Raw genomic sequence first — 43,828 nt, forward strand, 5'->3', positions numbered from 1 at the left:
GGAGCCTCGGCGGCCGCAGCCTCGGGCTCGGCGGCTGCGGTCGCATCGTCGGCGACCGGCGCCTCGGCGGCAGGCGCGTCCGCGGCGACGGGCGCCTCGGCATCCGTCGTCTCGAGCTCGGCGACGGGGGCCTCAGCAACGGGGGCCTCAGCGGCGGGCTCAGCCTCGGCGGCGGGCTCAGCCTCGGCGGCGGGCTCTTCAGCGACGGGCGCCTCGGGCTCAGCCGGGGTCTCGGTGGTTTCGACAGCCTGGGTCGCCGCTTCTTCGCGTGCGACGTCGATGTCTTCGATCGGGGTCTCGGAGAGTGACTCCACGAGGTCTCCTTCAGGGTGAGGTGGACAGACAGATCCGCACAGACGCCGTCCACGATGGGCGCTCACCCGTCGCGTCTCAGCGCCCGGTCAGGGCAGCGAGGAACACGTGAGTGACTATGCAGGGGTTCGCAGAATTGCGACGGAGGCCAGATTCACGGCTAGACCGGGGAACCCTCCGTATGGTCCCTCACTGTACCACCCTTGACATCGACGGCGAGCATGAGGGGTTCCCACGGTGTGTCTGAGACGGATGCCGCGACGCGCGCCGCGTCGAGCCGGCGGCCCGGCCCGTCGGCGAGCACCAGCACGCTCGGCCCCGCCCCCGAGACGACCGCGGCGAACCCCTCGGCGCGCAGCGCCCGCACGAGCGCGTCGGTCGCGGGCATGGCCTGCGCACGGTACGACTGGTGCAGCTTGTCTTCGGTCGCGGCCAGAAGCAGTTCAGGGCTCTGCGTGAGCGCGGCGATCAGCAGCGCCGAGCGAGACACGTTGAACACGGCGTCTTCGCGGGGCACCTGCAGCGGCGCGAGCCCGCGCGCGACCGAGGTCGACATCGTGAACTCGGGCACGAACACGAGCGGAGAGACGCCGCGGTGCACGAGCAGCTTTTTGTGCTGCGGGCCGTTCTCGTCGATCCACGCGATCGTGAGACCGCCGAACAGGGCCGGAGCGACGTTGTCGGGGTGACCCTCGAGCTCGGTCGCGAGCCGCAGCAGCGTGTCGGGGCCGAACTCGACCTCGCCCGCGAGCAGGCCCTTGGCCGCCAGCAGCCCCGCGACCACGGCGGCGCCCGACGAGCCCATGCCGCGGCCGTGCGGGATCGTGTTGCGCGCCTCGAGCCGGATGCCGGGCAGCTCCCGCCCGACCGCCTCGAACGCGTACGCCATCGAACGGACGACGAGGTGCGAGGCATCCGTCGGCACCTCGCCCGCACCCTCGCCCGTGACGTGGATCTCGAGACCGGGCTCGGGGAGCGCCGTGACGACGAGCTCGTCGTACACGCTCAGCGCGAGGCCGAGCGTGTCGAAGCCGGGGCCGAGGTTCGCACTGGTGGCCGGCACGCGCACGGCGACCGCGCGGGCTCCGGCGGGCTCGAAGGCGGCGGGCACGGTCATGCCAGGTCGAGCACCGAGGCGACCTCGGAGGTCGAGGCGTCGACGACGGTCGGCGTGACCTCGCTGCCGTCGGCGTTGCGCAGCGCCCACTGCGGGTCTTTCAGACCGTGGCCGGTGACGGTGAGTACGACGGTCGCACCGGCGGGCACGACGCCCGCCTCGGCACGGTCGAGCAGGCCGGCGACGCTGATCGCCGACGCCGGCTCGACGAAGACGCCGGCGGTGTCGGCGAGCAGCTTCTGCGCGACGAGGATGCGCTCGTCGTCGATGGCGCCGAACCAGCCGTCGGTCGCGTCACGCGCCTCGAGGGCGAGTTCCCACGAGGCGGGGTTGCCGATGCGGATCGCCGAGGCGATCGTCTCGGGGTTGCGCACGACCTCGCCGCGCACGAGCGGCGCCGAGCCCTCGGCCTGGAAGCCGAACATGCGCGGCACGCGGGTGGAGACGCCGCGCTCGGCCTCTTCGCGGTAGCCGCGCGTGTAGGCCGTGTAGTTGCCGGCGTTGCCCACCGGGATGAAGTGGAAGTCGGGGGCGTCGCCCAGCTGCGACACGATCTCGTACGCCGCCGTCTTCTGGCCCTCGATGCGGTCGGGGTTGACCGAGTTGACGAGGTGCACGGGGTAGTTGTCGGCGAGCTCGCGCGCGATCTCGAGGCAGTCGTCGAAGTTGCCGCGCACCTGGATGAGCCGGCCGCCGTGGATGACGGCCTGGCTGAGCTTGCCCATGGCGATCTTGCCCTCGGGCACGAGCACCGCCGCCGTGATGCCCGCGTGCGCCGCGTAGGCGGCGGCCGAGGCCGACGTGTTGCCGGTCGAGGCGCAGATGACGGCCTTCGCGCCGTGCTCGACGGCGCGCGAGAGCGCCACCGTCATGCCGCGGTCCTTGAACGAGCCCGTGGGGTTCATGCCCTCGAACTTGACGAAAACCTTCGCGCCGGTCATCGCCGACAGCGCCGCCGCCGGAATGAGCGGCGTGCCGCCCTCGCCGAGGGTGACGACGGTCGAGGATTCGGTGACCCCCAGACGGTCGGCGTATTCGCGCAGGACTCCCTGCCAGACGTGTGCCATGTCAGTCTCCTTCTGCCGGCGGGGCCGGTCTCAATCGCCTTCGACGCGCAGCACCGAGACGATCCGATCGACGACGCCGCTGGCGGCGAGCCGATCGACCGTCTCGCTGAGATCCTGCTCGAGCGCGCGGTGGGTTCCGATGACGATGCGGGCGGTGCCCGATTCGCCGTTTGCCTGTGTGATCACGGTCTGCAGCGCGGTCGCGATCGACACGCGCCCCTCGGCGAGGATGCCGGCGACGGTGGCGAGCACGCCCGGCTCGTCGGCCACTTCGAGGGTGATCTGGTAGCGCGTGGTCACGCGGCCGACCGGCAGCACCGGAAGGTTCGCGCGGGTCGACTCGCCCACCCCGACGCCGCCGGCGATGTGCCGGCGCGCGGCCGAGACGACGTCGCCGAGCACGGCCGAGGCGGTCTGCACGCCGCCGGCGCCCGCGCCGTAGAACATCAGGTTGCCCGCGGCCTCGGCCTGCACGAACACGGCGTTGTTCGCGCCGTGCACCGAGGCGAGCGGGTGCTCGCGCGAGATCAGCGCCGGGTAGACCCGCACCGAGATCGCCTCGCCCGTCGGCGCCTCATCCGACACCTCGACCTGCAGCCGCTCGCACACGGCGAGGAGTTTGATGACGTAGCCGGCGCGGCGCGCGGCATCCATCATCTGCGCGTCGACGTTCGTGATGCCCTCGCGGTGCACCGCGCCCAGCGGCACCGCCGTGTGGAAGGCGAGGGATGCCAGGATCGCGGCCTTCTGCGCCGCGTCGAACCCCTCGATGTCGGCGGTGGGGTCGGCTTCGGCGTAGCCGAGCGCCTGGGCGTCGGCGAGCACGTCGGCGAAGTCGCTGCCCTCGCGGTCCATCCGGTCGAGGATGTAGTTCGTCGTGCCGTTGACGATGCCCATGATCCGCTGCACGCGGTCACCGGCGAGCGAGTCGCGCAGGGGCCGGATGATCGGGATCGCGCCCGCCGCGGCCGCCTCGTAGTACACCGACGCGCCGACCTGGTCGGCGGCGTCGAAGATCTCGGGCCCGTGCGTGGCGAGCAGGGCCTTGTTCGCGGTGACGACATCGGCGCCCGACCCGAGCGCGAGGAGGATCTGCGAGCGGGCGGGCTCGATGCCGCCCATCAGCTCGATCACGATGTCGGCGCCGACGATGAGCTCCTCGGCATCCGTCGTCAGCAGCTCGCGCGGCAGCTCGGCGTCGCGCGGCGCGTCGGGGTCGCGCACGGCGATGCCGACGAGATCGAGCGCGGCACCGGCGCGGTCGGCCAGTTCGTCGCCGTGGCGCAGCAGCAGGTCGGCGACCTGCGAGCCCACGGCGCCCGCGCCGAGCAGAGCCACGCGCAGACGTCGGTAATCGGTCATGCGGAGGCCTCCGGTGTCGGGCGGTGCACGCCGAGGTCGCGCGCCAGCAGGTCGTCAATGGTCTCGCCGCGCACGATCACGCGGGCCTCGCCGCCCGAGACGGCGACCACGGGCAGGCGCGGCGCGTAGTTGTAGTTGCTCGCGAGCGAGAAGCAGTAGGCGCCCGTCGCGGGGACGGCCAGCAGGTCGCCGGGGGCGACGTCGCCCGGCAGGTATTCGGCGTCGACGACGATGTCGCCCGACTCGCAGTGCCGGCCGACGACGCGGGCGAGGGCGGGCGCGGCATCCGATACGCGCGACGCGATGCGCGCGGAGTACTGCGCGCCGTACAGCGCCGGGCGGGCGTTGTCGCTCATGCCGCCGTCCACGCTCACGTACAGCCGAGTGAGCGCGTCGGTCGCCTGCACGGGCTTGGTGGTGCCGACTTCGTAGAGGGTCACCCCTGCCGTTCCGACGATCGCGCGGCCCGGCTCGAAGGCAAGGGCGGGCACCGGAATGCCGCGGCGCGCGCACTCGGTCGCGACGGCGTCCACGATGCCCTCGGCGAGCTCTTCGATCGGCGTCGGGGTGTCGACCGAGGTGTAGGCGATGCCGAAGCCGCCGCCGAGGTTCAGCACCGGAACGGGGCCGCCCGCCAGCAGTCGCTCGTGCACGTCGAGCAGACGGGCCGCCGACTCGCGGAACCCGTCGACGCCGAAGATCTGCGAGCCGATGTGGCAGTGCAGACCACCGAAGTCGAGGCTCGGCAGCTCGCGGATGCGAGCGACGACCTCTTCGGCGCGCGCGAGCGCGATGCCGAACTTCTGGTCTTCGTGGGCCGTCGCGAGAAAGTCGTGGGTCTCGGCATGCACGCCGCTGTTGACGCGCAGGCGCACCGACTGACGGATGCCGCGGCGTGCCGCCTCGGCGGCGACGCGTTCGATCTCGATGTCGCTGTCGAGGATGATCGAACCGACACCGACCTCGATCGCCCGCGCGATCTCGGCGACCGACTTGTTGTTGCCGTGGAAGCCGATGCGGGCCGGGTCGGCGCCTCCGGCGAGCGCGACGGCGAGCTCTCCCCCGGTGGCGACGTCGACGGCGAGGCCCTCGCCCGTCACCCAGCGGACGACGTCGGCGGAGAGGAACGCCTTGCCCGCGTAATAGACGTGCGCGGTCGTGCCGTGCCGGGCGGCGGCGTCGTCGAAGGCGGCGCGGGCACCCCGCGCGCGGGCGCGCACCTCGTCTTCGTCGAGCACGTAGAGCGGCGTGCCGAACTGCGCGTGCAGGTCGCTCGCGGCAACACCGCCGAGCACCAGTTCGCCACTCGCGGCGCGGTGCGCGCTGCGCGGCCACACCTGCGCGGCGAGCGCATTCGCGTCGTCTGGCACCACGAGCCACTCCGGCACGAGCGGACTGTCGGAAGAGGCGGACACGCGGAGCAAACCAATCGGGGTGGAGGCCACGGGAGGGCGCTCGCGCGCCACCTGCCCGTCAGATGTGCGACAAGTCTAGGGCACCGGTGCATGCCGCCCCGCGTATGGGAAGAGCGCCCAGCGGCGCCCCCGCGAAACCGCACAATTGCACCGTTCGGGGTGCGTCAGGCGTGCACTTGTGTGTTCTCGACGCGCCGACGCGAGCGGTCAGGCGCAGGTGCCGTTCTGCTGCAGCGCGGCGTCGGTGACGATCGCACCGTCGACATCGAAGTCAGCGACCACGGTCTGCCCCGCCACGCGCACGCCCAACAGGGTGATGCCGGCCGGCAGGTACTGCGCGACGCAGACGTCCCAATCACGTACCACCGTGCGGGCGACCGCGCCGAACTGATCGACGAGCGCCTCGGCCGGCACCTCGGCATCCCCCGCCTTCAGCGTGTCGGGGGTGAGCACCAACTGGCCGGCAGACGCGCTCGGCGTGAGGCCGACACCGATCGGAACGGTGAGCGCGAACAGCTGCAGATCCATCGCGACCTCGACGTGCGGCTCGGCAAGGCTGACGGTGCTCGCCGGAAAGCCGTCGACCGTCGAGAGCAGAGCCTGCAACTGCGACTGGTCGAGCGTCACCTGCGCGCTCGCACTGTCGACGGGCGCATCGCCGCGCACCGGAACGCCCGAGGCGTGCACGACGACGTCACCGCTGAGCTGACCGAACGGCACATCGGCGCTCGAGACGGTCAGCTGATCGAAGCGCCCCGAGATCAGCTGCGGCAGCACCTGACCCGGAATGTCGACGTCGATCTGCTGGTCGGCCGGCAGGTCGAGCTGCTGCACCACCTGCTCGCGGATCGTGCGCTCGACGATGCCGCGGGCGATGTACTCCCCGGCGAACCACGCACCCACGGCGAGGGCGGCGACCGCGAGCACGGCGACCAGCCACGGCCAACGGCGGTGGCGTCGAGGCGCGGGCGCCGAGGCATCCGTCTGCAGGATCCACGTCGCGCTCGGGTCGGGCAGCGGCTGGGTCGGATGCTCGTCGGCGCTCATCGGGTCACATCCGTTCGGGAGCGCTGACGCCGAGCAGGTCGAGGCCGTTGCGGAGCACCTGGCCGGTGGCGTCGTTCAACCACAGGCGCGTGCGGTGCACGTCGTCGACGGGCGCGTCGCCGAGCGGGATGACCCGGCAGTTGTCGTACCACTTGTGGTAGAGCCCGGCGAGCTCTTCGAGATAGCGCGCGACGCGGTGCGGCTCGCGCGTCTCTGCGGCGAAGGCGACGACGCGCGGGAACTCCTGCAACGCGCCGAGCAGCGCCGACTCGGTCTCGTGGGTGAGGAGCTCCGGCGCGAAGACGCTCCGGTCGACGCCCGACGCGGCGGCGTTCCGCGCCACGTTGTGCGTGCGCGCGTGGGCGTACTGCACGTAGAAGACAGGGTTGTCGTTCGTGCGCTTGGTGAGCACGTCGGGGTCGAGCGTGAGCGGCGAATCGGCGGGGTAACGGGCGAGCGAATAGCGCAAGGCATCCGTCCCCAGCCAGTCGCGCAGGTCGTCGAGCTCGATGATGTTGCCCGCGCGCTTGGACAGCCGCGCGCCGTTGACCGACACGAGCTGACCGATCAGCACCTCGATGTCCTTTTCGGGGTCGTCACCGGCCGCGCCGGCGAGCGCCTTCAGGCGGTGCACGTAACCGTGGTGGTCGGCGCCGAGCAGGTAGATCTTGTGATGGAACCCGCGGTCGCTCTTGTTCAGGTAGTACGCGGCGTCGGCGGCGAAGTAGGTGTACTCGCCGTTCGAGCGGCGGATGACCCGGTCTTTGTCGTCGCCGAAATCGGTCGTCCGCACCCACACGGCACCGTCGGCCTCGAAGACGTGGCCCTGGGCGCGCAGGCGCTCGACGGCCTCGTCGACGAGGCTCGGCTCGCCGCCCTCTCCGCGGGCGTGGAGCGTACGCTCGCTGAAGAACACGTCGAAGTGCACGTTGAACTTCACGAGCGAGTCCTGCAGGTCGGCGAGCTGCAGCGCGTAGGCCCGGTCGCGGGCCTCGAGCACCTGCTGGTCGGCGGGCAGAGCGAGGATGCCGGGGACTTCGGCCTCGACGCGGCGGGCGAGCTCGTCGATGTACGAGCCGGGGTAGCCGTCTTCGGGGGTCGGCTCGCCCTTGATCGCCGCGAGCACCGAGCGGCCGAACCGGTCCATCTGGGCACCTGCGTCGTTGACGTAGAACTCGCGCACGAGCGTCGCGCCGCTCGCCAGCAGCACACGGGCGATCGCATCGCCGAGCGCCGCCCAGCGGGTGTGGCCGATGTGCATGGGCCCGGTCGGGTTGGCCGACACGAACTCGAGGTTGATCGACTGGCCGCGCTGGGTGTCGTTCGTGCCGTAGGCGGCGCCCGCCTCGACGATCGTCTTCGCGAGGGCGCCGGCGGCAGCGGCATCCAACCGGATGTTGATGAACCCGGGACCGGCGACCTCGACCGACGCGACACCCGGGGTCTCGGCGAGCGCGTCGGCGATCTCTTGCGCGAACTCGCGCGGGTTCGCCCCGACCGCCTTGCCGAGCTTCAGAGCGGCGTTGGAGGCCCAGTCGCCGTGGTCGCGGTTGCGCGGGCGCTCGAGGGGCAGGTCGGCGGCGGTCAGCCCCGCGCTCGACCCCTCGCGTCGGGCCTCGGCGAGCGGGGCGATGACGGCGAGCAGGGCTTCGGCAAGGGCATCAGGATTCATAGCCCGTCAAGTCTACGGGCGCGGGCTGTGCGCGCCCCGACGGGGCCGGGCGGGGCCGTACGGACCGGGCGACCGGTCAGGCGAGCTGGACGAGCTCGGCGAAGTCGTCGAGGGCGGGGTCGGATGCCGCGGCGGCGGCATCGTGCGCGGCGGCGGCCTCGGCGTACGCGCCGTCATCGGGCACGACGACCGCGTCGACGCGCATGCGCTCGAGCCCCACGTAGCCGCCGTGATAGCTGAGGAACGCGCAGTCGGCGGCGTCGCGGCCAGTGGCGATACGCACGAGCGAGCGGCGGTTGCTCAGCCGCGTCGCGTCGATCACGTACCAACTGCCGTCGAGGTACGCCTCGGCGACGGCGTGGAAGTCCATCGGGCGAAGGCCCGGCGCGTAGCAGGCGGCGTAGCGGGCGGGCATGTCCATGGCGCGCAGCAGCGCGATCACGACGTGGGCGTAGTCACGGCAGACGCCCTGGCCGGTCATGAGGGTCGTCACGGCCGAGTCGGTGCCCTGGCTGAGCCCGGGCGTGTACGTGGTGCTCGTCGCGACGAATTCGCTCACCGCGGCGATGAGCTCGAATCCCTGCAGGCCGCGGAACTGACGCCGCGCCTGCGAGAACACCTCGTCGGACTGGCAATACCGGCTCGGGCGCAGGTAGGTGATGGCTTCGAGGTCGCTCGTCGCGCGCTGCGCGACGTGGCCCTCGATGAGCGCTTCGTAACGCACTTCGAGCCGGCCCGCGTCGCTCTGCAGGCGGTGCAGGCGGCTGCCGGACTGGTCGATGATCTCGGTCGGCGTGTACACGCGATCGCCCTGGCTGAACGTGAGTTCCTCACGCAGCACGGGCGCCGGTTGGGCCGCCGCGATCTGAAAAATGAGGTCGACGGAGGCGCCCAGTTCCAGGTCGAGTTCGGCGGTCACGATGCGTTGCACCGAAGTATCCTCGCACGCCGCGAGGGGCGCGGTGAACGCCCTGTTTCGCGGGCCGTTCCCGCACGGGCTCGGCGTGCCTTACCCTCGACGCATGCAGCCCGCCGCGCGCCCTCCCCGTCGCGGCCGGGCGTGGGCGCTGGCGGCGGTCGCGGCGGCCGTTCTGGCCGTCGCCGCGGCCGCGATGCTGCCACCCGGGGCGAGCGCCCCGACGCCTGAAGCGGTCGTCGCCGCCGGGCCCGGAACGCTCGCCGTGGCCTCGACTCCCGCGCTCCTCGACCTCCCCGCGCAGCCCACGGTGCTGGTCTTCGGCGACTCGTGGACCTACGGCTCCGCGGCATCCGACCCCACCCTCGGCTACGCGTACGTCGTCGCGGGAATGACCGGGTGGACGACGATCGTCGACGGCGTACGCGGCTCGGGATATCTCAAGCCCGGGCTCGACGGCCCCGACTTCGGCACCCGCATCGCCGCGCTCGACCCGCAGCTGCAGCCCGACCTCGTGATCGTGCAGGGTTCGATCAACGACCGGCGCGAGAGCGCGGACGGGTACCGCGCGGCGGCGGATGCCGCGTGGGACGCCCTCGCCGCGATCTATCCGCACGCGCAGATCGTGATCCTCGGGCCCGCCCCGCAGGTGCTGCCGGTCGAGGCGGCGACGGCGCGGATCGACCGCGACCTCGCGGGCGCCGCCGCCGCGCGCGGCTGGTGGTACGTCTCGCCGATCGGCGAGCAGTGGATCACCCCGGCGAACTACTCCGACGTGATCGACACCGGCGCGGGCCGCGACCACCCCTCCACGGCGGGGCACCGCTACCTCGCCGAGCGGCTGGCCGCGGCGGTCGCAGCCATCACGCGGTGATACTCTCGATCGGTACGCCTCCGTAGCTCAGGGGATAGAGCGTTGGTTTCCGGTACCAAAGGTCGCAGGTTCGATTCCTGTCGGGGGCACCACTTTCACTGATCGCGTTCGGCGACCGCCGACGCCGAGGGCGACGCCCGTGACGACGAGGGCGACCCCGAGCGCTTGCACGACGCCGAAGGGTTCCCCGGCGACGACCACTCCGAGGGCGACGCCGGTGAGCGGGTTCAGCAGCCCCAGAAGCCCCACGGTTCCGGCGGGAAGGCGCTGCAGACCGGTGAACCAGGCCCCGTACGCGACCACGGTCGCCACCAGGATGACGTACACGAAACCCGCCGCCGCGGGCGGGTCGAGGGCCGGCGGCAGCCCCTCGACGAGCACCGCGAACGGCAGCAGCAGCAGGCCGCCCGCGGTCAACTGCCACGCCGTCATCGTGAGCGGCGGCACGCCCCGCCCCCACCGCACGGTGAGCACGAACCCGAGCGACGACGACAGCATCGCCCCGACCGAGGCGGCGACACCCCACGGATCGATGGCGCCGAAGCCCGGCGCCATCATGACCGCCACTCCTGCGATGCCGACCACCGCACCGACCACGGCGGCGAGCCGCGGGCGCTGGCGCAGCACGAACCACCCCATCAGCAGCATCGCGGCGGCCGAGGTCGACATGACCGTCGCCGCGATGCTCGTCGGCAGTCGCAGCGCCGCGACGTAGACGAGCACGTTCAGACCGCCGACGGTGAGCGCCCCGAGCACGGCAGAGCGCCACCACCACGCCCCGCGCGGCAGCCGCCGCACGGCCAGCAGAAGCAGGATGCCGGCGGGCAGGCACCGGATCACCGCTCCCCAGATCGGGCTGTCGGCGGGCAGCAGGTGCCGGGTCACGAAATAGGTGGACCCCCACGCGATGGGCGCGACGGCGGTGAGGGCGATCCAGGGCGCCGCGGCGCCGGAGTGAGATTTATCTTCCATGGAAGTAATAATATCTTTCGCGGAAGGTATTATTCCCGCGTGACGACTTCACCCCTTTCCGCGGCGCCGGGCGCCGCCGACCACGTCGATGTCGTGCAGGCGCAGTGGCGGCGAGTGCGCCCCGACCTCGACGTCGCACCGCTCGGCGTCATCGGCCGCCTGCACCGGGTCGCCGCGGCGCTCACCGAACGTCTCGTCGAGACCTATGCGCAGTTCGGACTGAGCGAAGCCGAGTTCGACCTGCTCGCCACCCTGCGCCGTTCGGGCGCGCGGGGCGAGCTGCCCGCCGGCGAGCTCGCCGCCCATACCATGGTGACCACCGGCGGGCTCACCAAGCGCGTCGACCGGCTCGCCGCGCGCGGACTCGTCGCACGCACCGGCGCGGACGACGACGGACGACGGCGCCTCGTGCGCCTCACCCCGGCGGGCCGCGCCCTCATCGACGACGCGATGGCGGCGCACGTCGCGAACGAGCGCCGCCTGCTCGACGAGCTCGGCGACGCGGATGCCACGGCGCTCGAACCCGTGCTGCGTCGCTGGCTCGGCGCACTCGAGGGGCAGACCGCCGAGCCCCGACCGGCCTGAGCGGGCGCGTCCCGGCGCGACCGGGCACGACCGGGCGTGACCACCGCGTGACCGCGCGCCGCACGGTCATCCTCCCGGCGTAGGCGGATCCTCCCCGGGGCCGATGCGCGGCGACCGCGCCGCTTCGTAGCGTCGAAGCATGGTCACCGCCAGCATCCCGTTCCCCGCTCGCCCCGCCCGCACGGCTCTGTCTGCGGCACGCGTCCGTACCCGCACTCCGCTGCGCGACCGCGTCTCGACGGGCGGCGCGGCGGCGCTGTCGGTCCTCGGGTTGATCGGCCTCGGCGGCGTGCTCGTGCTCGGTCTGCTCGTCGTGCCGATCGCCGCGGCGATCGCGTTCGGGCCGGCGCTGCTCGCCGCTCTGTGACGCGACACGCGCACACGCGAACGAACGTCAGCCGGCCTGGGTACCGTGGAACTATGACGGCGCCCACCGTACCCGCGCGCTCCGCCCGCGTCAGCGGCATCCTCCGCCGCACCATCAGCCGAACGCCCGCCACGATCGCGACGATCCTCGCCGTGCTCGTCGTCGGGGTGGTCTCGCGCGGGCTATGGGAGCCGTTCGTCGAGAGCGCCGGCATGTACACGTGGGCGTACGGCCTGCCCGCCTTCGACGAAGGCCGGTGGTGGACGCCGGTCACCGGCACCTTCTTCGTGGTGCAGCCGCTCGTCTACATTCCGACGCTGATCGCGCTCGGCGCGCTCGGCGCGCTCGAGTTCTTCCGCGGCACGCGCGTCGCACTCGCCTATTTCTGGGTCGGGCAGCTCTTCGGCGTCTTCGCGAGCGCTCTGCTGCTGAGCGTGCTGCGCCTCTTCTCGGAGTGGACCTGGGCGCAAGAGATCGCCAGCACCCTCGACGTCGGCCCGAGCGCGGGGGCCCTCGCCTGCCTCGCCGCCCTCATCGGGCTCGCCCCCGCCCCCTGGCGCACGCGGGGCTGGATGGTGCTGCTCACCGCGGTCATCGTCGCGGTGCTGGTGTTCGGCACGGTCGCCGATCTCGAAGACATCTTCGCGGTGCTGCTGATCCTGGTGGTCGACCGCACCCTGCGCCCGCAGCGCGCGACCGTGCGCGAGCAACGCTTGATCGCCTTCCTCGGCATGCTCGCCTTCATCGCGATCGAAGTGATCCTCGCCCTCGTGCCCACCGACGGCCCGTTCGGCGCCACCGAGCCGCTCAGCGGCAGCTTCTGGTCGACCGCGATCGACGTCGTGGTCGTCGTCGTGATCGCCAACGGCCTGCTGCAGGCGCGCCGCTGGGCGTGGGTGATCGCGATCATCCTGATGTCGATCAACGTGCTCAGCGCGATCGGGCTCGCACTGCTGCTGCCCGCCACCGACGCGCTCGGCCTCGACGTCACCGAGATCGGCACCGTCGAACTCGAGATCGGCACCGGCGCGCTGTCGCTGCTCATGCTCATCTACCTCATCAGCGTGCGCGGCGCGTTCGCGCGACACCGCCGCACGACCCTCGGCGGCGGCGCCGAGCCGACCGTCGCCGAGGCATCCGCGATGCTGCGCCAGTCGGGCGGCAGCACCCTGTCGTGGATGACGACGTGGAACGGCAACGACTACCTGCGCACCTCGACGGGCATCGTGACCTTCCAGAAGCGCGTCGGCACGGTGATCGCCCTCGCCGACCCGCTCGGCCCCGCGGAGGGGCGCGCGCAGTCGGTCGCGGAGTTCATCCACGCCGCCGAGCACGCCGGGCTCGTGCCCTGCTTCTTCAGCGCCGGCGAGACGGTGCGCGCTGCCGTGCCCGACACGTGGCGCTCGCTCGTCGTGGCCGACGACACGATCGTCGACCTGCCCGGGCTCGCCTTCACGGGCAAGGCGTGGAACTCGGTGCGCACCTCGATGAACAAGGCCGGGCGCGAAGACATGACCTTCCGCCTCACGCGCCTCGCCGACGAGCCGTGGGGCGTGCGCGCGCAGCTGAACGCCATCTCGGAGCAGTGGGTCGGCGACAAAGACCTGCCCGAGATGCGCTTCACCCTCGGCACGCTCGCCGAAGCCGACGACCCCGAGGTGCGCATCGCCCTCGCGATCGACCCGCACGGCACGGTCGACGGTTTTCTGTCGTGGCTGCCGATCTACGGCGACGACCCCGAGACCGGTCAGGGACGCGTGCGCGGGTGGACGCTCGACCTCATGCGCCGCCGCGAGGGCGGTTTCGGCCCCGTGATGGAGTATCTGATCGCCTCGTCGGCGGTCGCCTTCCGCGACGAGGGCGCCGAGATCATGTCGCTGTCGGGCGCTCCCCTGGCCCACGAGTACCCGCCCGAGGCGAGCATGCTGTCGGCGCTGAGCGCGCGCCTGTCGGACGGCCTCGAACCCGTCTACGGTTTTCAGTCACTGCACCGCTTCAAGTCGAAGTTCCAGCCCCGCTACGAGACGCTCTACCTGCTCTTCCGCGACGAGGGCGATCTGCCGCGCATCGGCGCCGCGCTGACCCGGGCCTTCCTTCCGGATGCCACGCCCCGCCAGTTCGCCCGCGCCGGCCTCGAACTCGTGCGCGGCTCGGACTGAGCCGCAAGGCAGACGAGCAGGGCCGGCACGAGCGCCGCGCCGACGAGCGGGCGGCGGGGCGCGACGGCCGCGTGGCTCATGGCCGGGCGGCGTCGTCTGCGGTGACGGGGACGGCCGGGGCCTCGGCGCGGTCGCGTCGACGGTAGACGAGGTCGCGGATGTCGCGGCCCTTGGCCAGACCCTTCCGCTCGAATGCCGTCATCACGCGGCCATCGAACCGGGGGGCCCAGCCGTCGGGGGCGGCATCGAAGGCCGGGGCGAAGTCCTCGGCATCCGTCATCACGTCGCGCATCTGACTGGCATAGTCCTCCCAGTCGGTCGCGAGGCGCAGCAGGCCGCCATCGCGGAGCGCCCGCGCCGCGAGCGGCGGGAACGACGCGTCGATGAGGCGTCGCTTGTGGTGCTTCGACTTGTGCCACGGGTCGGGGAAGAAGATCCAGAGCTCGTCGACACTCGCCTCGGGCAGCAGGTGCTCGAGCACTTCGGGGGCGTTGGCCTCGACGAGCCGCAGGTTCTGCACGCCCGCGCGGTCGGCGTCGAGCATGGTGCGGGCGAGGCCAGCGCGGAACACCTCGACGGCGAGGAAGTCGCGCTCGGGCGAGCCCCCCGCGGCGTGCACGATCGCGTGGCCCTGGCCCGAGCCGATCTCGACGACGAGGGGGGCTGCACGGCCGTAGGTGGCTGCCGGGTCGATCGGGTCGCCGGGACGGATGCTGGTGGCCGCGCGGCCGCGTTCGACCTCGATCAGGTAGAAACCTGAGTGCGCGGCCCAGGCGCGCTCCTGTCCATCGCTCATGCGGCCGCTGCGGCGCACGAACGACACCGGCCGGTCGCGGAAGCGCTCGGCGGCGTCGTCAGGGGTCGTTCCGACGGCGTCGTCAGGGGCGGTCGCGCGGGCATCGTCGGGGGCGGGCTGCGGCATCCGTCCAGGCTACCGGGCGGCCCGGCCGGTCACCGGGTCGGGGCGTCGGGCTCGGCGGTGACGAAATCGATCAGCTCTTCGACGCGGCCGAGCAGGGCCGGGTCGAGGTCGCGATAGCTGCGCACCGAGCCGAGAATGCGCTGCCACGTGCGCGCGATGTCGGCCTGGTCGCGCGCCGGCCAGCCGAGCGCCCGGCTCACGCCGACCTTCCATTCGATACCGCGCGGCACGTCGGGCCAGGCCGCGATCCCGACCGCTTCGGGGCGCACGCACTGCCAGACGTCGATGTGCGGATGCCCCACGATGCGCAGGTGCGCGCCGTGCGGCCCACGCTCGACGGCCTGCGCGATGCGCGACTCCTTCGAGCCCGGCACGAGGTGGTCGACGAGCACGCCGTAGCGCCGCCCCGGCCCCGGGGGTTCGCTCTGCAGCAGGTCGCCGAGGAGGTCGACGCCCTGCAGGTACTCGACGACGACGCCCTCGACGCGCAGGTCGTCGCCCCACACCTTCTCGACGAGTTCGGCGTCGTGGCGGCCCTCGACGAGGATGCGCGAGGGGCGGGCGACCCGGGCGCGCGCCTCGGGCGCCGCGAACGAGCCCGACGCCGTGCGGGCGGGTGCTTTCGCGGCGGCGGGGGCCGGCGGGCCGAGCAGCACCGGCTCACCGTCGATCAGGAACCCGCCGCCGAGGGGGAACAGGCGCCGCTTTCCGAGCCGGTCCTCGAGTTCGACGGTGCCCGACTGCACGCGGGTCACCGCGCCGCAGAAGCCGTCGCCGGCGACCTCGATCACCGTGCCGATGTCGGCGGCGACCTGCGGCACCGCCCGGCGACCGGCATCCCGCCACCCGCTCGCGAGCACATCGCCGCCGTACCTGTCGAACCCGTCGTGAATCATCTCGCCTCCGAATGCGCCACGCTACCGGGCGTGCGCGGCCCCGGCCGGCAGCGACGCCGGGATGGCGCGGTGAAGGTGCGCGCGGCGTGGGCGGCGCGGGGAGGTCGCCGGCGCGCGGCGGCATAGCCGATTCCCATCCCACGGCCTACCCGCGCATACCCGGGGCGGCATAGGATCGGCAAGAGGCCGACGCGGAGGTCTCGTGAAGGAGGGGGGTGCGCCGTGCGCACGCGTCTGATGCTGGCTCTGACCGCTGCCCTCGCGATCGTGTTCGGCGGCGCGGGAGCGGCCCTCGCCACCGCCCCGGTGACCCTCGATTCGGCGCGCGTGCTCGACCAGTCCGGCGTGCTCAGCCAGACCCAGGTCGCGAGCGTCGACAGCGAGCTGCGGTCCCTGTCGACGACGGCGGGCGTCGACCTCTGGGTCGTCTACGTGCCCACGTTCTCCGATCCGACGAGCCCCGAGGGCTGGGCCAACGCAACGGCCGAAGCGAACGGGCTCGGCCCCAATCAGTACCTGCTCGCGATCTCGACCGACGGTCGCCAGTACTGCCTGTCGGGCTACTCGCAGGGGCCCGTGAGCGAAGACCAGCTCGGCCAGATCGAGCAGCAGCGTGTGCGGCCGGCGCTCGCGGGCGGCGACTGGGCGGGCGCTGCCACGGCGGCCGCCGCAGGGCTCGCCGACGCCGTCAAGGGCGGGTCGGGCGGCACCGGCGGCTCGGGGGGAGGCTCGGGCGGCGCACTCGCGCCCATCCTGCTCGTGATCGTCGTGATCGCCCTCGCGGCCCTCGTCATCGTGATCGTGGTGCGCTCGCGCCGCAAGAAGACGCCGGCGGTCACGGGCGGCGCGGCCGGCACGGATGCCCCGCACGACCCGCTCGCCCAGGTGCCCACCGACGAGCTGCGACGCCGCGCCGCGTCGGCGCTCGTCGCGACCGACGACGCCCTGAAGACGAGCGAGCAGGAGCTCGGTTTCGCGCGCGCCCAGTTCGGCGACGCCGCGGCCGCCGAGTTCGCCCAGGCCCTCGCCGACGCGAAGAGCGCCCTCGACCAGGCGTTCGTGCTGCAGCAGCAACTCGACGACGCGACCCCCGACACCGAAGCCGACGTGCGCACCTGGAACGCGCAGATCCTCGACCTGTGCGCGCGCGCCAACGCCGGTCTCGACGAGAAGGCGAAGGCGTTCGACGAGCTGCGTCAGCTCGAGCAGAACGCGCCCGCCGCCCTCGCCCGCGTGCAGGCGCTGCGCGCCGAGGTCGGCGTGCGGCAGCAGCCCGCCGCGGCCGCGCTCGCCGTTCTGCAGGGGGCGTACGCTCCCGCAGCTCTTGCCACGATCGCCGACAATCCGGCCCAGGCCGCGCAAGACCTGGCCTTCGCCGACGCGCAGCTGACCGCCGCGCAGCAGGCGATCACCTCGGGCGATAACGCGGGCGCCGCCGTCGACATCCGCGCCGCCGAAGACGCCGTCGGCCAGGCCGATCTGTTGCAGAAGGCCATCGCCAAGCTCGGCACCGACCTCGGCAAAGCCGAGACCGACGCGGCCGCGCTCATCGCCGACATCGAGCACGACATCGCGACCGCGAGCGGTCTGCCTGACACCGACGGCCGCCTCGCCGGGGTGATCGCGACCACCCGCGGGCAGGTCGACGCGGCCAAGGCGCAGCTGACCGGCCCCGCCAAGCAGCCGATCGCGGCGCTGCAGAGCCTCGACGCGGCGAACGCGCAGATCGACGCGACCCTCGCGGGTGTTCGCGATGCACAGGCGCAGGCCCAGCGCGCCGCGCAGCAACTGAACGCGCTGATGACGCAGGCCCAGGCGCAGGTGTCGGCCGCCGAAGACTTCATCACCTCGCGTCGCGGCGCGATCGGCGCGCAAGCACGCACGCGGCTCGCCGAGGCCGGCGCCTCGCTCGTGCAGGCCCGTCAGCTGCAGCAGACCGACCCGGCCGCGGCCCTCCCCTACGCCCAGCGCGCGAACGACCTCGCCGCGCAGGCGACCCAGGCCGCGCAGGCCGACGTCGGCGCCTTCTCGGGCGGCGGCATGTTCGGCGGCGGCTCGGGCGGGGGCGGCGGCAACATGATGGGCGCCGTGCTCGGCGGCATCGTGATCAACTCGCTGCTGGGCGGCGGTCGTGGCGGCGGCTATGGCGGGGGCAGCCGCGGCGGCTACGGCGGCGGCAGTCGCGGTGGCGGCATGGGCCCCGGCAGCTTCGGCGGCGGCGGCACCCGCAGCCGGCGCGGAGGCGGCCGGTTCTGACCGGCCGGGCCGCGCCGCGTCGCATCACCCAGGCATCCTCGACCCTCGACTCCACCGACACCCGCAGTTCCCGCTAGGAAAGGAAAACCGATGGCAAAGCAGTCCATCTTCGGCCGCATCTCGACGCTCGTGAAGGCGAACGTCAACGCCATGCTCGACTCCGCCGAAGACCCGCAGAAGATGCTCGACCAGCTCGTCCGCGACTACACCAACAACATCGCCGACGCCGAGTCGGCCATCGCCGAGACGATCGGCAACCTGCGCCTGCTCGAGCGCGACCACGAAGAAGACGTCAAGGCGGCCGCTGAGTGGGGCAACAAGGCGCTCGCGGCGAGCCGCAAGGCCGACGAGCTGCGCAGCGCCGGCAACACGACCGACGCCGACAAGTTCGACAACCTCGCCAAGATCGCGCTGCAGCGCCAGATCAGCGAGGAGAACGAGGCGAAGGCCCTCGCTCCCTCGATCGCCGCGCAGACCGAGGTCGTCGACAAGCTCAAGGACGGCCTCAACGGCATGAAGCAGAAGCTCGTCGAGCTGAAGTCGAAGGCCTCGGAGCTCGTTGCCCGCCAGAAGAGCGCCGAGGCGCAGAACAAGGTGCACGACGCGGTCCGCTCGATCGACGTCATGGACCCGACGAGCGAGATCGGCCGCTTCGAAGACAAGGTGCGCCGGCAAGAGGCGCTCGCCGCGGGCAAGGCCGAGATCGCGGCGTCGAGCCTCGACGCGCAGTTCAACCAGCTCGAAGACGTGGGCGAGCTCACCGAGGTCGAGGCGCGCCTGGCAGCGCTGAAGACCGGCGGTTCGTCGGCCGCGGCGATCGAGCGCTGACCCACGCTCACGCCCGAGAAACCCTTTCGGCGCCGAGAAACCACCGCACGCGTGGTTTCTCGGCGCCGCCGTGGTTTCCCGCCGTGGCGTCCGCGAGGCGAGAGGATGACACCATGACCCGATTCGTTGTCGTGCCGCAGTGGCAGGGCTCGCCCGCCGCGCGGGCAATGCACCTCGTCGACGGTGCCGAGGCGATCGCCGGCGACCTGCCGCGCGCCCGCACCGTGCGCGTCGAGGTGCCGCCGTCGGCGGGCGAATCGCTCGACACCGGCATCCGCCGCTTCTCCACGCTCGCGCGGGTGGAGATCGCCGTCACCGAAGCGCTCGCGATGGAGGGCGTGGATGCCTCGGGCGCGGCCGGCCACGAACCCGCGATCGTCGTCGGGGGCGACTGCGGTGTCGCGGTGCCCGCGATCGCGCACGCCGCGGCGACGCACGAGGGTCTCGCCGTCGTGTGGTTCGACGCACACGGCGACCTGCACTCCCCCGCGACCTCGCCCTCGGGCGCCTTCGCGGGCATGGCGCTGCGCGCCGTGTTCGACGATCTGCCGCTGCCCGCATCGCGTACCGAGCCCGGCACGGTGCCCGCCGAGCGGGTGTTCCTCGCGGGAGCGCGCGAGCTCGACGACGCCGAGAGCGACCTGCTGCGACGGGGTGCGCCGATGCACCTGGAGCCCGCCGATCTGACCGCCCCGGCGGCGCTCGCCGACGCGGTCACGGCGTCGGGGGCGACCGCGCTCTACATCCACGTCGACCTCGACGTGCTCGACCCCGCCGTGATCACGGGCGTCGCCCTGCCGGTGCCGTTCGGCCTGTCGCTCGAGCAGCTCGTCGCGGCGATCGCGGCGGTGCGTGCGCGGGTTCCCCTGGTGGGAGGGTCGATCGCGGGCTTCGCCCCCGCGTCGGCGGGCGCCGCCGTCGACGACCTCGGCACGATCCTGCGGGTCGTCGGGGCGCTCGCGTGATCGCGCGTCCCCCGGCGGGCTGGCGGCAGCGGGCCGAGCGCTCCGTCGCGCGCGGCGAGGCGTTGGATGCCTGGATTCCGCCCGTGCTGCTCGATTCGCCGATCAGTCTGCTCGGCTACGCGTGGGGCACGATGGTCGGCTGGGTGTGGGGCGCACTCTGGTCGACGGGCCGTGTCACGCGTCGCGCCGGGCTGTGGGTGTTCACCGGGCTGCCGGGCTGGGCGTTCGGGCGCGGCGGCGTGTGCGTCGGCGGGTGCTATCTCACGGGATCGGCGCCGGTCACCGACACGGTGCTGCGGCACGAGGCCGTGCATGCGCGGCAGTGGCGGCGCTACGGCTTTCTTATGCCGCTGCTGTATCTCGTCGCCGGCCGCGACCCGCTGACCAACCGGTTCGAGATCATGGCCGGACTCGAAGACGGCAACTACGTGCCGCGCGGCAGCTGAACCCCGGCGCGAAGCCGGCGGCAGGTGCGAGCCGTCAGCGCGAGACGGCCAGCCCGAAGCGCTCGGGAGTCTCGACCGCGGCCGCCTCGATGCCGAGGGCGCCGGTCAGGTGGTCGAAGATGTCGGCCGTGCCGAGGAAGCCGCCGAGCAGGTGGATGCGGGTGCCGCCCGCGCACGTGTCGTCGGCGCAGAGCATCTCGTCGGACCACGCCGTCACGGCGCGTGCGAGCGCCTGCCCCGGGGTGCACGAACGGCCTGTTCCCGGGTCGCCCGTGCGCTGCGAGCGGTCGAGCCACGTCACGATCATGCGCGCCGGCACGGCGAGGTCGAAGATGTACGAGTCGTCGGGCACCTCGACGAACACCCGGCCGGTCGAGCAGATCGGCAGGGTCGCGATGAGGGTCTCGAGCTCGACGAGCGAGGTCTCGTCGGCAGTGATGAGCTGTTGCACGCGCGCATGACGGGATGCCTTGCAGGCGGTGGCGTCGTGGGCGACGGCGTGCTCGGTCAGCGCGGTCATGATGATTCCATTATACGCCTTGTTTAGGCCAGCCTTACCTGTGCCGTTGCCCGGTATCCGTCGCCCCGGCATCCGTCACCGCGGCATCCGTCACTGCGGCATCCGTCACGCATCGGCGACGAGCACGCGGCGCAGTTCCGCGAGCTCGTCGTCGCCGACGCCCTGGGCGCGCAGGTAGTCGGCGGGCGACCCGAAGCGCAGATCGAGCTCGTCGAGAAGGCCCCGCATCACGGGTGCGGGCGAGCGGGTAGCGAGCTCGTCGAGGTGACGGGCCTCGGCGTGCAGGCGGCGCAGGTGCGCGAGCACGCGCGCGTTCCGCTCGGGGGGCAGCAGCCCTTCGGTGCGGGCATAGTCGGCGACGACGGCCTCGCGCGCCACCCCGACCGCGGCGAGCATGAGGGCCACCGAGACGCCCGTGCGGTCTTTGCCGACCGTGCAGTGCACGAGCACGGGTTGGGTCTCGATCACGGCCCGCACGACCTCGACCAGGCGCGGCGCACCGGTGTCGACGAGCGCGCGGTACATCTCGGCGAGCGGCACGTCGTCGACGAAGAACGAGGCCGCCGACCCGAGAAAGAGGGGCGCGCGGAGCGTCTCGATGTCGAGGCCGTCGAGGCGGCTCGGTTCGAACGCGACCTCGTCGTCGGCGCGCAGATCGACGATGCGGCGCACGCCGAGCTCGCCGAGCGCCCCGCGGCCGGCCGGCGACAGGCGGGCGAGGTTGCCGGAGCGGAACAGCACGCCGCTGCGGGTGCGTCCCCCGTCTGCGGGGAGCCCTCCGACATCACGGAAGTTCAGCGCACCGTCGACCGCGACGCCCGCACGCGTCATGACGGAGCGCTCGCGGCCCGCTCCCCCCGCCGCGGCGGCACGGGGTATTTGCCCGCGATCGTGATGCGGTTGAACGCGTTGATCGAGACGAGCAGCCAGCTGAGCGCGACGTACTCCTGCTCGCTGAGGATGCCGCCGACGTGGTCGTACAGCTCGTCGGAGACCCCCTCTTCGTGGATGTAGACGTAGGCCTCGGCGAGTTCGAGCGCAGCGCGCTCCCGCGCCGTGAAGACGCCCGACTCGCGCCAGGTCGCGAGCTGGGCGATCTCGTCGGCGGTGAGCCCTGCGGCCACTCCGCGGTCGACATGCACGCGCACGCAATAGGCGCAGCCGTTGAGCTGCGAGGTGTGGATGAGCGCGATCTCTTTCAGCCGGTCGTCGATGCCGGCCTCGGCGGCGAGGGTGCCGACCGTCTGCGCGAACGCCTCGAGCGCGTCGTACGCGGGCCGGGCCGAACGGGACAGGTGCACGCGTCGCTCCGTGGTCATGCGCCCAGCCTATTGCGCCCGCGCCGCGCACTTCCGAAGGGCGGTCTCAGGATTTCACCGGGCAGCGCCCGCACGGCCCGGGCGTGCACCACAATGGCGGGATGGATGCCGAGTTCCCCTATCTCTCCGCGCAGGCCGCCGAACTCGGTGTCGCCGCACCGCCCGCCCGCCGTCTCACCCACACGCTGCCGGACGGCCGCATCGTCAGCGCTCTGCAGTACGGCGATGCCGTCTTGGGCACCTTCCCCTCGCCCGTCGTGACCTTTCTGCACGGCGCGGGCCTGAACGCGCACACGTGGGACACGACCGTGCTCGCGCTGGGCCTGCCCGCCCTCGCAATCGACCTGCCCGGGCACGGCGACTCGTCGTGGCGACCCGACGCCGCATACGTGGGCCCCGCCCTCGCCGCCGACATCGCCCCCGCGCTCGCGGAGTGGACGGATGCCCCGCAAGTGCTCGTCGGCCAGTCGCTCGGCGGACTCACCGCCGCTGCCCTCGCGGCCACGCATCCCGAGCTCGTCCGGGCACTCGTGATCGTCGAGATCACCCCCGGCATCGACCCGAACGGCGACGCCGCGCAGATCGGAGCGTTCTTCGCGGGGCCCACCGACTGGGCGAGCCGCGACGAGCTCGTCGACCGCGCCCTCGCCTTCGGGCTCGGCGGCACGCGCGAGGCGGCGACGCGGGGCGTCTTCCAGAACTCCCGCGTGCGGCCCGACGGCCGGGTGGAGTGGAAGCACCATTTCGCGCACCTCGCGAACGCCCTCGCCGCCGACCCCGCCGCCGCGGCGAGCGCCGAGGCGCAGCAGCAGGCGATCCGCGGCGCGCTGCCGGCCTCCGGCTGGGACGACCTCGCCGCGGTCACCGTGCCGATCACGCTCGTGCGCGGCGAGCGCGGCTTCGTCACCGAGGGCGACGCGGCCGACTTCGTGGCGCGCGTGCCGCAGGCATCCGTCCTCACGGTGCCTTCGGGTCACAACGTGCAGGAGGAGCTGCCGGCCCCGCTCGCGGCTCTCGTCTTCGACATCGCCGATGCGTGAGCGGACCGGCCGTCCGGCGAGCGAGAACGCGCGATTCGGCGACCCGTGCGACGGGGCGCGACGAACCGTGTGACAGATCGTGACCGACGCCGCGGCCGATCATGACCGGGGCACCGCGCCGGGAGCCTAGGCTGTAAGGCGCACTCGAGTCTGCGGACCGGCGCCCACAGCATATTCGCGCCCGTCCGCCCTGCGAAAGGAACCCCCTCACATGCTTCGCCGCACCACCGTCGCTGCTGCCGCGCTCCTCGCGGCCGGCGCCCTGCTGCTCAGCGCCTGCACCGGCGGCACGTCGCCGTCGCCCACCTCGTCGGGCGGGTCCGCCGACCCGGATGCCTCGATCGCGGTGCGCCTCGTCGCCGAGCCCGGCAACCTCGACATCCGCGAGACCGCGGGCGCCGCGCTCGACCAGATCCTGATCGACAACGTGTACCAGGGCCTCGTCTCGCGCACCCCCGACCAGGAGATCGTCGACACCCTGGCATCCAGCCACGACGTCTCGGCCGACGGCCTCACCTACACCTTCACCCTGCGCGAGGGCGTCACCTTCCACAACGGCGAGGAGCTCACCCCCGCCGACGTCGTGTGGTCGCTGCAGCAGGTCAAGGACAACGCCTCGTACCGCGACTCGGCGCGCCTCGAGCGCGTCAGCTCGATCGCCGCGAACGGGCAGGACATCGTGCTGACCCTCAGCGAGCCCGACTCGACGCTGCTGTGGAACCTCACCGGCCGCGCCGGGCTCGTTTTCAAAGAGGGCGACACGACCGACCGCAAGACGGCCGCCAACGGCACCGGCCCCTACGCCCTCGCCGACTGGAAGCAGGGCGACTCGATCACCCTGAAGCGCAACGACGCCTACTGGGGCGACAAGGCGAAGGCGGCCGAGGTCGTGCTCGACTTCATCCCCGACACGCAGGCCGCACTCAGCGGCGCGCTCGCGGGCGAGCTCGACGTGCTGACCGGGTTCGACGCGAACCTCAAGGACCAGGTCGAGGCGAACGGCGACTTCGCGCTCGTGCTCGGCAAGTCGACCGACAAGGGCGTGCTCGCGATGAACTCGACGAAGGGGCCGCTCGCCGACAAGCGCGTGCGCCAGGCGATCCGTCAGGCCATCGACAAGGAGTCGATCGTCGCGGCGCTCGGCGCCGGACAGACGCAGTACGGTCCGATCCCCGAGCTCGACCCCGGCTACGAGGACCTCGAGTCGACGGCGCCGTTCGACCCGGCCGCAGCCAAGAAGCTCCTCGCCGAGGCGGGCGCCGAGGACATCACGCTGAACCTCACGATCCCCGCGTTCTACGGCTCGACCGTGTCGCAGATCCTCGTGTCGAATCTGCACGACGTCGGCATCACGCTGAAGGTCGACAACGTGGAGTTCCCCACCTGGATCAGCGACGTCTACACGAACAAGGACTACGAGCTGAGCTTCGTGCTGCACACCGAGGCCCGCGACTTCGAGAACTGGGCGAACCCCGACTACTACTTCACCTACGACAACCCGAAGGTGCAGGACCTCTACGCGCAGTCGACGCGTGCCACCGACCCCGACACGTCGGCCGACCTGCTGAAGCAGGCCGCGAGGATCGTGGCCGAGGACCAGGCCGCCGACTGGCTGTACAACGGGGCATCCGTCGTCGCCGTCGGCACCGACATCACCGGCTTCCCGTCGGTCAACGTCAACGAGCGCTTGAACCTGGCCGAGCTGGCCACGTCTCAGAGCTAGCAGACGGGTGATCCGCTACGCGCTGACGCGGCTGGCCCTGCTGCTGCTGGGCCTGTTCGTCGCCAGTGCGCTCATCTTCATGACCCTGCGGGTTCTCCCCGGCGATGTGGCCCAGCTCATCGCCGGGGTGAACTCCACCCCCGACCAGGTCGCCGCCATCCGCGACCGGCTGGGCCTCGACGACCCGCTGCCGGTGCAGTACGCCGCGTGGATCGGCGGGGTGCTGCAGGGAGACCTCGGCTCGTCGCTGCTCACCGGATCGTCCGTCGCCGACGAGCTCGTGCAGAAGGGGCAGGTCACGATCCCGCTCGGTCTCATGGCGATGACGATCGCGATGCTCGTCGCGTTGCCGTTCGGCGTGATCTCGGCGATGCGCCGCGGCCACGCCGACGGCACCGCGCTGAACGTCACCGCGCAGACCCTCGCCGCCGTGCCGGTCGTCTGGGCGGGCATGATGCTCGTCGTCGTCTTCGCGGTGTGGCTCGGCTGGCTGCCCGCGCAGGGATTCCCGCGCAGCGGGTGGTCGGACCCCGGCCTCGCGTTCCGCTCGCTGCTGCTCCCCGCGATCACCATCGGCGTGATCGAGGGCGCGATGCTCATGCGCTTCGTCCGCTCGGCGACGCTGCAGGCGACGGGGCAGGACTTCGTGCGCACCGCCGCCGCGAAGGGGCTCACCCGTAATCAGGCGCTCGTGCGGCACGGCCTGCCCACCGTGGGGCTGTCGATCATCACGGTGCTCGGTCTGCAGGTGGCCGGCATCATCGTCGGCTCCGTCGTGATCGAGCAGCTGTTCAGCCTGCCCGGCATCGGACGGATGCTCGTCGCCGATGTCGGCAACCGCGACCTGCCCAAGGTGCAGGGCGAGCTGCTCGTGCTCACCGGGTTCGTGCTGGTCGTCGGGTTCGTCGTCGACCTCGTGCACCGGGTCATCGACCCGCGGCAGCGGGAGGCGGAGTGATGGTCCGGCGGCGCGCGCAGACCGGTCGCACCGGCGACCGTCCCTCGTGGTTCGCGCGGCTCTGGTCGCTGTCGACGGGCCGGTTCGGCATCATCGTCGTGGCCGTGACCGCGCTCACCGCGCTCGTCGCACGGTTCTGGACGCCGTTCGACCCGCAGCGGGTCGACGTCGCCAATCGTTGGGATGCCCCGGGCATCCCGCACCTGCTCGGCACCGACGGATCGGGGCGCGACATCCTCAGCCTCCTCATGGCCGGAGCGCGCACCACCGTGTGGGTCGCGCTCGGCGCCGGCGTCGTGGCGACCCTCCTCGGGCTGCTGCTCGCGGCGCTCGGCGCGCTGACCACCCGGTGGGTGCGCGAGTCGGTCGCGGTGCTCGTCGACATCCTGATCGCCTTCCCGGTGCTCCTCATCGCGATGATGCTGTCGTCTGTGTGGGGCGGCTCGCTCTGGGTCGTGATCGTGTCGGTCGGCATCGGCTTCGGCGTGAACATCGCCCGCGTCACGCGGCCCGAGCTCCGCCGCGTGCTGCACAGCGACTTCGTGCTGGCGGGGCGCGCGTCGGGCCTCACGCCCGTGCAGAACCTGTGGCGGCACCTGCTGCCGAACGTCGCACCGGTGTTCATCGTGCAGCTGTCGTGGGGCATGGCCGTGGCGGTGCTCGCCGAGGCGGGCCTCAGCTACCTCGGCTTCGGCGCGCCGGCGACCGAGCCGAGCTGGGGGCTCCTCCTGAAAGACCTGCAGACCTACATCTCGGTGCATCCGCTCACCGTCGTCTGGCCGGGGCTCGCGATCACGCTGACGGTGCTCGGTCTCAACCTGCTGGGCGACGGACTGCGCGAGGCGACCGACCCGACCCTCTCGCGCCGCACCCGCACGACCCGCTCCGACATCCCGCAGCCGGCGGTGGTCTCGTGAGTCTCGAGGTGCGCGATCTCGTGGTCGAGCTGGACGGGAGCCGCGTCGTCGACGGGGTCTCGTTCGACGTGCCCGACGGCGCGCGAGTCGGGCTCATCGGCGAGTCGGGATCGGGCAAGTCGCTCACCGCGCTCGCGATCCTCGGACTCCTGCCCGAGGGCGCGACGGCCTCGGGGAGCGTGCGGTGGGACGGCCGCGAGCTGATCGGACTGCCCGACCGCGAGCTGGCGACCCTCCGCGGCGACGAGATCGGCATCGTCTTCCAAGAGCCGCGCACCGCCCTCAACCCCGTGCGCACCGTCGGACGGCAGATCGGCGAGTCGATCCGCATCCACGAGGGCGCCTCGCGGCGCGAGGCATCCCGCCGCGCCGTCGCCGAGGCCGCGCGGGTGCGCCTGCCCGACCCCGAGCAGATCGTGAAGCGCTATCCGCACCAGCTCTCCGGCGGACAGCGGCAGCGGGTCGCGATCGCGATGGCGCTCGCCTGCCGGCCGCGCCTGCTCATCGCCGACGAGCCGACCACCGCGCTCGACGTGACGATCCAGGCCGAGATCCTCGACCTGCTGAACGGTCTCGTCGCGCGGGACGGCATGTCGCTCGTGTTCATCACGCACGACCTGGCCGTGCTCTCGCAGGTCGCGACCCACGCCGTCGTGCTCGACGAGGGACGCGTCATCGAGCACGGACCGCTGTCGCGCCTGCTCACCGCCCCCGCCTCACCGATCACGCAGGGGCTGCTGCGCGACGCGACCGCGACGCTCTGGAAGCCGGGAGGCCTCGCATGACGCCCGACGTGGAGCCCGTCGAGCCGGTCGGGCCCGGCGGCCTTGGCGACTCGGGGTTCGACGACGTGCTCGTCCGGGGGCGCGGACTCGGGCGCACGTTCCGCCAGCGCGGCACCGGTCTGTTCGAGCGTTCCCGCACGACGACGGCCCTCGACGACGCCGACATCGATGTGCGCACGGGCTCGGCGCTGGGCATCATCGGCGAGTCGGGGTCGGGCAAGTCGACGCTCGTCCGCATCCTGCTGGGGCTCGACGCCCCGACCTCGGGCACCGTCACCTTCGACGGCCGACCGGTCGACGCGCGCGCCGGCGCCCGCTCGCTGCACTGGCTGCGACGCGAGACCGGGATCGTGTTCCAAGACCCGTACGCGTCGCTCGACCCGCGCATGAGCATCGGCCGGATCGTCGGCGAGCCGCTGTGGGCGCTCGGCGTGCTCACGCCGGGCGCGGAGCGGCGCGCGCGCGTGCGCGAGGTGCTGGAGGACGTGGGCCTCGAGGCGGAGATGGCGACCCGCTACCCGCACGAGTTCTCCGGCGGTCAGCGGCAGCGGATCGCCCTCGCCCGGGCGATCGTGCACCGGCCGCGCCTGCTCGTCGGCGACGAACCGCTCTCGGCGCTCGATGTCACAGTGCGGGCGCAGGTGCTCGAGCTCCTGCGCGACCTGCGCCGCACGCAGGGGTTCACGCTCGTGATGGTGTCGCACGACATCGGTGTCGTGCAGAGCCTCTGCGACGAGGTGATCGTGATGAAGGACGGCCGCATCGTCGAGGAGGGGCCGACCGAGAAGGTGCTGCTCGCGCCGCAGGTCGCGTACACGCGGCGGCTGCTGGCATCCATCCCGGTCATCGGCCCCTCGCAGACCTGAACCGCCCCGTCGGGCGCCGCGTGGCGCCCCCAGTCGTCGGACCGGTGGGGCTGGATTCGTCTCGTGAGGCCGACACGCGCACGGCAGCCCCACCGGTCCTGCGACCGAGCCGGCGACGAGGTCGGGGCCGGTGTCGGAGGGTGGGGCGTAGGGTGACGCCATGCACGCGATCGTCCCTCCCTACCTGCTGGCCCGGCTCGCCGACGCCGAGTCGCCGCACCTCGCCGGCGCCGCCGAGGCCGCGCGGGCGACCCTCGCCGCGCCCCGCCCCTACCACCGGGGCCGCACCCGCGCGAACCTCGACGTGTCGGTCGAGGGCGACGCCCTGGTCGTCGAGGGGTCACCGGCGCCGGACCGGGTGATCTCCGACGCGCAGCACCGCGAACAGCTGCCCGGGGTGCGCGTGCGCGGCGATGACGATCCCGCCACCGGCGACGCCGCGGTCGACGAGGCCTTCGACGGCCTCGGCGAGACGTTCGACTTCTTCTGGGATGCCGTCGCCCGGGCATCCATCGACGGCGTCGGCGGCACGCTCGCGGCCACCGTGCACTACGGCGAGAAGTACGACAACGCGTTCTGGAACGGCGAGCGGATGGTGTTCGGCGACGGCGACGGCGAGGTGTTCACGGGGTTCACCGACTCGATCAGCGTCATCGCGCACGAGCTCGGCCACGGCGTCGTGGAGCACTCCGGCGGCCTCGAGTACTCCGGGCAGTCGGGGGCGCTCAACGAGTCGGTCGCCGACGTGTTCGGCGCCCTCACCGAGCAGCACGTGCGCGGCCAGACCGCGGCGGAGGCGTCGTGGCTGATCGGCGCGGGCATCTTCACCCCGGCGGTGCAGGGCGTGGCGCTGCGGTCGATGAAGGCGCCCGGCACCGCGTACGACGACGACGTGCTCGGCCGCGACCCGCAGCCCGCGCACATGCGCGACTACGTCGAGACCACCGAGGACAACGGGGGCGTGCACATCAACTCGGGCATCCCGAACAAGGCGTTCCACCTCGTCGCGGTCGCGCTCGGCGGCCACGCCTGGGAGCGGGCGGGCCGCATCTGGTACCTCACGGTGACGGGCGGCTCGCTGCCCCACACCGCCGACTTCGCCCGGTTCGCCGAGGCGACCGCACAGGTCGCCGCCGCGGAGTACGGTGAGGACTCGGAGGAGGCCGCCGCCGTGCGCACCGCGTGGAGCGCCGTCGGCGTGACGAACGGTGGCAGAGGGAACTGACCGGCAACGCACGGAGGACGATGCCCCGGGCGACGAGCCCACCGTCGCCGTGAGGGTCGTGCGCTCGGGCGGATTCGCGGGGCTTCGCCGCACGTGGGCGGTCGACGTGGATGCCGCGGACGCCGGCCCCTGGATCGCGCTCGTCGAGGCCTGCCCGTGGGATGACTGCGGTTCGGCGTCGGCGAGTTCGGCGTCGAACCCTCGCGGCGCCGACCGGTTCTCGTATCGCCTGTCGGCGCGGGTGCGCGGCGCGGAGCGTCAGGCCGACCTCGCCGAGTCGGACGCCGTCGGCCCCTGGCGCACGCTGATCGACGCGGTGCGCTCGGCCTCCGCGCGCGAGGCCTCGGACTGATCCAGACGGCGCCGCCTGGATCCGGTCAGCGCTCCTCGGCCGGGCGGCGCCCGAACAGTCCGCGCTTGCGCTTCACCGGCTTCAGCTGCTTCTGCAGGTAGATCGTGCCGAGCCAGCGGCCGAACTTGAACCCCACGCGGCCCATCCGGCCGACCTCGACGAAGCCGAGCTTCTCGTGCAGCGCGATCGACGATTCGGCGCCCTTGTCGCTGATCACCGCGACCATCTGGTGGATGCCCGCCGCCTCGCTCGCCGCGATGAGCGCCTCGAGCAGTGCGCGGCCGAGGCCCTTCCCCGTCGCCGCCTGCCCGAGGTAGATCGAGTTCTCGACGCTGTAGCGGTACGCCGACTTCGACGACATGGGCTGCACGAGCGCGTAGCCGAGCACCTGGCCCGACGGCGACTGTGCGACGAGGAACGGCATGCCGAGCCTGCGCAGGTGCGCGACCTTCTCGCGCCACTGCGCGAGGGTCCACTTCTTCTCGTCGAAGGTGACGACGGAGTTCGTCACGTAGTGGTTGTAGATCTCCCGGATGTCGGGGACGTCCGCGTCGCGGACCGGGCGGATCTCGTAGGAGAACGGGCGCTCGTTCTCGGCGCGGCGCAGGTGCGCCGGCAGCCGCCGACGCGTCTTCTCGTACTCCTCCTCCAGCATGCGCGTCAGCCTACGCCGCCGGCATCGGTGCCATCCGCAGCGGCGATGCCGCCGGCATCCACGTGCCAGTCGACCTCGGGCGCGCCCTGCTCGACGAGCAGCGCGTTCGCCCGCGAGAACGGCCGCGAGCCGAAGAAACCGCGGCTCGCCGAGAGGGGCGACGGATGCGCCGACTCGACGATCGGGGTGTCGCCGAGCAGCGGCCGAAGGTTCGCGGCATCCCGCCCCCACAGGATCGCGACGAGCGGGGCGTCGCGCGCGACGAGCGTGCGGATCGCGTGCTCGGTGACCTTCTCCCACCCCCACCCGCGGTGCGAGGCGGGGGCGCCGGGCGCCACGGTCAGCACGCGGTTGAGCAGCATGACCCCCTGATCGCTCCACGCCGACAGGTCGCCGTGGGCGGCGGGCGCGATGCCGAGGTCGTCGTTCAGCTCGCGATAGATGTTGCCGAGGCTCCGCGGCAGGGGCCGCACGTGACGGTCGACGGCGAACGACAGGCCGATCGGATGCCCCGGCGTCGGGTAGGGGTCCTGCCCCACGATGAGCACCTTCACCTCGGCGAGGGGCCGGGCGAACGCCCGAAGCACCCGGTCGCCGGCGGGCAGGTAGTGCCGACCTGCGGCCGTCTCGGCGCGGAGCCGCTCGCCGAGGGCGGCGATGTCGGGGGCGACCGGTTCGAGCGCCGCCGCCCAGCCGGGGTCGATCAGACCCGCGGCCGACAGCTCGTCGAGGGTCATCGCCATCAGGCGCTGGCCTCGTCGGGCGACACCCCGGCATCCTCTTCGACGACCGTGCCGCGCGCCGACCAGGGAAAGTCGATCCATCGGTCGGTCTCGCGCCACGAGTAGTCGGGCGAGGCGATCGAGCCGGGCTTGGTGTAGATGCACACCGAGCGCACCTGCGCCCCGGCATCCATGAGCATCTGCACCGCGAGCGCGAGCGTGCGCCCGCTGTCGGCGACGTCGTCGACGAGCAGCACGCGCTTGCCGGGCAGGTAGCCGAGGTCGAGGTCGGGCGGCAGCAGCGCCGGGGCCTCGAGCACGGTGCCGATGCCGGTGTAGAACTCGACGTTGAGGGCGCCGCAGCTCTTCACCCCGAGGCCGTAGGCGATGGCCCCGGCGGGCAGCAGGCCGCCCCGTGCGATCGCGACGACCACCTCGGGCGCGAACCCGTCCCGGGTGATGGCGCGCGACAGTGCGCGGGTGGCGTCACCGAAGCCGCTCCAGGTGAGGATCTCGCGGTCCGGGGCCTCGTCTTCATGCGTCACTGTTCCAACCTAGACCGCCCGCGGGCGACCCATATACTGAGCGCCGTGCCACAGACGCCGACACCGAGTTCCCTCTCCACTGCGACTGCGTCGCTGCGCTCCTCGGCCGTGGGGGTGACGGCGGCCCTCATCGGGTGGTTCGTGCTCGTCGAGTTCGTCAGCGGCATCTTGCAGGGCTTCTACGTGCCCCTGTTCAGCGACATCGTCGTGTCGCTCGGCATCCACGATTCCGACGTCAACTGGTTCGAGGCGGCGCAACTGCTGCTGTCGGCCCTCGTCGTGCCGGTGCTCGCCAAGCTCGGCGACATGTACGGCCACAAGCGCATCCTGCTGATCGCGGCGATCCTCACCGCGGGTGCGTCGTGGTGGCTCGCGTTCGCGACGTCGTTCTGGTCGTTTCTGGCCGCGTGGGCGCTGCAGGGCTTTTACGTCGTGTGGCTGCCGCTCGAGATCGCGCTCATCTTCGAGCGCGGTCGACGGCGGCAGCACGGCGTCTCCACGACCCGGCGCGCGGCGGGTCTGCTCGTCGTCGGCCTGCAGGCCGGGGCGATCGTCGGCGCCCTCGCCGCCGGGCGCATCTTCGCGGCGACCGCCGACCTCACCACGACGATGATCGTGCCCGCCGTCGCGGTGACCCTGATCGCCGTCGTGATCTGGCTGTTCGTGCCCGAATCGACGCCCGAGCAGGGCCGCACGCTCGACACGTGGGGCTTCGTCATCCTCGCGTGGGGGCTGCTGCTCGTGACCGGCGGCCTCGCCTGGATGCGCATGATCGGCGAGCTGCACCTGGGCCCGGCGGCTTGGTGGTGGGTCATCGCGCTCGTCGCGGCCGGCATCGCGGTGTTCGTGTGGTTCGTGCGCTACGAGCTGGCGCAGGAAGACCCCGCGATCGACATCCGTGTGCTCCGCCGCCCCGAGATGTGGCCCGTGCAGGCGACGGCGTTCCTCGTCGGCATCAGCCTGCTCGGCGCGCAGGGCCCGCTGTCGACCTACGCCGGCACCGACCGCTCTCTCGGGTACGGCCTGGGGCTCGATGCCACCGAGCGCTCGTACCTCATCGGCATCTACCTGGTCTCGCTCATCATCGGCGCGGTGCTGTTCGCGGTGACCTCGCGCAAGGCGAACCCGCGCGTCGTGCTGATCGTGGCGGCGCTGCTGGTCGGCATCGGCTACGCGCTCTTCCTGCCGTTCCACCTCGAGCTCTGGCAGGTGCTGCTGAACCTGTCGATCGCCGGCCTCGGCTGCGGCGCGCTCGTCGGAGCGCTCCCCGCCGCGGCGGCCGCAGCCGCACCCACAAGTCAGACCGGCATCGCCTCGGCGCTGACGAACACGACGAAGACCATCGGCGGCACGTTCTCGTCGGCGGTGTTCGGGGTCGTGCTCGCCGCCGGCACCGGCGCGGTGGCGAGCCAGACCGCGGCGTCGCTCGGCGGCTATCTCACGGTGTGGGCGATCTGCGCGGCCGGCGGATTCCTCGCCGCGCTGCTGCTGTTCTTCGTGCCCCGCGTCGCGTTCGCCGACGCGCCCGCCGCCTGAGCCAGGCTCAGTCGCGCGGGCGCAGCTCGCCGCGCGCGAGCAGGTGCTGCGCCGACTGCGCGACGGGTCGCATCGTCACGAGGTCGAGATTCACGTGGCCGGGCGCGTTCAGCGCGTACGCGATCACGTCGGCCACGTCGGACGCCACGAGCGGGCTCTCCACGCCGTCGTAGACCCGCTCGGCCGAGGCGCGGTCGCCGCCGAGACGGTTGAGGGTGAACTCGGGCGTGTGCACCATGCCCGGCGCGACCTCGGTGACGCGGATCGGCTCGCCGTTCAGCTCGAGCCGCAGCGCGTGCACGAGCATCGCCTCGCCCGCCTTCGCCGCGTTGTAGCCCGCGCCGCCGGGGTAGGCCGTCTGCGCGGCGGTCGAGGTGACGTACAGCGTGTCGGCGTGGCCGCCGCCGGCGCGGATGCCGTCACGCAGCAGCGGCAGCAGCGCCGCCGTCACGAGCTGCGTCGAGAGCACGTTGGCCTCGAACATCCACCGCCAATCCTCCGGCGATCCGTCTTCGACGCGGTCGGTGCCGCGCGCCCCTCCCGCGACGTGCACGAGGGCGTGCACATCGCCGGTGGATGCCACGTGGGCGGCGAGCGCCGCGACGTCGGCCTCGCTCGTGAGATCGGCGGCGAACGAGCGCGAGCCGACCTCGGCATCCAGCGCCGCGAGCCGTTCGGCGCGGCGTGCGACGCCGAGGACGTCCCACCCGCTCGCGCGGAGCGCGCGCACCACCGCCTCGCCAATCCCCGAACTGGCCCCGGTCACCACTGCGCGCCTCGTCGTCATGGCCCCACGCTACCCGCCTCGCCGGGCGCCGCGATTGTGACGTCACATGTCCCGACCGTTGTTGACAGCGGGGGCGGAAACGTACTCTCGGTCGTGGCCCCGGCATCCGCCGCCGACCACCACCCGAAAACCCGCAGGAGACCGACATGTCCGCACCCGAGAGCTGGCGCTTCGAGACCACGCAGATCCACGCCGGCGCGGCGCCCGACCCGGTCACCAAGGCGCGCGCCACCCCGATCTACCAGACGACGTCGTACGTGTTCGACAACGCCGACCACGCCGCGAACCTCTTCGCCCTCGCCGAGTTCGGCAACATCTACACCCGCATCCAGAACCCCACGCAGGATGTCGTCGAGCAGCGCGTCGCCGCGCTCGAGGGCGGCACGGGTGCGCTGCTGGTCGCCTCGGGCCAGGCGGCCGAGACCTTCGCGGTGCTGAACATCGCGCAAGCGGGCGACCACATCGTCTCGTCGTCGTCGATCTACGGCGGCACGTACAACCTCTTCAAGTACACGCTCGCCAAGCTCGGCATCGACGTGACGTTCGTCGAGAACCAGGACGACGCCGAGGAGTGGCGCCGCGCCGTGCAGCCGAACACGAAGCTCTTCTTCGCCGAGACGATCGGCAACCCGAAGATCAACGTGCTCGACATCCGCACCGTCGCCGACGTCGCCCACGAGGCGGGCGTGCCCCTCATCGTCGACAACACGATCGCGACGCCGTACCTCATCCGCCCGTTCGAGCACGGCGCCGACATCGTCGTGCACTCGGCGACGAAGTTCCTCGGCGGCCACGGCACCGTGATCGGCGGCGTCATCGTCGACGGCGGCACCTTCCCGTGGACCGAGCACGCCGAGCGCTTCCCCGGCCTCACCACACCCGACCCCTCGTACCACGGCGCCGTGTACACGCAGGCGGTCGGCGACCCGCTCGCCTACGTCATCAAGGCGCGCGTGCAGCTGCTGCGCGACCTGGGCGCCGCCATCTCGCCGCAGAGCGCGTGGCTGCTCATCCAGGGCATCGAGACGCTGTCGCTCCGCATCGAGCGCCACGTGCAGAACGCGCAGGAGATCGCCGAGTGGCTCGAGAACCACGACGACATCGCCTCGGTCAACTACTCGGGGCTGCCGACCTCGCCGTGGTACGCCGCGGCGAACCGCTATGCGCCCAAGGGCGTCGGCGCGGTGCTGTCGTTCGAGCTCAAGGGCGGCGTCGAGGCGGGCCGTGAGTTCGTCAACTCGCTGAGCCTGTTCAGCCACCTGGCGAACATCGGCGACGTGCGCTCGCTCGTCATCCACCCGGCCTCGACCACGCACTCGCAGCTCACGCCCGAGCAGCAGCTCACCGCCGGCGTCACGCCCGGCCTCGTGCGCCTGTCGGTCGGTCTCGAGAACGTCGAAGATCTGAAGGCCGACCTCGAACAGGCCCTCGCCGCCGCGCGCAAGGTCTCGGAGGCCGCCCGCGCCTGAGCCGCGCTCGTCCGGGCATCCGCCCCGCTCCGCCCGCGGCGGTCACAAGCCCCGCAGATAGCCACGAACTCCGCACCCGATCGCGCGATCAGGTGCGGAGTTCGTGCGTTCCTGCGGAGTTCGTGACGCGTAACACACGGGTGCGGCACGCGCGCACCCACGAGAATGGATGCCATGGACTGGCAGACCTCTGAAGACACGGTGCCGTCGGCGCCGATCTCCGAGGCCGACGCGCGCCTGCTGCGCGCGCGCCCGCCGGCGAGTGGGGCCTGGCGCGACGGCGACCCCGCGGGCGGGCGACGCTTCGCTCCGCTCGGGGCGTTCCGCACCGAGAACGGTCAGGGGCTCCCCTTCGCGCGGCTCGCGTACGAGACGTGGGGCGAGCTGAACCCGGCCGCCGACAACGCGGTGCTCGTGCTGCACGCCCTCACGGGCGACAGTCACGTGCGTGGTGAGGCGGGCCCGGGGCATCCGACCGACGGCTGGTGGGGCGAGGTGATCGGACCGGGAGCCGCGATCGACACCGACCGCTGGTTCGTCGTCGCCCCGAACATGCTGGGCGGATGCCAGGGTTCGACCGGCCCCGCCTCGATCGGCCCCGACGGGCGCGAATGGGGGCCGCGCTTTCCGTATCTCACGGTGCGCGACCAGGTGGCGGCGCAGGCCCTGCTGGCCGACGGTCTCGGCATCGAGCGGTGGGCGGCCGTCATCGGCGGCTCGATGGGCGGCATGCACGCTCTGGAGTGGGGCGTCGGGCTGCCGGATCGCGTCGAGCGCCTCGCGGTGCTGGCGGCTCCCCCGACGACGACCGCCGACCAGATCGCGCTCAACTCGGTGCAGCTCGAGGCCCTCCGCATCGACCCGCGCTTCGCGGGCGGCGACTACTACGACGCGGCCGACGGCGAGGGTCCGCACCGCGGCCTCGCGTTGGCGCGGCGCATGGCGCTGCTGAACTACCGCAGCCCGACCGAGCTCAATCTGCGCTTTCAGCGGTCGTGGCAGTCGGGCGTGAGCCCGCTCGGCGGCGGCGGCAGGTTCGCCGTGGAGAGCTACCTCGACTTCCACGGCAACAAGTTCACCCGCCGGTTCGATGCGAACAGCTACCTGACCCTCGTCGAGGCGATGAACTCGCACGACGTGGGTCGGGGTCGGGGCGGCGTCGAAGACGCGCTGGCGCAGGTCACGGCCCGCACGCTCGTGCTCGGCATCGACAGCGACCGGCTGTTCCCGGTCGACGGGCAGGAGCGCATCTTCCGCGGCATCCGTTCGACGATCGACGACGACACGGTCGTGCTCTCGAGCGACTTCGGCCACGACGGCTTCCTCATAGAGACCGCCGCCGCCGGCGCGCACCTGCGCCGCCTGCTCGAGAGCTGACGCTACGCGAGAACCGCCGCCGGTCGCCGCGCGTCGGCGCGAAAGCTCGCGAGTGCGATGACGAGCCCCGCGGCGGCGAGCGCCGCGCCCACCCACACCGGGGCGACGAACCCGAACCCGGCGGCGATGACGGCGCCGCCGAGCGCGGCCCCGGTCGCGTTGCCGATGTTGAGGGCCGAGTGGTTGAGGGCCGCGGCGATCGACTGGTTGTCGCCGGCGACGTCCATGAGGCGCGTCTGGATCGACGGGCTCAGCACCGACGAGACCACGCCGACCGCGAAGACGAACACCACGAGCGTGACGATCCAGCCGCACGTGAGGGCGAGCAGCACCTGCACGATCGCGAGCACACCGAGGCCCCGCAGGAGCGTGCGGCGCAGGTCGCGGTCGGCGAGCCGGCCGCCCAGCAGGTTGCCGATCGTCATGCCGACGCCCATCACGACGAGCACGATCGGCACGACCCAGGCGGGGCTGCCAGCCACCTCGGTCACGATCGAGGCGATGTAGCTGTAGGCGGCGAAGAAGCCGCCGAAGCCGATCGCGCCGATGCCGAGCGTCAGCCACACCTGCGGAATGCGGAAGACGCCGAGCTCTGCGCGCAGCGTGCGCCCGGGGTCGCCGGCGTGCGCGGGCACGAAGAAGGCGATGAGCACCGCCGCGAGGGCGAAGATCGCCGCGACGATCATGAACGCGACGCGCCAGCCGAAGTGCTGGCCGAGGCCGGTGCCGAGCGGCACCCCCACGACGTTCGCGAGCGTGAGACCGGTGAGCACGAACGCGACGCCCTGCGCGCGTTTGCCCGGGCCGAGCACGTCGGATGCCACGAGGGCGCCGATCCCGAAGTACGCGCCGTGGGGCAGGCCGGAGAGAAAGCGCGAGACGGCGACGAGTTCGAACGTCGGCATGACGACGGTGAGCGCGTTGAAGAGGGCGAGCGCCGCGGCGAGGGCGAGCATGACGCGGTGCCGCGGGTATTTGGCGACGGATGCCGCGATCGTCGGCGCCCCGACGACGACGCCGAGCGCGTACAACGAGATGAGCCAGCCGGTCTGCGCGATCGCGGCGTCGGGGTCGGTCGCAGAGAGGGCGGGCAGCAGGTCGGCGGAGATCTGCGGCAGCAGGCCCATCACGACGAACTCGGTCATGCCGATGCCGAACGAGCCGATCGCGAGCGAGAGGAGCGCGAGCCTCGCCGTGCCAGGCGATCCGCTCGAGACTGTCGAACGGGTCGCGGAGGTCACCGGGCAATGCTACCGGCGCCTCGAACCCCCGAGGGCCGCTACGAGTCGGTCGGCTGAATCGATTCGATCGCCTGCTCGAGGCGTTCGATCTTGCCGTCGATCTCGCCGGTGCGTCCGGGCCGGATGTCGGCCTTCAACACGAGCGAGACCCGCGAACCGAAGGGCATGACGGCCTCCGTCGCCGCCTTGACGACGGCGAACACCTCGTCCCACTCCCCCTCGACCTCGGTGAACATCGACGTGGTGCGGTGCGGCAGGCCCGAGGCGCGCACGACCCGCACGGCGGCGGCCACCGCGTCGTGCACCGAGCCGTCGGCGCTCTCGGCGGCCGCTGCGGCTTCGTCGAGGCCGGCGCGCGCCGGGTCGCTGGGGGCGCCGGAGGGGGCGACGGAGAAGGCGATGAGCATGGTGACCTCCAGAGGTCGGGTCGGATGGATGCCGGGCGGGATCGTTCAGGCGGATGCCTCGGCGGCGGCGACCTCGACGTGCTGCCGCCTGCGTGCGGGTGCCGGCAGCCGGGCGACCCGCACGACCATCCAGACGAACAGGGCGCTCGTGACGAGGTTCCGGAGGGTCAGCACCGTGACGGCGACCGGCTCGGGGGTGAGGATGCCGGCGTACAGCAGCGGGTAGACGAGCTGCGTCAGCGCGGCGGCGACGAGCGCGAGCGCGGCGGGCCCCGCCCATACGCGCCGCTGCACGACGATGCCGATGACGACCGACGGCACGAGCCAGGCGAGGTACTGCGGCGAGCCGACCTTGTTGAACACGATGAAGCCGAGCACGAGGGCGAGGGAGAGCGGGGGGAACAACGCCGCGAACGAGACGCCGCGCACCGCCTTGACGACGCCGAGACCCGCGACGGCGGCCATGGCGAGAGCGAGGGCGGGGGTCATCACCGCGATCACCGCGTCGACCGCGGTGCCGGTGACCTGGAAGGTGAGGAGGTCGAACGAGTACGCCACCGAGAAGCCGGGGCGCCCGAGCAGCACGCCCCACAGATAGGGGGTCGCGATGGGCGCCTCGACCTGCAGACCGCGGGTGGTCTGCTCGCCGACGAACCCGAACGCGTAACCCGCACCGCCCGCGAGCGCGACGGCGCCGAGTGTGAGCACGGTGACGACGACGGCTCCGCCGATGATCGCGCCGCGGCGGCGCACGGCGATGACGGCGGCGGCCAGCAGCGCCGCGGGCCACACCTTGATCCACGCGGCGACGGCGAGCAGCATCGACGCCGCCCACGGCCGGCCCACGAGCCACAGGCATCCGACGATCGCGAGCGCGACGGTCACCGCCTCGAGCCGATAGAGCCCGACGGGGCCGAGCAGCAGGATGTAGGCGAGCCACAACCAGGCCGCCGTGCGACGAGAGATCGAGGTCGCCCGCCCCACGAGCACGGCGAACGCCGCGGCATCCACGAGGGTCACGAAGATCGCCCACCCGACGGTGTAGCCGGCGATCGGGGCGAAGGCGTGGGCGAGCACCATCGGCACGAGGGCGAGTTGCGGGTAGACCCACGCCTCGGTGATGCCGACGATGCCGCGGCCGTCGAGCGCCTGCAGCGACCACGGTTCGTAGACGCGGTAGACATCGCCCATCGGCTCGTTCGGAAAAGCGAAGCCGAGCCAGGCGACGAGCACATGCACGAACGCGAAGGCGATCCACAGCGCAGTCCGACGGGGCACCACCCCATCCTAGAGAGGCGCGTGTCGGGCGGGCGGAGCGCGGTGTCAGCGGTGCAGCAGCGCTCCGATGACGGATGCCACGGCCTCGGCGACGTCGAGCGCGGTGATCGGTCCCCCCGCGCGCGCCTCCGATGCGGCCGCGGCGGCCCGGCCGTGCACGAAGGCCGCCGTCGCGGCGAGCGCACCGAGCGCCTCGACGTCGAGCGCGCTGGCCTCTTCTCCTGCTTCCGCCGCCCCCGCCGCTCCCGCGACGAGCGCGCCGAGGATGCCGCCGAGCACGTCACCGGTACCCGCCGTCGCGAGCCAGGGCGTCGGGCTCGTCACCGTGCGGGCGACACCCGCAGGGGTCGCGACGACCGTGCGCGCGCCTTTCAGCAGCACGGTCACGCCGAGGGCGCGCGCGGTGTCGACGGCGGCGGCGGTGCGGTCGACGCCCGGCTCGGTCAGGTCGACAGCGGGAAGCCCGGCGGCATCGCGCAGCCGCGCGAGCTCGCGATCGTGCGGCGTGACGACGACGGGCGCACGCCACGGTGCGCCGCCGGGCGCGTCTGCGACGAGATCGAGCGCCCCCGCATCGACGACGACCGGCACCTCCCCCGCGAGCAGGTCGCGGAGGGCGCGCGTCTCGGCGGCGCGGCGCTCCGAGGCATCCGTGCCCGATCCGATGAGCCACGCCTGCACGCGGCCGTCCGCCGTCACCGTCTCGGGGCGGCGGGCGAGTACGAGCGCGGTGGGGCGTTCGGGGCCGAGGTAGCGCACCATGCCGAGGCCCGTGCGGTGGGCGGCCTCGACGCCGAGCACCGCGGCGCCCGGGTAGCGCTCCGACCCGGTTCGCACGCCGAGCACGCCCCGGGAATACTTGTCGTCCGAGGCCGTTGGCATCCTCAGAACGCCCGCCGCGTGCTCCGCCGTCCACTCGAGCGCCATGGCGTCACCCTACCCCCGCCCGTCCCCGTCGAAAGGCCCCCGATGAGCCTGCTGTTCACGCCGATCGAGCTCGGCGGGCTGACCGCCCGCAACCGCCTGTGGGTCGCACCGATGTGCCAGTACTCCGCCGCAGACGGCGTGCCGAACGACTGGCACCACGTGCACCTCGCGCAGTTCGCCTCGGGTGGGGCCGGCGTCGTCATCGCCGAGGCGACCGCGGTGCTGCCCGAAGGGCGCATCTCGCCCGAAGACGTGGGCCTCTGGAACGACGCGCAGCGGGATGCCTGGGCCCCCATCGCGGCCGCGATCGCCGCCCGCGGCGCCGTCCCCGGCATCCAGCTCGCGCACGCCGGCCGCAAGGCGTCGACCTGGTCGCCGCTCACCGGCAAACGCGGAACGGTGCCGGCGTCGGACGGCGGCTGGCAGACGGTGGCCCCGTCCGCGATCGCCTTCGAGGGGTTCGACGAGCCCGTCGCGCTCGACGCCGCGGGCATCGACGCGGTGGTGGATGCCTTCGCCGCGGCCGCGGCGCGGGCCGTCGCCGCGGGGTTCGCGCTGCTCGAGGTGCACGCCGCGCACGGCTACCTGCTGCACCAGTTCCTCTCCCCGCTGTCGAACACGCGCACCGACGAGTACGGCGGCTCGCTGGAGAACCGCGCCCGGCTGCTGCTGCGCGTCGTCGACGCGGTGCGGGAGGCGGCGCCGAGCGCGGCCCTGACCGTGCGCTTCTCGGCGAGCGACTGGGCCGACGGCGGCTGGGACGCCGCACAGACCGCGGTCGTCGCCGGGTGGGCGGCCGAGCGCGGCGCGGTGTTCTTCGACATCTCCAGCGGCGGTCTCGTCGCCCACCAGCGGATCGTCACCGGCCCGGGCTACCAGGTCGCCCTCGCTGCCGAGGTGCGCTCGGGGGCGGGCGTCGCCGTCGGCGCGGTCGGCGAGATCACCTCGGGTCCGCAGGCGGAGGAGATCCTCGTCGCCGGCGAAGCCGACGTCATCCTCGCGGGGCGCGAGTGGCTGCGCGACCCGCATTTCGCGTTGCGCGCGGCTACCGAACTCGGCGACCCCGCGGCGGCGCCGTGGCCGCCGCAGTACGTGCGCGCGCAGCCGCGCACTGCGCGCTGAGGGCGGGCGGGGCACCGCCGGTCGAGCGGTCGGTCAGCCGACGGCGCGGGGGTTCTCGACCAGCACGCCGACCAGGCGCTCGAGACGATCGTTCATCCGCTCCGTGATCTCTTCGCTCGATCGACCCTCGATCGTGGCGCGCGCACACGTGTCGTCTGAGACGTCGACGAGCAGCTGCGCGGCTTCAGCGACCGGCAGGCGCAGGCGCAAGCCGTAGGCATCCACGACGTGCAAGATGATGCCCTCGACCCGTGAGCGCATCGCGCCCTGCCACGCCAGATAAGCCGCCGCGAGCGACGGGTCGCGGAGCGCCTGGGTGCGGATCTCGCTGATCAGCTGCGGCTCCAGGCGCTCGCCGAGCGAAGCACCCGAGACCTGACGCACGAGGTCGCTCATGTCGGTCACGGCGTCGGGGGCGAGCCCCTGCACACGCACCGCCACTTCATCGAGCTTCTCTTCGGCGAGCTGGGTGATGAGCGCGAGGAAGAGCTCGTTCTTCGACTCGAAGTTCGAGTAGAACGCGCCCCGGGTGAAGCCGGCGCGCTCGCAGATCATCTCGACCGACGCGGCATCCATGCCGACCTCGGCGAACACCTCATGAGCGGCGTCGAGCAGGCGCGCGCGCGTCTGTTCGCGGCGACGGCTGCCGGCGCGGCTGGTCACATCGGTCACGGCGCCTCCTCTTCGGTCATTTTCACATCGACTCCCCAGACTTGCACGGGCCGACGCTCTTAGGATACATCTATGTATCGGATACAGCGCTGTATCGAACTCTTCTGAACCCTCTCTCTCGGAGCGCCCGTGTCCACACTTCTATACTCCCTCGGCCGCTGGTCCTACCGTCACCCGTGGCGAGTGCTCGTCGGCTGGCTGCTGCTGCTCGCGGTCGTCGGCGGCTCGGTCGGCGTCGGCATGGCCACCGGCGGCATCAAGGGCTTCGACAACTCGTTCTCGATCCCCGGCACCGAGGGCGAAGAGGGACTGAAGATCCTCAACCGGACCTTCCCTCAGGCGAGCGGCACGAGCGCGCAGTTCGTCATCGTCGCCGCCCCCGGCGACAGCATCGAAGACGAGCCCTACCGGGGCGAGATCGGCACGGCCGTCTCGAGCCTCGGCACACTCGACGGGGTGCTCGCCGTCACCGATCCGTTCGGCGACACCGTGAGCGGCATGGTGTCGGACGACGGCCAAGCGGCGCTCATCCGCCTGCAGTTCGAAGGCACCGTGACCGATGTGCCGGCCTCGACCAAGACCGCCCTCGAAGACGAATCGACGTCGCTGCGGGCGGCCCTTCCCGAAGGATCGCAGGTCGCGGTCGGAGGCGACCTGTTCTCGACGTCGCTGCCCGCGCTCTCGATCGTCGAGGTGATCGGCGTGCTCGTCGCACTGTTCGTGCTGATCGTCACCTTCCGCTCGCTCGTCGTCGCGTGGTTCCCGCTCGTGAGCGCCCTGATCGGCGTCGCGCTCGCGATCACGCTGATCTTCCTCTCCACCGCCTTCGCGACCGTCTCGTCGACGACCCCCATGCTCGCGATCATGCTGGGGCTCGCGGTCGGCATCGACTACGCCCTGTTCATCGTGGCGCGACATCAAGACCAGGTGCGCGCCGGCACCGACCCCGAAGAGTCGGCGGCCCGCGCCACCGGCACCGCCGGATCGGCCGTCGTCTTCGCCGGCGTCACGGTGCTCATCGCACTGATCGGCCTCGGCTTCGCCGGGATCCCGTTCCTCACCACGATGGGGATCGCGGCCGCGGCCGCCGTCGCCGTCGCCGTGCTCGTCGCGATCACCCTCACCCCGGCCCTCCTCGGGTTCGCGAAGGCCCGCGTCGCCGGCTGGGGCTACGGCCTCTCGCGCGGCGTCGCCGTGCGCCGCCGCC

At 72.4% G+C, this 43,828-nt stretch carries 43 protein-coding genes, 1 tRNA gene and 1 pseudogene; 22 read left to right on the forward strand and 23 right to left on the reverse strand.

Going from position 1 to position 43,828, the window contains the following annotated elements; translation table 11 throughout:
• The 8 genes from G3N18_RS06750 to G3N18_RS06785 all read right to left on the reverse strand — a co-directional run.
• Window positions 1-314, reverse strand: a 314-nt coding sequence (locus G3N18_RS06750) for a hypothetical protein (protein ID WP_196383550.1), incomplete at its 3' end; no start/stop codon positions are given.
• A 158-nt stretch (window positions 315-472) separates the two neighbouring features.
• Complete coding sequence (gene thrB, locus G3N18_RS06755) at window positions 473-1,429, reverse strand: homoserine kinase (RefSeq protein ID WP_196383551.1); 957 nt, start codon at window positions 1,427-1,429, stop codon at window positions 473-475.
• A complete protein-coding gene (gene thrC, locus G3N18_RS06760; RefSeq protein ID WP_196383552.1) occupies window positions 1,426-2,496 on the reverse strand; it encodes a threonine synthase in 1,071 nt (356 codons plus the stop codon). The genes thrB and thrC overlap by 4 nt, the downstream gene beginning before the upstream one ends.
• A 30-nt stretch (window positions 2,497-2,526) precedes the next feature.
• Window positions 2,527-3,858, reverse strand: coding sequence for a homoserine dehydrogenase (locus tag G3N18_RS06765; protein WP_196383553.1), 1,332 nt, complete (start codon window positions 3,856-3,858; stop codon window positions 2,527-2,529).
• Window positions 3,855-5,273: a diaminopimelate decarboxylase gene (lysA, locus tag G3N18_RS06770; protein ID WP_196383554.1), complete on the reverse strand. Its 1,419-nt coding sequence runs from the start codon at window positions 5,271-5,273 to the stop codon at window positions 3,855-3,857. Before lysA ends, G3N18_RS06765 begins: the two co-directional genes overlap by 4 nt.
• Before the next feature lie 207 nt (window positions 5,274-5,480).
• The gene (locus G3N18_RS06775; protein WP_196383555.1) at window positions 5,481-6,320 is read right to left on the reverse strand and encodes an LmeA family phospholipid-binding protein; all 840 of its coding nucleotides are present in this window, start codon (window positions 6,318-6,320) and stop codon (window positions 5,481-5,483) included.
• 4 nt (window positions 6,321-6,324) lie between these two features.
• Window positions 6,325-7,992, reverse strand: coding sequence for an arginine--tRNA ligase (gene argS / locus G3N18_RS06780; protein WP_196383556.1), 1,668 nt, complete (start codon window positions 7,990-7,992; stop codon window positions 6,325-6,327).
• 76 nt (window positions 7,993-8,068) lie between these two features.
• The gene (locus tag G3N18_RS06785) at window positions 8,069-8,923 is read right to left on the reverse strand and encodes a transglutaminase domain-containing protein (RefSeq protein WP_196383557.1); all 855 of its coding nucleotides are present in this window, start codon (window positions 8,921-8,923) and stop codon (window positions 8,069-8,071) included.
• A 91-nt stretch (window positions 8,924-9,014) separates the two neighbouring features.
• Here G3N18_RS06785 and G3N18_RS06790 point away from each other — a divergent pair, with 91 nt between their 5' ends.
• Together G3N18_RS06790 and G3N18_RS06795 are read left to right on the forward strand one after the other, a co-directional pair.
• Entirely contained in the window at window positions 9,015-9,782 is a 768-nt protein-coding gene (locus G3N18_RS06790) for an SGNH/GDSL hydrolase family protein (RefSeq protein ID WP_196383558.1), read from the forward strand.
• Window positions 9,783-9,798: 16 nt separating this feature from the next.
• Window positions 9,799-9,874: transfer RNA gene (locus tag G3N18_RS06795), tRNA-Arg, on the forward strand.
• Window positions 9,875-9,968: 94 nt separating this feature from the next.
• Here G3N18_RS06795 and G3N18_RS06800 read toward each other — a convergent pair.
• Window positions 9,969-10,754, reverse strand: a pseudogene (locus tag G3N18_RS06800) (EamA family transporter); the annotation flags it as partial.
• A 39-nt stretch (window positions 10,755-10,793) separates the two neighbouring features.
• Between G3N18_RS06800 and G3N18_RS06805 the strand changes: the two are divergent.
• The 3 genes from G3N18_RS06805 to G3N18_RS06815 all read left to right on the forward strand — a co-directional run bounded on the left by G3N18_RS06805 (window position 10,794) and on the right by G3N18_RS06815 (window position 13,865).
• Window positions 10,794-11,339 (forward strand): MarR family transcriptional regulator, encoded by a 546-nt coding sequence (locus tag G3N18_RS06805; RefSeq protein WP_196383559.1) that lies wholly within the window; start codon window positions 10,794-10,796, stop codon window positions 11,337-11,339.
• Window positions 11,340-11,478: 139 nt separating this feature from the next.
• Entirely contained in the window at window positions 11,479-11,706 is a 228-nt protein-coding gene (locus G3N18_RS06810) for a hypothetical protein (RefSeq protein ID WP_196383587.1), read from the forward strand.
• Between the two features lie 53 nt (window positions 11,707-11,759).
• Window positions 11,760-13,865: a bifunctional lysylphosphatidylglycerol flippase/synthetase MprF gene (locus G3N18_RS06815; protein ID WP_196383560.1), complete on the forward strand. Its 2,106-nt coding sequence runs from the start codon at window positions 11,760-11,762 to the stop codon at window positions 13,863-13,865.
• 76 nt (window positions 13,866-13,941) lie between these two features.
• Here the strand turns inward: G3N18_RS06815 and trmB are convergent, their stop codons facing one another.
• Window positions 13,942-14,661, reverse strand: coding sequence for a tRNA (guanosine(46)-N7)-methyltransferase TrmB (gene trmB, locus G3N18_RS06820; RefSeq protein WP_230403957.1), 720 nt, complete (start codon window positions 14,659-14,661; stop codon window positions 13,942-13,944).
• 155 nt (window positions 14,662-14,816) lie between these two features.
• Entirely contained in the window at window positions 14,817-15,683 is an 867-nt protein-coding gene (locus G3N18_RS06825; protein ID WP_196383562.1) for a DUF3097 domain-containing protein, read from the reverse strand.
• A gap of 222 nt (window positions 15,684-15,905) precedes the next feature.
• Between G3N18_RS06825 and G3N18_RS16310 the strand changes: the two genes are divergently transcribed.
• The 4 genes from G3N18_RS16310 to G3N18_RS06845 all read left to right on the forward strand — a co-directional run bounded on the left by G3N18_RS16310 (window position 15,906) and on the right by G3N18_RS06845 (window position 20,178).
• Window positions 15,906-17,939 carry a TPM domain-containing protein gene (locus tag G3N18_RS16310; protein WP_338038345.1) on the forward strand — a complete coding sequence of 678 codons (2,034 nt, stop codon included), beginning with the start codon at window positions 15,906-15,908 and terminating at the stop codon, window positions 17,937-17,939.
• Window positions 17,940-18,029: 90 nt separating this feature from the next.
• Entirely contained in the window at window positions 18,030-18,767 is a 738-nt protein-coding gene (locus G3N18_RS06835; RefSeq protein ID WP_196383563.1) for a PspA/IM30 family protein, read from the forward strand.
• Window positions 18,768-18,880: 113 nt separating this feature from the next.
• On the forward strand, window positions 18,881-19,732 hold the full coding sequence (locus G3N18_RS06840) for an arginase family protein (protein ID WP_196383564.1): 852 nt from the start codon (window positions 18,881-18,883) through the stop codon (window positions 19,730-19,732).
• Window positions 19,729-20,178: a Fe-S oxidoreductase gene (locus G3N18_RS06845; protein WP_196383565.1), complete on the forward strand. Its 450-nt coding sequence runs from the start codon at window positions 19,729-19,731 to the stop codon at window positions 20,176-20,178. The genes G3N18_RS06840 and G3N18_RS06845 overlap by 4 nt, the downstream gene beginning before the upstream one ends.
• 34 nt (window positions 20,179-20,212) lie before the next feature.
• On the opposite strand, the gene G3N18_RS06850 is transcribed toward G3N18_RS06845, so the two are convergent.
• From G3N18_RS06850 to G3N18_RS06860, 3 genes are all read right to left on the reverse strand, one after another.
• Window positions 20,213-20,698, reverse strand: a complete 486-nt coding sequence (locus tag G3N18_RS06850; RefSeq protein WP_196383566.1) for an SIP domain-containing protein — start codon at window positions 20,696-20,698, stop codon at window positions 20,213-20,215.
• Between the two features lie 105 nt (window positions 20,699-20,803).
• Entirely contained in the window at window positions 20,804-21,529 is a 726-nt protein-coding gene (locus G3N18_RS06855) for a tyrosine-protein phosphatase (protein ID WP_196383567.1), read from the reverse strand.
• Window positions 21,526-22,017 carry a carboxymuconolactone decarboxylase family protein gene (locus tag G3N18_RS06860; protein WP_196383568.1) on the reverse strand — a complete coding sequence of 164 codons (492 nt, stop codon included), beginning with the start codon at window positions 22,015-22,017 and terminating at the stop codon, window positions 21,526-21,528. The genes G3N18_RS06855 and G3N18_RS06860 overlap by 4 nt, the downstream gene beginning before the upstream one ends.
• 101 nt (window positions 22,018-22,118) lie before the next feature.
• Here G3N18_RS06860 and G3N18_RS06865 point away from each other — a divergent pair, with 101 nt between their 5' ends.
• The 8 genes from G3N18_RS06865 to G3N18_RS06900 all read left to right on the forward strand — a co-directional run bounded on the left by G3N18_RS06865 (window position 22,119) and on the right by G3N18_RS06900 (window position 29,883).
• Window positions 22,119-23,057 (forward strand): alpha/beta fold hydrolase, encoded by a 939-nt coding sequence (locus tag G3N18_RS06865; protein WP_196383569.1) that lies wholly within the window; start codon window positions 22,119-22,121, stop codon window positions 23,055-23,057.
• A gap of 211 nt (window positions 23,058-23,268) precedes the next feature.
• Entirely contained in the window at window positions 23,269-24,780 is a 1,512-nt protein-coding gene (locus G3N18_RS06870) for an ABC transporter substrate-binding protein (protein WP_196383570.1), read from the forward strand.
• 7 nt (window positions 24,781-24,787) lie between these two features.
• Entirely contained in the window at window positions 24,788-25,738 is a 951-nt protein-coding gene (locus G3N18_RS06875; RefSeq protein WP_141381239.1) for an ABC transporter permease, read from the forward strand.
• Entirely contained in the window at window positions 25,738-26,655 is a 918-nt protein-coding gene (locus G3N18_RS06880; protein WP_141381240.1) for an ABC transporter permease, read from the forward strand. Before G3N18_RS06875 ends, G3N18_RS06880 begins: the two co-directional genes overlap by 1 nt.
• Window positions 26,652-27,440, forward strand: a complete 789-nt coding sequence (locus tag G3N18_RS06885) for an ABC transporter ATP-binding protein (protein ID WP_141381241.1) — start codon at window positions 26,652-26,654, stop codon at window positions 27,438-27,440. The genes G3N18_RS06880 and G3N18_RS06885 overlap by 4 nt, the downstream gene beginning before the upstream one ends.
• The gene (locus G3N18_RS06890) at window positions 27,437-28,306 is read left to right on the forward strand and encodes an ABC transporter ATP-binding protein (protein ID WP_196324745.1); all 870 of its coding nucleotides are present in this window, start codon (window positions 27,437-27,439) and stop codon (window positions 28,304-28,306) included. The genes G3N18_RS06885 and G3N18_RS06890 overlap by 4 nt, the downstream gene beginning before the upstream one ends.
• Before the next feature lie 160 nt (window positions 28,307-28,466).
• A complete protein-coding gene (locus G3N18_RS06895) occupies window positions 28,467-29,531 on the forward strand; it encodes a M4 family metallopeptidase (protein ID WP_196383571.1) in 1,065 nt (354 codons plus the stop codon).
• Window positions 29,515-29,883 carry a protealysin inhibitor emfourin gene (locus G3N18_RS06900; RefSeq protein ID WP_196324743.1) on the forward strand — a complete coding sequence of 123 codons (369 nt, stop codon included), beginning with the start codon at window positions 29,515-29,517 and terminating at the stop codon, window positions 29,881-29,883. Before G3N18_RS06895 ends, G3N18_RS06900 begins: the two co-directional genes overlap by 17 nt.
• Before the next feature lie 25 nt (window positions 29,884-29,908).
• Here the strand turns inward: G3N18_RS06900 and G3N18_RS06905 are convergent, their stop codons facing one another.
• Genes G3N18_RS06905 through G3N18_RS06915 form a run of 3 tightly spaced genes read right to left on the reverse strand, consistent with a single transcriptional unit; the run spans window position 29,909 to window position 31,805 of the window.
• Window positions 29,909-30,538 (reverse strand): GNAT family N-acetyltransferase, encoded by a 630-nt coding sequence (locus G3N18_RS06905; protein WP_196383572.1) that lies wholly within the window; start codon window positions 30,536-30,538, stop codon window positions 29,909-29,911.
• A gap of 5 nt (window positions 30,539-30,543) precedes the next feature.
• On the reverse strand, window positions 30,544-31,281 hold the full coding sequence (locus G3N18_RS06910; protein ID WP_196383573.1) for a uracil-DNA glycosylase: 738 nt from the start codon (window positions 31,279-31,281) through the stop codon (window positions 30,544-30,546).
• Window positions 31,281-31,805, reverse strand: a complete 525-nt coding sequence (locus tag G3N18_RS06915) for a phosphoribosyltransferase (protein ID WP_196383574.1) — start codon at window positions 31,803-31,805, stop codon at window positions 31,281-31,283. The genes G3N18_RS06910 and G3N18_RS06915 overlap by 1 nt, the downstream gene beginning before the upstream one ends.
• A 36-nt stretch (window positions 31,806-31,841) precedes the next feature.
• Here G3N18_RS06915 and G3N18_RS06920 point away from each other — a divergent pair, with 36 nt between their 5' ends.
• On the forward strand, window positions 31,842-33,341 hold the full coding sequence (locus tag G3N18_RS06920) for an MFS transporter (RefSeq protein ID WP_420827083.1): 1,500 nt from the start codon (window positions 31,842-31,844) through the stop codon (window positions 33,339-33,341).
• Between the two features lie 7 nt (window positions 33,342-33,348).
• On the opposite strand, the gene G3N18_RS06925 is transcribed toward G3N18_RS06920, so the two are convergent.
• Window positions 33,349-34,128 carry an SDR family oxidoreductase gene (locus G3N18_RS06925; RefSeq protein WP_196383576.1) on the reverse strand — a complete coding sequence of 260 codons (780 nt, stop codon included), beginning with the start codon at window positions 34,126-34,128 and terminating at the stop codon, window positions 33,349-33,351.
• Between the two features lie 146 nt (window positions 34,129-34,274).
• Here G3N18_RS06925 and G3N18_RS06930 point away from each other — a divergent pair, with 146 nt between their 5' ends.
• Both G3N18_RS06930 and metX read left to right on the forward strand, forming a co-directional pair.
• Window positions 34,275-35,597, forward strand: coding sequence for a bifunctional o-acetylhomoserine/o-acetylserine sulfhydrylase (locus G3N18_RS06930; protein ID WP_196383577.1), 1,323 nt, complete (start codon window positions 34,275-34,277; stop codon window positions 35,595-35,597).
• Window positions 35,598-35,771: 174 nt separating this feature from the next.
• On the forward strand, window positions 35,772-36,974 hold the full coding sequence (gene metX / locus G3N18_RS06935) for a homoserine O-acetyltransferase MetX (protein ID WP_196383578.1): 1,203 nt from the start codon (window positions 35,772-35,774) through the stop codon (window positions 36,972-36,974).
• A gap of 2 nt (window positions 36,975-36,976) precedes the next feature.
• Here the strand turns inward: metX and G3N18_RS06940 are convergent, their stop codons facing one another.
• From G3N18_RS06940 to G3N18_RS06955, 4 genes are read right to left on the reverse strand one after another with little or no spacing between them, the layout of a single operon-like run.
• Window positions 36,977-38,215, reverse strand: a complete 1,239-nt coding sequence (locus tag G3N18_RS06940) for an MFS transporter (RefSeq protein WP_338038349.1) — start codon at window positions 38,213-38,215, stop codon at window positions 36,977-36,979.
• A gap of 38 nt (window positions 38,216-38,253) precedes the next feature.
• Window positions 38,254-38,622: a thiamine-binding protein gene (locus G3N18_RS06945; RefSeq protein ID WP_196383579.1), complete on the reverse strand. Its 369-nt coding sequence runs from the start codon at window positions 38,620-38,622 to the stop codon at window positions 38,254-38,256.
• Between the two features lie 45 nt (window positions 38,623-38,667).
• Entirely contained in the window at window positions 38,668-39,900 is a 1,233-nt protein-coding gene (locus G3N18_RS06950; protein ID WP_338038350.1) for a hypothetical protein, read from the reverse strand.
• Window positions 39,901-39,945: 45 nt separating this feature from the next.
• Entirely contained in the window at window positions 39,946-40,827 is an 882-nt protein-coding gene (locus G3N18_RS06955; protein WP_196383580.1) for an ADP-dependent NAD(P)H-hydrate dehydratase, read from the reverse strand.
• A 42-nt stretch (window positions 40,828-40,869) separates the two neighbouring features.
• Between G3N18_RS06955 and G3N18_RS06960 the strand changes: the two genes are divergently transcribed.
• Entirely contained in the window at window positions 40,870-41,949 is a 1,080-nt protein-coding gene (locus G3N18_RS06960; protein WP_196383581.1) for an oxidoreductase, read from the forward strand.
• A gap of 33 nt (window positions 41,950-41,982) precedes the next feature.
• Here G3N18_RS06960 and G3N18_RS06965 read toward each other — a convergent pair whose 3' ends face one another.
• Window positions 41,983-42,621, reverse strand: a complete 639-nt coding sequence (locus tag G3N18_RS06965) for a TetR family transcriptional regulator (RefSeq protein ID WP_196383582.1) — start codon at window positions 42,619-42,621, stop codon at window positions 41,983-41,985.
• A gap of 129 nt (window positions 42,622-42,750) precedes the next feature.
• Between G3N18_RS06965 and G3N18_RS06970 the strand changes: the two genes are divergently transcribed.
• Window positions 42,751-43,828 (forward strand): MMPL family transporter (locus G3N18_RS06970; protein WP_196383583.1); only part of this gene is annotated, 1,078 nt, incomplete at its 3' end.

It is taken from the genome of Microbacterium paulum, from assembly GCF_015707995.1.
In the GTDB taxonomy this organism is placed as follows: Bacteria; Actinomycetota; Actinomycetes; order Actinomycetales; family Microbacteriaceae; genus Microbacterium; species Microbacterium paulum.

Bases quoted from the DNA above. Each gene is read 5' to 3' on its own strand.
- thrB (WP_196383551.1), bottom strand. From the start codon at position 1,429: ATGACCGTGCCCGCCGCCTTCGAGCCCGCCGGAGCCCGCGCGGTCGCC.
- thrC (WP_196383552.1), bottom strand. From the start codon at position 2,496: ATGGCACACGTCTGGCAGGGAGTCCTGCGCGAATACGCCGACCGTCTG.
- G3N18_RS06765 (WP_196383553.1), bottom strand. From the start codon at position 3,858: ATGACCGATTACCGACGTCTGCGCGTGGCTCTGCTCGGCGCGGGCGCC.
- G3N18_RS06775 (WP_196383555.1), bottom strand. From the start codon at position 6,320: ATGAGCGCCGACGAGCATCCGACCCAGCCGCTGCCCGACCCGAGCGCG.
- argS (WP_196383556.1), bottom strand. From the start codon at position 7,992: ATGAATCCTGATGCCCTTGCCGAAGCCCTGCTCGCCGTCATCGCCCCG.
- G3N18_RS06790 (WP_196383558.1), top strand. From the start codon at position 9,015: ATGCAGCCCGCCGCGCGCCCTCCCCGTCGCGGCCGGGCGTGGGCGCTG.
- G3N18_RS06810 (WP_196383587.1), top strand. From the start codon at position 11,479: ATGGTCACCGCCAGCATCCCGTTCCCCGCTCGCCCCGCCCGCACGGCT.
- G3N18_RS06815 (WP_196383560.1), top strand. From the start codon at position 11,760: ATGACGGCGCCCACCGTACCCGCGCGCTCCGCCCGCGTCAGCGGCATC.
- trmB (WP_230403957.1), bottom strand. From the start codon at position 14,661: ATGAGCGATGGACAGGAGCGCGCCTGGGCCGCGCACTCAGGTTTCTAC.
- G3N18_RS06825 (WP_196383562.1), bottom strand. From the start codon at position 15,683: ATGATTCACGACGGGTTCGACAGGTACGGCGGCGATGTGCTCGCGAGC.
- G3N18_RS06835 (WP_196383563.1), top strand. From the start codon at position 18,030: ATGGCAAAGCAGTCCATCTTCGGCCGCATCTCGACGCTCGTGAAGGCG.
- G3N18_RS06840 (WP_196383564.1), top strand. From the start codon at position 18,881: ATGACCCGATTCGTTGTCGTGCCGCAGTGGCAGGGCTCGCCCGCCGCG.
- G3N18_RS06850 (WP_196383566.1), bottom strand. From the start codon at position 20,698: ATGACCGCGCTGACCGAGCACGCCGTCGCCCACGACGCCACCGCCTGC.
- G3N18_RS06855 (WP_196383567.1), bottom strand. From the start codon at position 21,529: ATGACGCGTGCGGGCGTCGCGGTCGACGGTGCGCTGAACTTCCGTGAT.
- G3N18_RS06860 (WP_196383568.1), bottom strand. From the start codon at position 22,017: ATGACCACGGAGCGACGCGTGCACCTGTCCCGTTCGGCCCGGCCCGCG.
- G3N18_RS06865 (WP_196383569.1), top strand. From the start codon at position 22,119: ATGGATGCCGAGTTCCCCTATCTCTCCGCGCAGGCCGCCGAACTCGGT.
- G3N18_RS06870 (WP_196383570.1), top strand. From the start codon at position 23,269: ATGCTTCGCCGCACCACCGTCGCTGCTGCCGCGCTCCTCGCGGCCGGC.
- G3N18_RS06880 (WP_141381240.1), top strand. From the start codon at position 25,738: ATGGTCCGGCGGCGCGCGCAGACCGGTCGCACCGGCGACCGTCCCTCG.
- G3N18_RS06890 (WP_196324745.1), top strand. From the start codon at position 27,437: ATGACGCCCGACGTGGAGCCCGTCGAGCCGGTCGGGCCCGGCGGCCTT.
- G3N18_RS06895 (WP_196383571.1), top strand. From the start codon at position 28,467: ATGCACGCGATCGTCCCTCCCTACCTGCTGGCCCGGCTCGCCGACGCC.
- G3N18_RS06905 (WP_196383572.1), bottom strand. From the start codon at position 30,538: ATGCTGGAGGAGGAGTACGAGAAGACGCGTCGGCGGCTGCCGGCGCAC.
- G3N18_RS06910 (WP_196383573.1), bottom strand. From the start codon at position 31,281: ATGGCGATGACCCTCGACGAGCTGTCGGCCGCGGGTCTGATCGACCCC.
- G3N18_RS06925 (WP_196383576.1), bottom strand. From the start codon at position 34,128: ATGACGACGAGGCGCGCAGTGGTGACCGGGGCCAGTTCGGGGATTGGC.
- G3N18_RS06930 (WP_196383577.1), top strand. From the start codon at position 34,275: ATGTCCGCACCCGAGAGCTGGCGCTTCGAGACCACGCAGATCCACGCC.
- metX (WP_196383578.1), top strand. From the start codon at position 35,772: ATGGACTGGCAGACCTCTGAAGACACGGTGCCGTCGGCGCCGATCTCC.
- G3N18_RS06945 (WP_196383579.1), bottom strand. From the start codon at position 38,622: ATGCTCATCGCCTTCTCCGTCGCCCCCTCCGGCGCCCCCAGCGACCCG.
- G3N18_RS06955 (WP_196383580.1), bottom strand. From the start codon at position 40,827: ATGGCGCTCGAGTGGACGGCGGAGCACGCGGCGGGCGTTCTGAGGATG.
- G3N18_RS06960 (WP_196383581.1), top strand. From the start codon at position 40,870: ATGAGCCTGCTGTTCACGCCGATCGAGCTCGGCGGGCTGACCGCCCGC.